General features: G+C 73.5%; 49 protein-coding genes and 1 CRISPR repeat array (1 of these 50 running past the window's edge). Of the genes, 22 read left to right on the forward strand and 27 right to left on the reverse strand.

All coding sequences use genetic code 11. The annotated features are described in order from the left end of the window. Positions 1–539: 539 nt before the first annotated feature. A CRISPR array of direct repeats spans positions 540–812; the repeat unit is 29 nt; unit sequence GGAGCAATCCCCGCGTATGCGGGGCCGAG. 172 nt (positions 813–984) lie between these two features. Together IH61_RS0114270 and IH61_RS0114275 are read right to left on the reverse strand one after the other, a co-directional pair. Continuing rightward, a complete protein-coding gene (locus IH61_RS0114270) occupies positions 985–1,923 on the reverse strand; it encodes a sigma-70 family RNA polymerase sigma factor (protein WP_031069492.1) in 939 nt (312 codons plus the stop codon). Between the two features lie 11 nt (positions 1,924–1,934). Beyond that, on the reverse strand, positions 1,935–3,119 hold the full coding sequence (locus IH61_RS0114275) for an NAD(P)/FAD-dependent oxidoreductase (RefSeq protein WP_031069494.1): 1,185 nt from the start codon (positions 3,117–3,119) through the stop codon (positions 1,935–1,937). A gap of 233 nt (positions 3,120–3,352) precedes the next feature. Between IH61_RS0114275 and IH61_RS0114280 the strand changes: the two genes are divergently transcribed. Further along, positions 3,353–4,519 (forward strand): CopD family protein, encoded by a 1,167-nt coding sequence (locus IH61_RS0114280; RefSeq protein ID WP_031069497.1) that lies wholly within the window; start codon positions 3,353–3,355, stop codon positions 4,517–4,519. A gap of 65 nt (positions 4,520–4,584) precedes the next feature. Here the strand turns inward: IH61_RS0114280 and IH61_RS0114285 are convergent, their stop codons facing one another. Next, positions 4,585–7,164, reverse strand: a complete 2,580-nt coding sequence (locus tag IH61_RS0114285) for an NACHT domain-containing protein (protein WP_031069500.1) — start codon at positions 7,162–7,164, stop codon at positions 4,585–4,587. 272 nt (positions 7,165–7,436) lie between these two features. Between IH61_RS0114285 and IH61_RS0114290 the strand changes: the two genes are divergently transcribed. Continuing rightward, complete coding sequence (locus tag IH61_RS0114290; protein WP_031069501.1) at positions 7,437–7,628, forward strand: hypothetical protein; 192 nt, start codon at positions 7,437–7,439, stop codon at positions 7,626–7,628. 78 nt (positions 7,629–7,706) lie between these two features. On the opposite strand, the gene IH61_RS0114295 is transcribed toward IH61_RS0114290, so the two are convergent. Next, positions 7,707–8,735 (reverse strand): alpha/beta fold hydrolase, encoded by a 1,029-nt coding sequence (locus IH61_RS0114295; protein WP_031069502.1) that lies wholly within the window; start codon positions 8,733–8,735, stop codon positions 7,707–7,709. A gap of 67 nt (positions 8,736–8,802) precedes the next feature. After that, on the reverse strand, positions 8,803–10,095 hold the full coding sequence (locus IH61_RS0114300; protein WP_031069503.1) for an esterase/lipase family protein: 1,293 nt from the start codon (positions 10,093–10,095) through the stop codon (positions 8,803–8,805). Between the two features lie 268 nt (positions 10,096–10,363). On the opposite strand from IH61_RS0114300, the gene IH61_RS0114305 reads away from it, so the two are divergent. Continuing rightward, on the forward strand, positions 10,364–12,406 hold the full coding sequence (locus IH61_RS0114305) for a PIG-L family deacetylase (protein WP_158844966.1): 2,043 nt from the start codon (positions 10,364–10,366) through the stop codon (positions 12,404–12,406). A 121-nt stretch (positions 12,407–12,527) separates the two neighbouring features. Here IH61_RS0114305 and IH61_RS0114310 read toward each other — a convergent pair whose 3' ends face one another. Further along, a complete protein-coding gene (locus IH61_RS0114310; protein ID WP_051837044.1) occupies positions 12,528–13,487 on the reverse strand; it encodes an ATP-grasp domain-containing protein in 960 nt (319 codons plus the stop codon). A 190-nt stretch (positions 13,488–13,677) separates the two neighbouring features. Between IH61_RS0114310 and IH61_RS0114315 the strand changes: the two genes are divergently transcribed. Continuing rightward, complete coding sequence (locus IH61_RS0114315) at positions 13,678–14,955, forward strand: MFS transporter (protein WP_234327180.1); 1,278 nt, start codon at positions 13,678–13,680, stop codon at positions 14,953–14,955. A gap of 158 nt (positions 14,956–15,113) precedes the next feature. On the opposite strand, the gene IH61_RS0114320 is transcribed toward IH61_RS0114315, so the two are convergent. The 5 genes from IH61_RS0114320 to IH61_RS45930 all read right to left on the reverse strand — a co-directional run bounded on the left by IH61_RS0114320 (position 15,114) and on the right by IH61_RS45930 (position 20,732). Continuing rightward, entirely contained in the window at positions 15,114–16,109 is a 996-nt protein-coding gene (locus IH61_RS0114320; protein WP_031069507.1) for a 2-hydroxyacid dehydrogenase, read from the reverse strand. A gap of 102 nt (positions 16,110–16,211) precedes the next feature. Further along, positions 16,212–17,237, reverse strand: a complete 1,026-nt coding sequence (locus IH61_RS0114325) for a 6-phosphofructokinase (protein WP_031069508.1) — start codon at positions 17,235–17,237, stop codon at positions 16,212–16,214. A gap of 413 nt (positions 17,238–17,650) precedes the next feature. Further along, positions 17,651–18,379, reverse strand: coding sequence for a type 1 glutamine amidotransferase (locus IH61_RS0114330; protein WP_031069509.1), 729 nt, complete (start codon positions 18,377–18,379; stop codon positions 17,651–17,653). Between the two features lie 46 nt (positions 18,380–18,425). Further along, positions 18,426–19,688: a MurT ligase domain-containing protein gene (locus IH61_RS0114335; RefSeq protein ID WP_031069511.1), complete on the reverse strand. Its 1,263-nt coding sequence runs from the start codon at positions 19,686–19,688 to the stop codon at positions 18,426–18,428. A gap of 333 nt (positions 19,689–20,021) precedes the next feature. Further along, the gene (locus IH61_RS45930) at positions 20,022–20,732 is read right to left on the reverse strand and encodes a GNAT family N-acetyltransferase (protein WP_051837022.1); all 711 of its coding nucleotides are present in this window, start codon (positions 20,730–20,732) and stop codon (positions 20,022–20,024) included. 199 nt (positions 20,733–20,931) lie between these two features. Here IH61_RS45930 and IH61_RS0114345 point away from each other — a divergent pair, with 199 nt between their 5' ends. The 5 genes from IH61_RS0114345 to IH61_RS0114365 all read left to right on the forward strand — a co-directional run bounded on the left by IH61_RS0114345 (position 20,932) and on the right by IH61_RS0114365 (position 27,519). Then, positions 20,932–24,882, forward strand: coding sequence for an amino acid adenylation domain-containing protein (locus IH61_RS0114345; RefSeq protein ID WP_078911091.1), 3,951 nt, complete (start codon positions 20,932–20,934; stop codon positions 24,880–24,882). Between the two features lie 108 nt (positions 24,883–24,990). Continuing rightward, positions 24,991–25,209 carry a hypothetical protein gene (locus tag IH61_RS0114350; protein ID WP_031069516.1) on the forward strand — a complete coding sequence of 73 codons (219 nt, stop codon included), beginning with the start codon at positions 24,991–24,993 and terminating at the stop codon, positions 25,207–25,209. 145 nt (positions 25,210–25,354) lie between these two features. Next, the gene (locus IH61_RS0114355) at positions 25,355–25,666 is read left to right on the forward strand and encodes a hypothetical protein (protein WP_158844969.1); all 312 of its coding nucleotides are present in this window, start codon (positions 25,355–25,357) and stop codon (positions 25,664–25,666) included. Position 25,667: 1 nt separating this feature from the next. Further along, a complete protein-coding gene (locus IH61_RS0114360) occupies positions 25,668–26,681 on the forward strand; it encodes a tyrosinase family protein (RefSeq protein WP_031069519.1) in 1,014 nt (337 codons plus the stop codon). Between the two features lie 124 nt (positions 26,682–26,805). Further along, positions 26,806–27,519 carry a hypothetical protein gene (locus IH61_RS0114365; RefSeq protein ID WP_031069520.1) on the forward strand — a complete coding sequence of 238 codons (714 nt, stop codon included), beginning with the start codon at positions 26,806–26,808 and terminating at the stop codon, positions 27,517–27,519. A 9-nt stretch (positions 27,520–27,528) separates the two neighbouring features. Here IH61_RS0114365 and IH61_RS0114370 read toward each other — a convergent pair whose 3' ends face one another. From IH61_RS0114370 to asnB, 4 genes are all read right to left on the reverse strand, one after another. Continuing rightward, positions 27,529–27,948, reverse strand: a complete 420-nt coding sequence (locus tag IH61_RS0114370) for a hypothetical protein (RefSeq protein WP_031069522.1) — start codon at positions 27,946–27,948, stop codon at positions 27,529–27,531. 77 nt (positions 27,949–28,025) lie between these two features. After that, positions 28,026–29,444, reverse strand: coding sequence for a pyridoxal phosphate-dependent decarboxylase family protein (locus tag IH61_RS0114375; RefSeq protein ID WP_031069524.1), 1,419 nt, complete (start codon positions 29,442–29,444; stop codon positions 28,026–28,028). Positions 29,445–29,576: 132 nt separating this feature from the next. After that, positions 29,577–30,692 carry a hypothetical protein gene (locus tag IH61_RS0114380; RefSeq protein WP_031069527.1) on the reverse strand — a complete coding sequence of 372 codons (1,116 nt, stop codon included), beginning with the start codon at positions 30,690–30,692 and terminating at the stop codon, positions 29,577–29,579. Positions 30,693–30,976: 284 nt separating this feature from the next. Further along, complete coding sequence (gene asnB, locus IH61_RS0114385; RefSeq protein ID WP_031069528.1) at positions 30,977–32,836, reverse strand: asparagine synthase (glutamine-hydrolyzing); 1,860 nt, start codon at positions 32,834–32,836, stop codon at positions 30,977–30,979. 214 nt (positions 32,837–33,050) lie between these two features. Between asnB and IH61_RS0114390 the strand changes: the two genes are divergently transcribed. Both IH61_RS0114390 and glmS read left to right on the forward strand, forming a co-directional pair. Continuing rightward, positions 33,051–33,326, forward strand: a complete 276-nt coding sequence (locus IH61_RS0114390; RefSeq protein ID WP_031069530.1) for a hypothetical protein — start codon at positions 33,051–33,053, stop codon at positions 33,324–33,326. Positions 33,327–33,426: 100 nt separating this feature from the next. Further along, positions 33,427–35,253, forward strand: a complete 1,827-nt coding sequence (gene glmS / locus IH61_RS0114395; RefSeq protein WP_031069532.1) for a glutamine--fructose-6-phosphate transaminase (isomerizing) — start codon at positions 33,427–33,429, stop codon at positions 35,251–35,253. A 71-nt stretch (positions 35,254–35,324) separates the two neighbouring features. On the opposite strand, the gene IH61_RS0114400 is transcribed toward glmS, so the two are convergent. Together IH61_RS0114400 and IH61_RS0114405 are read right to left on the reverse strand one after the other, a co-directional pair. Continuing rightward, the gene (locus IH61_RS0114400) at positions 35,325–36,236 is read right to left on the reverse strand and encodes a glutaminase (protein ID WP_031069534.1); all 912 of its coding nucleotides are present in this window, start codon (positions 36,234–36,236) and stop codon (positions 35,325–35,327) included. A gap of 134 nt (positions 36,237–36,370) precedes the next feature. Continuing rightward, the gene (locus IH61_RS0114405; RefSeq protein ID WP_051837024.1) at positions 36,371–37,060 is read right to left on the reverse strand and encodes a DUF3152 domain-containing protein; all 690 of its coding nucleotides are present in this window, start codon (positions 37,058–37,060) and stop codon (positions 36,371–36,373) included. 275 nt (positions 37,061–37,335) lie between these two features. Between IH61_RS0114405 and IH61_RS0114410 the strand changes: the two genes are divergently transcribed. Next, complete coding sequence (locus tag IH61_RS0114410; protein ID WP_031069538.1) at positions 37,336–37,554, forward strand: heavy-metal-associated domain-containing protein; 219 nt, start codon at positions 37,336–37,338, stop codon at positions 37,552–37,554. An 18-nt stretch (positions 37,555–37,572) separates the two neighbouring features. On the opposite strand, the gene IH61_RS0114415 is transcribed toward IH61_RS0114410, so the two are convergent. Further along, positions 37,573–38,118, reverse strand: a complete 546-nt coding sequence (locus tag IH61_RS0114415; protein WP_031069540.1) for a DinB family protein — start codon at positions 38,116–38,118, stop codon at positions 37,573–37,575. Positions 38,119–38,217: 99 nt separating this feature from the next. Here IH61_RS0114415 and IH61_RS0114420 point away from each other — a divergent pair, with 99 nt between their 5' ends. Beyond that, the gene (locus tag IH61_RS0114420; protein WP_051837026.1) at positions 38,218–39,258 is read left to right on the forward strand and encodes a helix-turn-helix transcriptional regulator; all 1,041 of its coding nucleotides are present in this window, start codon (positions 38,218–38,220) and stop codon (positions 39,256–39,258) included. Here the strand turns inward: IH61_RS0114420 and IH61_RS0114425 are convergent. Together IH61_RS0114425 and IH61_RS0114430 are read right to left on the reverse strand one after the other, a co-directional pair. Continuing rightward, positions 39,235–39,894: a hypothetical protein gene (locus tag IH61_RS0114425; RefSeq protein ID WP_031069544.1), complete on the reverse strand. Its 660-nt coding sequence runs from the start codon at positions 39,892–39,894 to the stop codon at positions 39,235–39,237. The genes IH61_RS0114420 and IH61_RS0114425 overlap by 24 nt on opposite strands. Before the next feature lie 128 nt (positions 39,895–40,022). Beyond that, entirely contained in the window at positions 40,023–40,862 is an 840-nt protein-coding gene (locus tag IH61_RS0114430) for a helix-turn-helix domain-containing protein (protein ID WP_199823316.1), read from the reverse strand. A 124-nt stretch (positions 40,863–40,986) separates the two neighbouring features. On the opposite strand from IH61_RS0114430, the gene IH61_RS0114435 reads away from it, so the two are divergent. Further along, complete coding sequence (locus tag IH61_RS0114435) at positions 40,987–41,937, forward strand: alpha/beta fold hydrolase (RefSeq protein WP_031069548.1); 951 nt, start codon at positions 40,987–40,989, stop codon at positions 41,935–41,937. Here IH61_RS0114435 and IH61_RS0114440 read toward each other — a convergent pair. After that, on the reverse strand, positions 41,934–42,677 hold the full coding sequence (locus tag IH61_RS0114440) for a DUF4389 domain-containing protein (protein WP_324607600.1): 744 nt from the start codon (positions 42,675–42,677) through the stop codon (positions 41,934–41,936). The genes IH61_RS0114435 and IH61_RS0114440 overlap by 4 nt on opposite strands. Positions 42,678–42,901: 224 nt before the next feature. Next, positions 42,902–44,251, reverse strand: coding sequence for a PLP-dependent aminotransferase family protein (locus IH61_RS0114445; RefSeq protein ID WP_031069551.1), 1,350 nt, complete (start codon positions 44,249–44,251; stop codon positions 42,902–42,904). On the opposite strand from IH61_RS0114445, the gene IH61_RS0114450 reads away from it, so the two are divergent. Further along, positions 44,219–44,845 carry an enoyl-CoA hydratase-related protein gene (locus IH61_RS0114450; protein ID WP_234327181.1) on the forward strand — a complete coding sequence of 209 codons (627 nt, stop codon included), beginning with the start codon at positions 44,219–44,221 and terminating at the stop codon, positions 44,843–44,845. The two genes, IH61_RS0114445 and IH61_RS0114450, sit on opposite strands and share 33 nt — an antisense overlap. A gap of 65 nt (positions 44,846–44,910) precedes the next feature. Here the strand turns inward: IH61_RS0114450 and IH61_RS0114455 are convergent, their stop codons facing one another. After that, positions 44,911–45,480: a DinB family protein gene (locus tag IH61_RS0114455; RefSeq protein ID WP_031069554.1), complete on the reverse strand. Its 570-nt coding sequence runs from the start codon at positions 45,478–45,480 to the stop codon at positions 44,911–44,913. Between IH61_RS0114455 and IH61_RS0114460 the strand changes: the two genes are divergently transcribed. Beyond that, the gene (locus IH61_RS0114460; RefSeq protein WP_031069556.1) at positions 45,479–45,664 is read left to right on the forward strand and encodes a hypothetical protein; all 186 of its coding nucleotides are present in this window, start codon (positions 45,479–45,481) and stop codon (positions 45,662–45,664) included. The two genes, IH61_RS0114455 and IH61_RS0114460, sit on opposite strands and share 2 nt — an antisense overlap. A 126-nt stretch (positions 45,665–45,790) precedes the next feature. Here the strand turns inward: IH61_RS0114460 and IH61_RS0114465 are convergent, their stop codons facing one another. The 3 genes from IH61_RS0114465 to IH61_RS0114475 form a co-directional block, all read right to left on the reverse strand. Then, positions 45,791–46,282, reverse strand: coding sequence for an HPP family protein (locus tag IH61_RS0114465; protein ID WP_051837031.1), 492 nt, complete (start codon positions 46,280–46,282; stop codon positions 45,791–45,793). Positions 46,283–46,417: 135 nt separating this feature from the next. After that, on the reverse strand, positions 46,418–47,017 hold the full coding sequence (locus IH61_RS0114470) for a DUF4328 domain-containing protein (protein ID WP_031069559.1): 600 nt from the start codon (positions 47,015–47,017) through the stop codon (positions 46,418–46,420). Between the two features lie 107 nt (positions 47,018–47,124). Continuing rightward, complete coding sequence (locus IH61_RS0114475) at positions 47,125–47,433, reverse strand: hypothetical protein (RefSeq protein WP_031069562.1); 309 nt, start codon at positions 47,431–47,433, stop codon at positions 47,125–47,127. Positions 47,434–47,932: 499 nt separating this feature from the next. Here IH61_RS0114475 and IH61_RS0114480 point away from each other — a divergent pair, with 499 nt between their 5' ends. The 6 genes from IH61_RS0114480 (at position 47,933) to IH61_RS0114505 (ending at position 55,553) form a co-directional block, all read left to right on the forward strand. After that, entirely contained in the window at positions 47,933–48,598 is a 666-nt protein-coding gene (locus IH61_RS0114480; protein WP_051837032.1) for a DUF6461 domain-containing protein, read from the forward strand. 142 nt (positions 48,599–48,740) lie between these two features. Continuing rightward, positions 48,741–50,336: an alpha/beta hydrolase gene (locus IH61_RS0114485; protein WP_031069564.1), complete on the forward strand. Its 1,596-nt coding sequence runs from the start codon at positions 48,741–48,743 to the stop codon at positions 50,334–50,336. An 82-nt stretch (positions 50,337–50,418) separates the two neighbouring features. Further along, positions 50,419–51,057, forward strand: coding sequence for a disulfide bond formation protein DsbA (locus IH61_RS0114490; RefSeq protein ID WP_324607601.1), 639 nt, complete (start codon positions 50,419–50,421; stop codon positions 51,055–51,057). Between the two features lie 135 nt (positions 51,058–51,192). Next, positions 51,193–53,076, forward strand: a complete 1,884-nt coding sequence (gene ftsH, locus IH61_RS0114495; RefSeq protein WP_037972660.1) for an ATP-dependent zinc metalloprotease FtsH — start codon at positions 51,193–51,195, stop codon at positions 53,074–53,076. A gap of 197 nt (positions 53,077–53,273) precedes the next feature. Further along, positions 53,274–54,116, forward strand: a complete 843-nt coding sequence (gene nadE / locus IH61_RS0114500) for an ammonia-dependent NAD(+) synthetase (protein WP_031069570.1) — start codon at positions 53,274–53,276, stop codon at positions 54,114–54,116. A gap of 117 nt (positions 54,117–54,233) precedes the next feature. Next, positions 54,234–55,553, forward strand: coding sequence for a glycosyltransferase (locus tag IH61_RS0114505; protein WP_158844972.1), 1,320 nt, complete (start codon positions 54,234–54,236; stop codon positions 55,551–55,553). A gap of 54 nt (positions 55,554–55,607) precedes the next feature. Here the strand turns inward: IH61_RS0114505 and IH61_RS0114510 are convergent, their stop codons facing one another. After that, a protein-coding gene (locus IH61_RS0114510; protein ID WP_051837033.1) for a hypothetical protein crosses the window boundary here: on the reverse strand, positions 55,608–56,285 show its 3' portion. The gene runs 51 nt beyond the window's last position; the window shows 678 of its 729 coding nt (coding positions 52–729); its start codon lies off the right edge, out of view; it ends in the stop codon at positions 55,608–55,610.

Raw genomic sequence — 56,285 nt, forward strand, 5'->3', positions numbered from 1 at the left:
GCCGCCCCCTCCGCCCACACCCAATCCCCAGCGCCGCATGATACCGACCCCATCCCCCCAGCTCAGCGCCCCACACCCACCAGCGGGACGAACGGCACACCAGTGACCATCCTGCCGCCGAGTAATCCCCGCGTGTGCGGGCCAAGCGGTACCGGAGCATCCGGTGGTGCGCTTCCCCGGGGCAATCCCCGCGTCTGCGGGGCCGAGGACGCGGATATGGCGGCAGATGCAATCAAGGAGGAGCTATCCCCGCCTGTCCGGGGCCGACTCCACGCCGAAGGGAGCTTCTGCTTCGACCCGGAGCAATCCCCTCGCGCGGGGCCGACACACTCCTCCGAGAACCTGGCGGTGTAGTCGGGGCGATCCCCGCGCGTGCGGGGTCGTCCTCTTCTGATGAGACGGCCCGTGCCCGCTCCAGGAGCCATCCCCGCGAATGCGGAGCCGATGCCCGACCTTGAATTCGGAAGGCCCGCGGCGCGGGGCAATCCCCGCGATCGCGGGGCCGGCGCAGGACCGGAGATCCGGGGACACCGGGACGGGGAGCGATCCCCGCGTGTGCGGGGCCGAGCAGCCCAGCGAGCACGAGTACGCCTGGATGTCGGAGCAATCCCCGCGTATGCGGGGCCGAGCAGACCACGGTGTTCGCCTCGTCCGGGCGGAGGGAGCAATCCCCGCGTATGCGGGGCCGAGCCACCGCCGCGCAGCCACACCTCGATGTCGAAGGAGCAATCCCCGCGTATGCGGGGCCGAGGGGATGCGGACAGCTGCCGAGGAAGGCGAAGCGGAGCAATCCCCGCGTATGCGGGGCCGAGGCTTTCTGACCTGTGGTGACTGGCGTCATTGGGGGCTGGTTGATTCAGTTCGATTGGAGGTCGGCCCGGAGGTGGTTTGATGTGGCGGGCTCATCTCTCCACGTCCTGAGTCGACTTGTGTGTGGTCTGTGCTCCGCAGCGTACTCGAGGGTCGGCGGCATCAACTGCCGGATCACCATGCGGCGATGACCGGTGTGCCGGGCTCGTGCTGCCGCCAGGCCGTATTGAGGCGTGCGAGGCGGGTCTTGTTGGCGATGCCGCGTAGGGCGGCGACCTTGCCGTCGGCGAGGTCGAAGGTGACTGCGCCCACGACGTGGTCGCCGACGACCGCGACCACAGCAGGGGAGCCGTTGAGCTGCACGATGTGGAGTGCGGGGGTGCCGCCGGCCTGCTTGTGCTTTGCGGGGGTGGACTTGAAGCCGGCGCGTACGTATACGGAGACCCGCTCGGGGGTCTCGTAGCGCAGGAGCCGGTGGGCCATTCCGGCGCCGTCGGAGACGGCCGTCACGTCCGAGGTGAGCATCTCCACCAGGCGGTCGGTGCGCCCCGACATCGCCGCGGTGAGGAACTCCTCGACGATCCGGCGCGCCGACGCGACGTCGACCGGTTCGCCGCCGCGGCGCTCGTCGGCGACGCGGCGGCGGGCGCGGTGGACGTGTTGCTGGCTCGCCGAGGTGCTGATGCCGAGGATCTCGGCGATCTCGGAGTGTTTGTACGCGAATGCCTCGCGCAGCACGTACGCCGCCCGCTCCACGGGCGACAGGCGCTCCATGACGGTCAGGACCGCCAGCGACACCGACTCCCGCTGTTCGAAGGTCTCGGCGGGCCCGAGCATGGGGTCGCCGTCGAGCAGCGGTTCGGGCAGCCAGTCCCCGGCCGCCCGTTCGTGTCGGGCCTGCGCCGATCGAAGCCGGTCGAGGCAGAGGTTGGTGACGACCTTCGTCAGCCATGCCTCCGGCACCTCGATCAGCGTCCGGTCCGCCGCCTGCCAGCGCAGGTAGGCGTCCTGTACGGCGTCTTCGGCGTCGGCGGCGGAGCCGAGGAGACGGTACGCCAGCGAGGCCAGCCGGTCTCGGCCGGCCTCGAAGCGGGCGATGCCTGCGCTGTCCATGGCGAGCAAGTTTAGGCCGCGACCTTCAGGCCGCCCCGGGTGGGCGCGGTGGTGGTGAGGTGGCGCTTGCGGTGGGGGAGGCCGAAGGTGGGGTGGGCGATGCTCCAGGCGGCGCCCTTGAGGACGCCGGACTTGACGACGGCTGCGGTTCGGCCGCCCAGGTACCAGGGCTTGGCCCGGACCTCCCCGTCCACCATCTGGAAGATGGCGTCCCGCCGGCCGAGGCTGATGTGGTTGCCGAAGTACTTCAGGCCGACGGTCGGCACCTTGCTGTCCGTCAGGCGCGCGACGATCGCGGCGCTCGCCTGCATGGCGGTGTAGCCGGCGGAGGCGCAGGACATGGGCAGGGGGCGGCCGTTGTCGCCGATGGCGTGGGCGCAGTCGCCGGCGGCGTAGACCTCGGGGTGGGAGACGGACCGCATGGTGCGGTCGACGGTGATGCGGCCGGTGTCGGTGACCGCGAGCCCGCTGTGGGCCGCGATGGGGTCGACGGCGAAGCCGCCCGACCAGACGACCACGTCGGCGGGGACGACGGCGCCGGAGGCGGAGAGGGCCCGGCCGGGTTCGACGGCCGCGATCGGAGTGTGCTCACGCAGGGTCACGCCGAGCCGGTCGAAGGCGCGGCGGAGGTGGCGGCGGGCCTTCGGGGAGAGCCAGGCGCCGAGTTCGCCGCGGGTGGCGAGGGTGACGGTGAGATCGGGGCGGGACTCGGCGAGTTCGGTGGCGGTTTCGATGCCGGTGAGGCCCTCGCCGACGACCAGGACGGTGCCGCCCGCGTCCAGGCGGGCCAGGCGCTCGCGCAGGCGCAGTGCGGAGGACAGGCCCGTGACGTCGAAGGCGTGCTCGGCGACGCCGGGTACGTCGTGGTGGGCGACGGAGCTGCCGAGGGCGTAGACGAGGGTGTCGTAGCCGAGGGCGGGAGCGTCCTCGAGGGCGACGGTCCGGCGGCCCACGTCGACGCCGGTGACGCGCGCCAGGCGCAGCTGTACGCCGGTGCCCGCGAACATGGCGGCGAGGGTGGGGAAGGTGACGTCCTGGCCGGCGGCGAGCTGGTGGAGGCGCATCCGCTCGACGAACTCGGGTGCGGCGTTGACGAGGGTGACCTCGGTGTCGGCGGGGGAGAGTCGGCGGGCCAGGCTGCCGGCGGCGAAGGCTCCGGCGTATCCGGCGCCGAGGACGACGATGCGGTGCTTCATGGCGGTGCTCCTGTCTCGTTCGCGTGCACCTTGAACGGGACGGCGTCGCGATTGCTGACAGGAGTGCGGTGTGAGGTGGGTCACCTGGGACGTGTCTTTGGGATCACGTCGGGGCGGTCGCACGGCGGGCCCTGGATGGTGATCGAAGTTAGGGTTGCCTTGCCTTTCTTTGCCTGCTAACTTCCTCGGGCCGGCACCCCCGCCCCTGACGCTCAGACAGGCAAGACAGCCCCATGAACACCGCCTCCCTGGCTGCGGCCACGGCCGACTACACCGTGCCCCAGCTCTGGCGCATCCTCGCCAAGACCGGCTACTTCCTCGGTCTCAGCGGCGCCATCGGCGCCACCGTCACGTACGCGACCACCGTCCGACCCGCCCTGCGCGAGGGCGAAAGGGAGGACGGCGGCGTGCTGCGCGGACGGGTGGCGGCCTTCCTCGCCTGGTCGGGTGTGGCGCTGCTGGTCGCGGGCTACTTCCAGCTCGCCGCCCGGGTCGCCCGGGTGGGCAAGGGCATGCCGTTCGGCGACGCCCTCGCGCCGAGCGCCCTGTGGGACTTCCTGCGGGCGCCCGCCGCCAAGGGTGCCTGGATCGCGCAGGGCACGGTGTACCTCGTGCAGAACCTCGTGCTGCTCGTCACGGCGGCGACGCTGATGGCCCTGTTCGCCCCCGCGGCCCGACGGCACCTCGACCGGATCGCGCTCACCGCGCTGCCGCTCGCCCTCGCCGTGACCTTCGTCGCCGCCGTGCCCGCCGTCAGGCCGCCGGACGTCGACACCTGGCTGAACCTGGTGCTCGACCAGGCCCACATCGTCTCCGGCACGGTCTGGCTGGGCGGCCTGGTCCTGCTGGTGGCCCTGGCCGGCACCCGGCGCCGGCTCGGGGAGGGTGCGGGGCTGCTCTGGGCCGACCTGTGGCGGCGCTTCGGGCTCGTCGCGATGGTCTGCGTCGCCGTCGTCACCGTCTCCGGGCTCTGGCTGAGCTGGCGTCACGTCGCCGCCGTCTCCCAGCTGTGGACGACCGGGTACGGCATCGCGCTGCTCGTCAAGCTCCTGCTCGTCGCCGGACTGGTCGCGGCCGGGGCCTTCAACCAGCTGTGGCTGATGCCCCGGATCGTCCGGGCCCGTAGCGCGGACGACACCGCCTCGCTGGTGCACCTGACGCTGCGCCACTTCCCGAAGGTGGTCTGGGGCGAGGTCGTCCTCGGTGTCGCGGTGCTGGCGGTCCTGCCGTTCATCGCGGGCTCCTCCCGCGCCGAGGCGGGCAGCCCGAAGGCCGTCTTCTCCGGCAGCGTCCTCGGGGCGGGCGTCGCCCTGGTCGCGGCGCTGGCGCTCTCGCTCTACGCGACGGTCAAGGCGTCCGACATCCTGGCCCGCCGCACGGTGGGCGCGCGGCCCGCCTGACGGCCGATGGTCCGAAGCGCCCCACAGGGCACTACATATGTAGTGTCACTACGCGCGTAGTGCCACTACGTGCGTAGTGACCTCCGGCTCCGCGCCGACAGGCCCGGGTCCCGCACCAGCTCCTCGCGCACCGCCCCCGCCGACGGATGGCCGATGTGGGCCAGGAGGTGCACCGCAGCCACGCGCTCGCCGTCGTCCAGACCGGGGTCGCGGGCGAAACGCAGCAGGTCCTCCGCCCCCCGGGGATCGTCGTGGCGCGCCGCCACGAAAGCCGCGTTGAGCCGCTTCCCGGGCGGACAGGCGCGATCGTCGGCGATGGCCCGCATCCGGGCGAGGCCGCCCGGCGGGTCGATCGCGAGCACCATCAGCGCAGCCAGGAACCAGAGCTCCTTGCCGGTGCGGGCGTCGATCCAGCGGTCCAGGAGGCCGAGACCGCGCTCCCGGTGGAGTTCCGCGAGCTGCCACGCGATGCCGAGCCGCTCCTCGTCGCCCAGCCACGAGGTGGAGGCCAGCTCCTCGAGCAGGGCGAGGCCGCTCTCGTCCTCGGCCCGGACCAGCGCGATCGCCGCCTCCACCCGGCCCGGCACGCTGGTCAGCCTCGGCGTACGGGCGAGCGCCCCCAGGGCGGCCAGGCCCTCGGCCCGGCTCTCGGGGAAGGCGAGCAGCGCGCGGGCCGCGTCCACCCGCGAGTCGTCCATCGCCCGTCCGACGAGGAGCTCGGCGAACGGCACGGAGTTCGGGTCCATCCGGTTCAGGGCCTCGAGGTCGATGGAAGCCCAGCGCTCGGTCCGCCGGTCGACCACGAGGTGCCGCCTGAGCTTCTCCACCGCCTGCGCCTGCACCTCGTCCGGGAGGTAGGTGCCGAGCCGCTTCAGGGCGGCGAGGAACGTGCAGCCGCTGATCCCGGCGGAGGACGGCAGCTCGCCGAGATCCGCGTCGGCGGCACCGGTGAGCCGGTCGACGAGGAAACCGAGGTAGGACATGTTCTCGCCGCCGAAGGCCGAGGTCGACCACATCCGCCGCCCCCAGCCGCCCCCGGGCGCGTAACCGGGAGCCGGCCGCCACGGCCAGTGCCGCTGCCGGTGCCCGCCGAGGACGCGGTGCAGCTCCGCCGCGCCGCGTTCGGGCGAGTGGCAGGCGGCGCACGCGGCCAGGAACTCCTCGTACGTGCGGTGGGCGAACTCCAGCTCCTCGCCCCGCTGTTCGAGCACCCCGCTGCGCCGGAAGCAGGCGATCAGCTGCTCCCTCCACCAGCGCAGGGGCACTTCGCCGGGCGGCTTCGTCAGCGGCCCCTCCAGCAGGATGTCGAGGACCGGCCGGGTGCCACCGCACTCCCGCCGACGGTCCGCCACCCACGTCAGCAGCGCCCGGAGGTCCGCGGGCGCCAGCGTGGCCAGGGCGACGACCCGTTCCGCCGGCGCGGGGCCGAGCAGGGCCGCTGCCCCGGTGTCCCCGGTGCCCGCGGTGTCCTCCCGCCTGCCCGCGTGGTGCTCCGGCAGGGTGTCCGTCCGGGGAGTCGTCGCCATCAGGTGGGTGAGGAAGTCGTCGTAGACGTCCCCGCGGGTGCTGCCGAGCGGGCGGCCGGGACGGTCGCGGTACAGCCGGCAGAGAATGGCGCCGATCATGGGCAGCGTGACCAGGTCGGCGAGGCCCGCCTCCTCGATCGCGCCCATGAGGCCGTCCACCTGCTCCGGACCGAGACGCGCCGCGGCCAACTCCCGGACGTCGCCCGTGTCGAGCCGCAGGAGCTCGAAGCAGACGGGCTCCGCGCCCGGCGGAGCGTCATCCTGCAGATCCCGCTGCTCCTGGTCGGACAGGTACCGCGTGGCGACGACGAGTCGGTGGCTGCTCCGCCGCTTGCGGACCCAGTGGACGGCATCGCGCAGCACCTGGCGGCGCACCTGCGCGTCGGTGATCTCGTCGAGGCCGTCGAGGAGGACCAGCCACTGGGCGCCGGGCCTCGGCCGGGAGGCGAAGAACCGGTTCTCGAGGGGGTCTTCGGCGAGCGAGGTGGCCGCGACGCGCACCGGCAGCGCGGCGGACCGGTCCCCGGCCTCCCACCGGCGGCAGACGGCGAGCTCGTGGCGCCGCAGGAGTTCGGTCTTGCCGCCGCCGGGGTCACCGAGCAGGACCACGAGCGGCCCGGCGGCGAAGACGGCCTCGGCCGCCGTTCGGGTCGAACGGTCGGCGGCACGTCCCCGGTGCCAGCGGACCACCGACTGCCCGACGTACGGCGCGAAGGACTCCACGCGGCGCAGGACCTCGGCGAGGTGGCCGTCCGGCTCGCCGCCGGACCGGTCGTCCGCGCCGCCCCTGGCCCCGGCGATGGCCTCCCAGCGCTCGTGCCAGGAGTCCAGCTCGGGCGCGCCGTTGGCCAGCGGTACGCCGTCCCCGTTCCAGGACAGGAGCGTACGCACGAACAGCAGCAGCTTGTCGCAGCCGGTGAACTTGCCGTGCAGCAGGGCGTGCTGGGTCGCGTTCGACAGGACCGGGCTCTCGTCCGCGAACAGTTCCTCGGCCCGGCGCTGGACCGCCGCCATGGACGGGTTCCCCAGACGCACCTTCAGCGCCGTCAACTCCCGGGCCTGCTCGCGGAGCAGTTCCTCGGCGACGCCGCTGTCGCGCGAACCCCGCAGCTGTGCCATTGCGCCCCCATGACCGGTTCCGCGAGCCAGGCTAGGGCACCCCGGGCATTCGGCGCCGGACTCCGCGGAACTCCGCGGAACCCAACCGGAACCCGGCCGGAACTCCGCCGAACACTCCCGAACGGCGACGAACGCCGACGAACGGCGACGAACGCCGATGGCCCGACGCCCTGAACAGGCAAGCCGCACAAGGCCCGTGACCTGCCGTTCGGGTTCCTTCGCGTTCGTTCGGCCGAAGCGGATCGGGGCCCCGAACGGCACACAGTGGAGCCATGACCACACCTCAGGAACCGCCGCCGTTCCTCTCCCTGCGCACCGCCGTCATCCTGCTCATTGCCTTCGTCATCGGCGCCGTCATGGGCACGCTCGCCCTCCTCGGCGGCATCCCCGCCGCAGGCGCGACCGCCGCCGGACTGACCGGCGCCGGCGCCGCCGTCCCCGTCCTGCACAAGCTCGTCCGTTGACCGCGTAGAGGCACCCTGAGAGCCCCGGTGGCGTGCGGAACGCGCCACCGGGGCGCCTCAGGGTCCAGCACACACGAATCAGGCCCCGTCGAGCGCCTCCACCAGCGCCGCCAGGAACTCCTTCGGACGTTCCAGGTGCACGCTGTGTCCGGCGCCCTCGACCGCGATCTCGCGCACCTGGCCGCCCGCGGAGGCGTAGCGGGCGAGGGCGGCGCGGGTCTGGGTCACCATCGGCTGTGCCGGGCAGGTGTCGGCGCCGGGCCAGCCGGGGACGGCGCCGATGGCGCCGAGGTGGGCGAGGTCGAAGAGGGAGGTGTCGGAGACGATGACGTCGGCCGTGCCGCGGATCCACAGGACCGGCGGCTTCGGCTCGACCAGTTCCAGGTCGTCGATCCTGAAGTGGGTCGGCGCCATGGAGTTGAGCACCCCGCGGTCGCCGGGCGCGAAGCCCGGCCAGGTCTCGCTGGTGCGGCTGTCGCCCGGGTAGTGGTCCTCGCCGGTGCGGGTGGTGAGCATCGAGGCCACGTAGGGGTCGGGCTCGGCGAGCGGTTCGCTGACGTAGGCGGTGTCGAGCACCGAGCGCGGGGCGAAGGGCGACCCGGCGCCTTGTTCGCCCTCGCCCAGCAGCCGGACGAACTCGGGGGCGGCGCCGCCGGCGCCGGAGCCGGCCGCGTCGGGCGAGTTGAGCTGTCCGTCCTCGCCGTGGGTGCCGCCGAAGCCGTACGGGGAGACCGGGTTGACCAGGGTGAGGGAGCGGACGGATTCGGGGTGGTCGCGCAGGAGTTGCATCACCACGCCGCCGCCCATGCTCCAGCCGACCAGGTGGACCGGGCCGAGGGCCAGCGCGCGGAGGTAGGAGAGCAGGTCCTCGCTGTGGTCGCGCAGGCCCCGGGTGGCGTCGACCGGGAGCGGTTCGGTGCGGCCGAAGCCGCGCAGGTCGGGGGCGAGGGGGCGGTAGCGGTCGGGGAGCCCGGCCATGGTGGGGTGCCAGAAGACGCCGGAGGAGACGTTGCCGTGCACCAGCACCACGGGTTCGCCGGTACGGCCCTCGATCTCGGCGTGGTTGACGGTGAGTCGGTCGGTGACAACGAGTCGGTCGGTGATCATGCGGTGCGTCCTCAGTGCTCAGTCCTCAGCCATCAGTTCTCAGTTCTCGGTTCTCGGTTCTCGGCCGTCAGTTCAGCCAGCCGGCGACCTGTGCGGCGGCCGCGCCGTCCCAGCCGAGCTGCAGGTGGTTGGCGAGGGTGATCAGCGCGGTGCCGCCGACGGTGCCGAAGCCGGTCGTGTCGAGCGCGCTGGCCACGAAGACCACGCCGTCGCTCGGCCCGCGGTTCTCGTTGAAGATCCCGACGATGCTGGGGGTGCCGCCGGCCAGCAGGTAGGCCGTCACCGAGGAGGGCACCCCGGCCTGGTGCAGCGGGGTGATCAGCGAGCCGGCGTTGATCGCGGCCTGGATGCCGCCGCCGTCGGTGTAGAAGCCCTGGCCGCCGTAGTAGGTGGTGTACCAGTCCTGCTGGGTCTGGTCGACGCCGAAGGTCGCGTCCCAGCGGGCGAGCATCTGCCGCTGTCCCGGGTAGTCGTCGTAGCCGCCGGAGGGGGTGAAGGAGAACTCGGGGTGCGCGGTGTAGGTGCCGTAGCAGGTCATGTGCAGGTGCGGGGACGGGGCGTTGACGGCTCCGCCGCACTGCGGCCAGATCGAGAAGTCGTGCGCCCAGCCGTGCGCGAACGGGTAGTCGTAGCCGCCGTTCGGGCCGCCGAGGGTGATCAGCTTGCGCACGTCGCCCGCGTACGGGCGGCCCCAGGTGGGCTTCACGGAGGACACGTACGCCCGCGAGGACATCTCGCCCTTGCTCCAGCCCACCACGTCCACCTGGGGGACGCCGAGCTTGGCGCGGATCAGCGCGACGGCGTCGCCGACCTCCTGGGCCTGCATCAGGTTGTCGCCCTGCTTGTGGGCGAAGCCGATGGCGAAGACCCGGTAGCCGCGCCCGGCCAGGTTCTGCATCAGCCCGGTGCTCGGGCAGGAGGCGGAGCCGCAGCCGTAGCCGCCGGACTCGCCGGGGTTGGCCCAGGCCCGGTCCGGGTTGTCGTTGGCGCCGTGCACCAGCAGGACGGGCACCTGGTGGGCGCCGCCAGTGATCGGCTGAGCCCAGCCGGGGGCCGAGTAGAGCAGGAAGCGGCCGGAGAAGGGCTGCTTGACCCCGCCGAAGAAGGTGAGCCGCTGGCCGTCCTGGTCGCCGCGGCCGTCCGGCGGGTACTGCTCCTGCCGGAAGCCGGCGGTGGTGTCGAGGTACCGCTCGACCCGGTCCCAGCCGTTGGCGACGGTGCTGTACGTCGCCTCCAGGGTCAGGTTGGACGGCACCGCGGCCGCCGCCGGCGCCACCGGGACGGCCGCGCCGATCAGCGCGAGCACCCCCGCGAGCACCCAGCCCAGCCCTCGCCGCCTGCCTCGTCCGGACCTTCGCATGCGCGTTCACCCCTCCACACCGAGCGTCAAGTGCGCGACACCCTATGAACGCCGGGACGGGCTCGCTATGGCGGCAACACACATCTCGGTCGCACCGGAATAGGGGATGGCGACATGGTCGGCGCGCCCGGCCCTTCGGGACAACGGGTGCTCGGGGCCCCGGATGCCGGCGCGGGCCGCCAACCGTGTTCCTTGACCGGGACAGTTGCTTCGCGCGACAGTGATCGTTTCACCGCGGGGGCGATGCCCCCTGCCCATCATGAGGGGGATGACGGACATCATGCGGTTCCACCCTGCTGTTCGGGTCACGCTGACAGCCGCACTCGCAGCGGCCACGACGGTGGTCGGCAGTCATGTGCCGAAGGCGGCGGCTGACTCCGTGCCCGTGGCCGAGTCGTTCATGCAGATCGTCGCGCACCAGGACGACGACATCCTCTTCATGAACCCGGACGTCACCCGGGAGTACTCGGACCCGTCGGTCACCGTCTTCCTCACGGGCGGCGACGCGACGGGCACCGGGTTCCCGGACGTCTGCGCCTACTCGGCGAGCCGGGACGCGGGCGCCCGGAGCGCGCACGCGCGGATCGCGGGTGTCACCAGTCCGACCTGGACCAGGACGCCGCTCACGCTGAGCACCGGCCGGACCGTCGAGGTCGACACCCTGGACCAGGCCCCGCAGGTCAAGCTGGTCTTCTTCAGGCTGCACGCGAGCGGGGACGTACCCGCGGGCAGTGTCAGCCCCGACGACCTCTTCACGCTGGGCGGCTCGACGACCGACTCCACTCTGGGCAGCGTCTCCTCGGACGGCAACTGCGACGCCGCGTACGCCGACCAGAGCTACAGCCACGCCGATCTGACGGCCGGCCTGACCGACCTGATGAACCGCTTCCAGCCGACCGTGGTGCTCGCGCAGGACCCGAAGGTCGGTTACGGGTACAGCCACACGGACACCACCAACCTGGGCGACCAGTCCGACCACATCGGTGGCGCCCGTTTCGTCGGGGAGGCCGCTCTCGGGTACCACCGGCTCGGCGGCAGCGGGCACTTCCTGCTCCGCAACTACCGTGACTACAACATCCGGATCGAACCGTCGAACCTCGACGCGGCCACCGCGAACGACAAGGAGCGGACCTTCCTGGCCTACACCGGCCCGGACCGGTCCGGCGGTGTCGGGCCGTACCGGGGCAGCAACGACCCGGCGCCCGACCCGAACGAGTCCACGTTCTACGCGATGTTCCCCTCCCGCGAGTACCCGCGCTGGTCGAACGGGACGGCCTGGGCGGCGCTGGACGGCAGCGGTCTGCTGAACGCCTTCGCCGTGCTCGACGGCCATCCCCAGGTCTGGCAGGAGACCGCCCCGGGCGGCAGCTGGAAGGGCCCGGCGGCGGTCCCGGGCGGCGACGTGCTGGCCCCGTCCCTCGGTGTGGCCAAGGACGGCAGCGGGCTGATCCACCTCTTCGGGATCAGGCTGAGCGACAACCAGATCGTCACCGTCGCGCAGGCCGCGCCGGGGGTCTGGGGCAGTTGGACGGTCCTCGGCAACCCCAACCCGAACACCACCGACAATCCGTACAGGTCCCAGTACGTCGGGAGTCCGGTGCCGGTCCTCAACAAGAGCGGCCTGCTGACCGTCTTCGTCCGCAACGCGGGCGGCGGAGTGAGCGCCGTCTCGCAGCTGAGCGGGGGCGGTTGGACCTCGTCGTGGGCGGATCTCGGCGGCGGATGGGTCCGCGACGGTTTGGCGGCGGCGCTCGCCCTTGACGGCCGGATCGACCTGTTCGGCCCGTCGAAGGACGGCATCCGGCACTGGCGGCAGAGCGCGCCCGACAGCGCCTCCTTCACCCAGGACAGCGGCTACCTCGGTCCCGCGCCGGCCGGTCCGATCACCGTCGGCAGCAACGCCGACGGCCGGCTGGAGATCTTCTACGACCAGGGCGGGGCCGCCAAGGTCGCCACCCAGTACGTGAAGTCGGACAACAAGACGTGGACGACCTCGCCCACCTCGATGGGCGGGCCGACCAGCCTGGAGGGCGCGTCCGTGGTCACCGGCGGGGACGGCCGGATGACGGTGGCCACCCGCAACGGAGGCGGCGGAGTCAGCCTGACCTCCCAGACCGCGCCCAACACGGGCTTCTCGAGCACCTGGCGCGATCTGGGCACCGTGATCGTCGGAGCGCCCTCGGTGGTCCTCGACGGCGCGGGCCGCGAGACGGTCCTGGTACTCGGCCGCGATGCCGCGCTGCACGTCAGCAGGCAGTCGGCGGCCGGCGCCGACAGCCCGTTCGGCCCCTGGCAGTCGGCCGGGAGTTGACGCACCGGGGCCGGGCCTCGCGGCCCGGCCTCCGGGGAGACGGGAATCCGGGGAGACGGGAATCCGGGGAGACGGGAATCCGGGGAGACGGGAATTCGGGGGACGCGCTGCCCCGCGCTCGCTAGGACGCGACCGGCACGCTCCCGGGCAGTGGCGGCCAGGCCGGGCCGAGGTGGGCGGCGACGTAGGGCACCGCGACCGTTTCCAGGCCACGCACGGTGCCGAACATCGGATGGACGTTGACCTCGAAGACGACGCCGCCGCTTTCGGCCGCCAGGTCCACTCCCGCGAAGGGCAGGCCGAGCGACTCGGCCGCCGATACCGCGAGCTCGGCCAGTCCTGGCGGCAGATCCTCCTCGTCCAGGAGGGTGGAGGCGGCGCCCCGGCTCTCGTTGCAGGGTGCGTCGGGGTCCGGCTGGACGTGCTCGACCACACGCAGCACCTGCGGGCCGAGCACCACGACCCGGTACTGGTGGCGCTGCCCACCCTGCGTGAAGTTCGCGGCGTCGCGGGCGATCAGCCAGTCGGCGCTCGCGGCGGCGTAGTGGCTTGCGGCGGCGGCGAGTTGGGTGTGGGTGGTGATGTGGAAGACGTCACTGCCACCCATGCCGACGGTCGGCCGGGCCCACACGTTGCCGCCGAGCTGTTCGAAAGCCTCGGCGGCGTGCTGCGTGGTGGGTCGCGAGAAGGCGATGGTGGGCATGTGGGCGATGCCGTCGCGAGCGAAGCACTCGACGGTGCGGTCCTTCTCGGTCGCCGCTCGCCAGGCATGCCGGTCGGTGCCCAGGGAGCGGGCGCCGTGTGCGCGCAGCAGCCGCTGGCAGTTCTCGAAGTCCCGGCGCAGGTGCGGCGGGATCTCGTAGACCAGCACCGCGTCCGTGGTCACCGCCACGCCGTCGGCCTCCAGGCGCACCCTCTCGCCGATCGTGGTGATCCGGCCGCTGCCGCCGGTCATGAAGTGCCGTGCGTCCAGCAGGACGGGTTCCCGGCCGGTGAGCATGCGGCTCGCGGTGACGAGCGTGTCCCGGCTGCCTTCGGCCGAGCTGTGATCCGACAGCAGAACGAGTTCGGGAGTGGTCATGTCGGCCATCTGAAGCGAGGTCAGCCGCGCCGGGCAAGACGGCCTCGTGCGCCACCGCGCGTCCACCTGGCCGGGACCTGCCCCTGGTTCCCCCGTCATCCGCTGGGACCCGCACGCCGTCGGCGTCCGCCCACGCGTGGTCGTCAGGGGACCGGGCTGCCCAGCCGTGATCAACATCCAGGAGTACCACGTGAGTCAGGCCAGCGCCCTTTCCCCCGACGACCGTCAGGAGGACACCGCCCCGGACCGCCGGTCCTGGCTGGTGCGCCGAGGGCTGCTCCTCGAGTCCGCCCCCCAGCGCCGACTGGCCCTCGGCGGCTTCATCAACCAGCTCGGCACCGCGGCCTTCCTGGCGACGGCGCCGCTGTACGCCCTGCGGGTCATCGGCCTGCCGATCGAGCAGGTCGGTCTCGGCCTCGGGGCCGCGGGAGTGGTCGGCCTGCTCGCCGGCCCGCCCGTCGGGCACCTCGCCGACCGTCGCGGCCCTCACGGCGTCTTCCTGGTCACCCTGTTGATCCAGACCGCCTCCATGCTGTCGCTGCTGTTCGCCCACTCGTTCGTGCTGTTCATGGTGTCCATGGCGGTGACCGACCTGGCCGGTGCCTCGGGAGGCGCGGCGCGCGGCCCGATGATCCGCCGGTTCGGCGGTGACGAGGTGCCGAAGTTCCGCTCCTACCTGCGCTCGACGGCCTTCCTGGCCAGTACGTTCGGCGCGCTGGCCGCCGGTGTGGTGATCCAGCTCGACTCCGGCTCCGCCTACCGCGCGCTCATCGTCGCCAACGCCCTGACCTTCATCGGCTGCGCGGCCGTCATGCTCGGGGTGCCCAAGCTGGAACCGCTGCCCGCATCGACCGAGTCGAACCGGTGGCTCGCACTGCGGGACAAGCCGTACATGGCGTTCGTCGTGCTGGACGGCATCCTGTGGATCCAGGGCGAGGTGGTGACCTACGCCCTGCCGCTGTGGGTGGTCCTGCACACCCATGCACCGCGCTGGTTCACCGGCGTCGCGCTCGCCGTCAACACCGTGATGGTGGTCGTCCTTCAGATCCGGACCAGCCGCGGGATCAGGGGTGGCCAGGTCGCCGGCCGGGCCACCCGGCGCGCCGGGCTGGCGTTCCTGGTCGGCATGGCGGTCATCGCGACGGCCTCGGGCCTGCCGGGCTGGGCCGCCGCGGCGATCATGACGGCCGGCGTCGCCGTCCACACCGTAGGTTCGCTCTGGCATGCGGCCGGGTCGATGGAACTGCGGTTGCGGCTGGCCCCCGCGCACGCGCAGGGACAGTACTCCGGCGTGTTCGGTATCGGCACGGGCCTCTGCTACACCATCGCTCCGGGCCTGCTCGGCCTGCTCTGCCTGAGCTGGGGCGTCCCCGGCTGGCTGGTCATGGGCGGCATCTTCGTCGCGGCCGGCCTGGCCATGCCGTTCGTGGTCCGGTGGGCCGGCCAGTCCCGGGAACTCGGCGCCTGAGCTTGATCCTCAACCTCGCGCGGCGAGTTGGGCCTGGAGCGCGGGTTCGCGTTTGACGGCCTTGCCGACGTCGCGGCGGGGCGCCGGGTCGGGAGGGCATGAGCAGGTGATCGACCTCGAGACGGCCAACGTGCCGTGGGTGGCTCGGGCTGCCGGGGTCAGGTTTTGGGGACGAGGGTGTTCTCGTTGGTGCGGCCGGCGGCGTAGTCGTCGATGTTGCGGAGGGTGGCGTCGATGATCTGGCCGACGGCGGTGTGGGTGAAGTACGCCTGGTGGCTGGTGACGACGACCTGGGGGAAGGTGACGAGGCGGGCGAGGGTGTCGTCGGTGATGCCCTGGATGGATCGGTCGGTGAAGAAGACGCCGGTCTCCTCCTCGTAGACGTCGAGGCCCACGCCGGAGAGGCGGCCGGCGCGCAGGGTCTCGACCAGGGCGGCGCTGTCGATCAGGCCGCCGCGGCTGGAGTTGACGAGGATGGCGTCGGGCTTCATCCGGGCGAGGGCGGCGGTGTCGATGAGGTGGTGGGTGGCGGGGACGAGGGGGACGTGCAGGCTGATCAGGTCGGCGCGGGTGAGGAGTTCGGGCAACTCGGTGTAGTGCATGCCGAGTTGGAGGCAGGCGGGGTTCTGGGCGAGGTCCCAGCCGAGGAGTTCGGTGCCGAAGCCGGCGGCGATCCGGGCGAAGCACTCGCCGATCTTTCCGGTGCCGATCACGCCGACGGTCATGCCGTGGATGTCGCGCCCGAGCAGCCCGTCGAGGCGGAAGTCGAACTCGCGGGAGCGGTTGGCGGCGCGCACCAGGCGCCGGTTGACGGCCGTCGCCAGTGTCCAGGCGTGCTCGGCCACGGCGTACGGGCTGTAGTGGGAGACGCGGGCGACGGTGAGGCCGAGGCCGGCGGCGGCGTCGAGGTCGATGTTGTTGAAGCCGGTGGAGCGCTGGGCGATCAGCCGGGTGCCGCCGGCGGCGAGGGCGGTGAGGGTCTGCGCGTCGAGGACGGAGTTGACGCTGCTGCTGACGACCGGGTACCCGGCCGCTAGTGGAGCGGTGTCGCGATTGAGGAACACGTCCAGACTGCGCAGTCCGTGCCGGCCCGCGAAGGCCCGTTCCAGCAGCGGCCGTTCGTCGGCCTGCACCCCGTACGCCAGGATCTCCATGCGCCCCACGCTAACGGGAAGGCAGGCGAGGCGCCCCCGGACCGCAGAGCGCCCCCGGACCGCGAGGGCGGGTCCGGGGGCGCGCAGAGAGCGGGCCGAGGGTCAGATGACCGTCTCGGCCTCCTGGTAGCGCTCCTGCGGGACGGTCTTCAGCTCGGCGACGGCCTCCGCCAGCGGCACCAGGTTGATCGCGGTGCCCTGCAGCGCGGTGATGTGCCCGAAGGCGCCCTTGTGGACGGCCTCGACGGCGTGCCAGCCGAAGCGGGTGGCGAGGACGCGGTCGTAGGCGGTCGGGGTGCCGCCGCGCTGGGTGTGGCCGAGGATCACCGGGCGGGCCTCCTTGCCGAGGCGGTGCTCCAGCTCGCGGGAGAGCTGGGTGGCGATGCCGGTGAAGCGCTCGTGGCCGTAGATGTCCTTGGTGCCCTCCTCCCAGTGCATGGTGCCGGGTTCGGGCTTGGCGCCCTCGGCGCACACGACGATGGCGAACTTCTTCTGCCGGTCGAAGCGCTCGCGGACGACCTCGGTGAGCTTGTCGATGTGGAAGGGGCGCTCCGGGACGACGATGGCGTGCGCGCCGGCCGCCATGCCCGCGTTGAGCGCGATCCAGCCGGTGTGGCGGCCCATGACCTCGACGACCATGACCCGCTGGTGGGACTCGGCGGTGGTCTTGAGCCGGTCCAGGGCGTCGGTGGCGACGGAGACGGCGGTGTCGAAGCCGAAGGTGACGTCGGTGGCCGCGATGTCGTTGTCGATGGTCTTCGGCACGCCGACGATCGGCAGGCCCGCGTCGCTCATCAGCTTGGCGGCCTTGAGGGTGCCCTCGCCGCCGATCGGGATGACCGCGTCCAGGCCGAGGTCGGAGCAGTACCTCTTGGCGCGCTCGACACCGTCGCGCAGGTGGCTGGGCTGGACCCGGGAGGAGCCGAGGATCGTGCCGCCCTGGGCCAGGATGCCGCTCACCGAGTCGAGGGTCAGGGGGCGGTGGTGGCCCTCCAGGAAACCGCGCCAGCCGTCCTCGAACCCGATGATCTCGTCGCCGTGGTCGACCACCCCCCGGTGGACCACGGAGCGGATCACCGCGTTCAGGCCGGGGCAGTCACCGCCGCTGGTCAGCACTCCGATACGCATAGCTTTGCAACTCCCGAGCAGAACCGAGGAACGGCCGGACTACAGGCTGGGACGACGAGCCGCCACCGTAGCGGGGCGCTCCCACACCGGGATGGCGGGGAGGTGGCCGCGGAGTGAAGGACCGGCCGATCCGGACAGAACGCCCGAAATCGGCCGCGAAGTCGAGCATACGGCCCCCGGTCCGGCCGGGCAGGAGCCGACGCGGGAGCGGCGCCGTCGGCGCCCCCGCGCGGAAGTGCAGCCTGCTGCCGAGGAGGGTGTGCAGTAGGCAGCCCCATTGTCGTACGTCCGGGGCGGCCCGTGGGCCGGGTGACCGCATCGCGGGCACCCGGCGTCGGGGCGTACCGGAAGGACCGGGGCTGGTCCGGGACCGGCCCCTGGGCCCGGATGGGCCTAGGCGGGCCTGTCCGGACCTAGGCGGGGCGCGTCGCGGCCGCGATGCGCTCGGCGCGCAGCGCGTCGTACCAGGTCGTGTCGGCCGGCGGCAGGGCGTTGACGTCCAGCGCCAGCTTGATCAGCATGTCGGCCACGGCGGGGTTGCGGGCCAGCACCGGGCCGTGCAGGTAGGTGCCGAAGACGGTGTCGCGCCAGGCGCCCTCGGTGCCGTCGCCGGTGCCGTTGCCCCGGCCGACGGAGACGGTGGCGAAGGGCCGCACGCCCTGGCCGAGCTGGGTGACGCCCTGGTGGTTCTCGAAGCCGGTCAGCTGCGGCAGGCCGAGCTGCGGGTCGACGTCGGCCAGGACGTCGCCGACGCAGCGGGCGCCCTCGCCGCGCGAGGTCCACACGTCCAGCAGGCCCAGGCCCGGCTCGCGCTCGCCGAGGTCGTTGATGAACTCGTGGCCCATGATCTGGAAGCCGGCGCAGACGCCGAAGATGATCGCGCCGTTCTCGGCGGCCCGCACGAGGCCGCTGTCGGCGCGCAGCCGCTCGGCGGCCAGGCGCTGCGGGCGGTCCTCGCCGCCGCCGATCAGGTAGATGTCCCCGCTGGTGGGGATCGCCTGGTCGGAGCGGACGTCGATCCGGGACACGTTGAGGTGGCGCTGGCGGGCCCGGCGCTCCACGACCAGGGCGTTGCCCCGGTCGCCGTACGTGCTGAGCAGGTCCGGGTAGACCCAGACCACGCGCAGGCTGCTCTCACTCATCCTCGAAGACCTTCCGATACGTGAACAGGGTGGTGCGGGCCCGGCATCAGCCGGCCACGACCTTCCGCAGCTGCTGGAAGGCGGTGTAGTTGGCGATGGCCTCGATCCGGCCGGGCGGGGCCATGCGGACGGCCTGCTCCAGCGTGTCCACGACGTGGAACTGCAGGCCCGCGACCTCCAGGCGCACCGCGAGGTCCAGCTTGCGCTGGCCCATCACGAACACCGGGTGCCCGGCGAGGCGCTCGTAGTCGACGTCCCAGAGCCAGGAGGTGTCGGTGCCGTCGGCGTCGAGCGCGTTGACGGAGAGGATGACCGGGGCCGGCGGGCCGTCGATCAGCGAGAAGGTCTCCAGCCAGCCGGCCGGGTTCTTCGCGAGCAGCAGCCTTATGTCCCGGCCCTGGTACTGGACGACGTCGTAGCGGCCGGCGACGGCGGCCACCGAGCGCATCCGCTCCAGAGCGACCTGCGGGGCGACGCCGAAGACGGCGGCGACGGCGGCCGAGCTGGTGGCGTTGGCCAGGTTGGCCCGGCCGGGCAGCTGGAGCTGGATCGGCCAGGCGCCGCGCTGCGGGTCGATCACGTGGGTGCCCTGGAGCGCCCAGTGCGGGTTGGGGCGCCGGAAGCCGCACTCCTGGCAGAACCAGTCGTCGCCGGGGCGCTGCATCACGCCGCCGCAGGCGGGGCAGGACCAGGCGTCCTCCTTCCACGCCTGTCCGGCGGCCACCCAGACCACCTTCTTGCAGGAGGAGGCGGCCCAGGTCACCAGCGGGTCGTCGGCGTTGGCGATGACCACGGCCTCGGTGTCCTGGAGGCCCTCGCGCCACTTCTCCGCCATCATGCGGGTCTCGGCGGCGCGGTCGAGCTGGTCGCGGGAGAGGTTGAGCAGGGCGATCGCCTTGGGGCGGGTGTCGCGGGCGACCATCGCCAGGTACTTCTCGTCGACCTCGATCACGCCGAAGCGGGCGTCGCTGCCGCCGGCGAGGGCGGAGGTGATGCCGGCGGGCATGTTGGCGCCCAGCGCGTTGGAGACCACCGGGCCGGCGGCGCGCAGCGCCTCGGCGATCAGGCGGGTGGTGGTGGTCTTGCCGTTGGTCGCGCTGACCAGGACCACGTCGAGGTGGTCGGCGAGGGTGCCGAGCAGATCGGGGTCGAGCCTGAGGGCGACCTTGCCGCCGATCACCGAGCCGCTACCTCGTCCGGCCTTGCGGGACACGGCGGCGGCGACCTTCCCCGCCGTGACCGCGATCTTGGCGCGGGCCGGCAGCGAGGCGTCGCGTGCGCCTGTGGGCTCCGATTCGGTGCCTGCCATGCTCAGTGGTTCCTCCTTGCTGCGGCACCGCCCGGGGCCGGACAACGGGCCGGCGGGCGGCGGGGACGGGGCCAGCCTACCGACTCCGCCACCCGGCTCGACGATCCGGACCCCATGCCGCCTGCTCGGACGCGGTCCGAGGTGGGCCTGATGGGCCGTCAAGGAGGGCGGTGTACGGACGGGCCGTTCACCGCCTGAGGACGCGTCGGGGCCCCGGGAGGTTCCCCGGGGCCCTCGCGTGAGGATCTGGTGAAGAGATGATCGGCGTATCGGACGATGAACGGATCGGGCGGTGAACAGATCAGACGGTGAACAGATCGGGCGGTGAACGGATCAGGCCGTGCAGGGCTCGTGCGTGCCCAGCGTGGCGGTGATCACCAGGGTGCCGCCCTCCGGCTGGAAGTCCAGCGGCGCCGCCAGCCGGCGCATCGCGGTGATCAGCCCGGTGTTGGCCGCGTGCGTCACCGCGTACACCGTCTCCACCCCGGCCGCCCGGGCCGCCGCCGCCAGGCGGCGCAGCAGCGCCGTGCCCAGCCCGTACCGCTGCCAGCCGTCCTCGACCAGGACGGCCAGCTCCGCCTCCCCGTCGTCCCACATCAGGTGCCCGAGGGCGACGATCCGCCCGTCCGGGGCCGTCGCCGCGAGGCTGTGGCCGTGCCGGGCGTCGAGCAGGTGGTCCAGGTAGCGGTCCGCGTCGCGTACGGGCCCGTGGTAGCGCAGCCGCAGCGAGGCGGGGGAGCAACGGCCGTGCATCGCCAGCGCCGCCGCCTTGTCGGCGGGCCCGGCGGGGCGCAGCACCAGGTCCGTCCCGTCCGGAAGGGACAGCCGGGACAGGCGGGTCGGCCCGGGGGCCTGCGAAGGGGCCGGCGAGGCAGCCCGGGTCGGCGAGGAGGCCGGGGCCGGGTGCGGCCGGGCGAGGCGGTACGGCCCGCCGGTGAGCGCGGGCAGCCGGGTGGCCTGGCCGTCGGGCGCCGCGCACCTGCGGTCCGACCTGCGGAAGGGCCGGTGCCAGAGCCGTTCGAGGCGAGTGCGGGAAGCCGTCATGGGGGCGACGCTACCGACGCCTCGCTTCCGGCCGGTTACGTGATCGTGAACGCACGAACACCCGGGACGTCACCGCGAGAGGTCTGGACCGGTGCCTCATGCGACCGGGACGGCGGGCGCCCGACGGTGGAGTCCTGCCCGGCGCCGTCCACGGACGCCCCAGGCCGGGCCCCGTCCGTCCACGCACCGAAGGTTCCCCATGCGCTCCACCGTTTCCGCCACCACCGACACCACCGCCACCACTGCCACCACCACCCTCACCACCCTCCCGCACGCCCGCCGCGCCCCCGCCGGCAGCGCGCTCACCGACCTGCTCGACGGGCAGGTGCGGGTGCGCCCCGCCTCCGCCGCCGTCGTCGGCGCGCAGGGCGGGCTCTCCTTCCTCGAGCTGTCCGACCACGCCCGCCGCACCGCCGCCCGGCTGCGCGCCGCGGGCGCCGGCCCCGACGGCTGCGTCGGCCTGTTCGCCGAGCCCTCGACGGCGCTGGTCGCCGGGGTCTGGGGCGTCCTGTACGCCGGGGCCGGGTACCTGCCGCTGTCGCCCGAGTACCCCGAGGACCGGCTGCGCTACATGCTGGAGGACTCCGGCACCCGCGTCGTCCTCACCCAGGAGCACCTGCGCGAGCGCCTCGCCGCCCTCGCCCCCCGGGGCACCGAGGTCGTCACCGTCGAGGAGGCGCGGGTCTGGCCCGAGCGGGTCGAGGGCGAGGGCCCGCGGCCCGAGGACGCCGCGTACGTCATCTACACCTCCGGCAGCACCGGCCGCCCCAAGGGCGTCGTGGTCGAGCACCGCGCGGTGGTCGCCCAGCTGCGCTGGCTGCTCGGCGCCGGGCACCTCGACCCCGAGGTCACCGTGCTGCAGAAGACCCCGATGAGCTTCGACGCCGCCCAGTGGGAGATCCTCGCCCCCGCCGTCGGCGCCCGTGTGGTGGCCGGAGCCCCGGGCATCCACCGGGACCCGGAGGCGCTGGTCGCCGCCGTGCGCCGCCACGGCGTCACCGCGCTGCAGTGCGTGCCCACCCTGCTGCGGGCTCTGCTGGAGACCGAGGGCTTCGCCGACTGCACCGGCCTGACCAGGCTCTTCTCCGGCGGCGAGGCGCTCTCGCGCCGACTCGCCCACGAACTGGCCCAGGCCCTGCCCGGCGCCTCGCTGGTCAACCTGTACGGCCCGACCGAGTGCACCATCAACGCCACCGCCCACCTGGTCGTGTCCGGGGAACCCGGCGACGGCGCCGACTCGGTGCCCATCGGCCGCCCCGTGGACAACACCCAGTGCTACGTCCTGGACGAGCACCTCGCGCCCGTGGGCCTCGGCGGCGTCGGCGAGCTGTACATCGGCGGCGTCCAGCTGGCCCGCGGCTACCTCAACCGCCCCGAACTGACCGCCGAACGCTTCGTCCCCTCCCCGTTCGCCCCCACCGAGCGCCTCTACCGCACCGGCGACCTCGCCCGCTGGAACCCCGACGGCACCCTGCAGTTCGCCGGACGCGCCGACAACCAGGTCAAACTGCGCGGCCACCGCATCGAGTTGGACGAGATCGCCCGCGCCGTCGAGGAACACACCTGGGTGCGCCGCTCGGCCGCCGTCGTCACCGACGACGAGCGCACCGGCCGCCAGGACCTCGTCGCCTGCGTGGAGCTCAACCCGCGCGAGGCCGCCCTGATGGACCAGGGCAGCCACGGCGGCCACCACCAGTCCAAGGCCAGCCGCCTCCAGGTGCGCGCCCAGCTCTCCGACCCGGGCGTGCGCGACCTCGCCTCGCTCGCCGGCCGCGAGCGGACCGCCCTGCCCGGCAGGCGCGAGACCGAGGCCCAGCGCCGCGCCGTCTTCGCCCGCAAGACCTACCGCTTCTACGACGGCGGCCCGGTCACCCGCGAGGACCTGCTCGCCCTGCTCGCCCCCCGCCCCGAAGGCCGCTTCGCGCGCGGCCCCGAGCTGCTGAGCTTCCCCGAACTCGGCCGCATCCTGCGCTGGTTCGGCCAGTTCCACAGCGAGGAACGGCTCCTGCCCAAGTACGCCTACGCCTCGCCCGGCGCCCTCTACGCCACCCAGATCTACCTGGAGACCGGCGGACTGGACGGCCTCGCGGCCGGGCTGTACTACTACCACCCCGTCGAGCACTCCCTGGTCCGCATCGGCGCCGCCGAACCGCGCGAACAGGCGTACCTGACGCTGCACTTCTCCGGGCGCACCGGGGCGATCGAGCCGGTCTACAAGAACAACATCCGCGAGGTCATGGAGTTCGAGACCGGCCACCTGCTGGGCGTCCTGGACGAGGTGCTGCCCGAGTACGGCCTCGCCGTGCGCCCGCTCGACCCCGACCCGGCCGTCAAGGCGCGCCTGGACGTCGCCGAGGAGGACGCGTACCTGGGCAGCTTCGAGGTCGGTCGGGCCGGCGTGCGGGCCGGCGGCGAGGCCGAGGGGGTCCCCGTCGAGGGCGTCCCGGTCGAAGGCGTCCCCGTCGAGCTGTACGTCCAGGCCCACGAGGGCCGGGTCGAGGGCCTGCCCGCCGGCCTCTACCGCTACGGCGAGGGCGAGTTGACCCGCGTCTCGGACGAGGTCGTCGAGGCCCGGCACGTGATCGCCATCAACCAGTCGGTGTACGCCAGGGCCGCGTTCGGCATCACCGCCGTCGCCCGCGCGGGCGAGGGCCGGGAGTGGCTGGAGTACATCGCACTCGGTACCGAACTGCACCGCCTCCAGCGCAACGGCCTGGGCCTGGGCTTCATGTCCTCCGGCTACAGCTCCAAGTCCGGCCACCCGCTGCCCGCCTCACGCCGCATCGACGCCGTCCTGGAGGCGGCCGGGCTCGCCGCGGGGCCGTCCTACTTCTTCCTCGGCGGCAAGGTCAGCGAGGAGCAGATCCTCAGCGAGGGCATGCGCGAGGACGCCGTCCACATGAAGGGCCCGGCCGAGATCATCAAGGACGAACTCGCCACCCTGCTGCCGGACTACATGCTCCCCAACCGGGTGCTGGTGGTCGACGCGCTGCCGCTGACCGCCAACGGCAAGGTCGACCTCAAGGCCCTCGCCGCCTCCGACACCGTGCGCACCGCCGACGTGCGCGGCGAGTTCGTCGCCCCCGCCACCGAGCGGGAGCGCTGGCTGGCCGCGGCCTGGGGCAAGGCGCTCGGCTACGAGGAGGTGTCCGTGACGGACGAGTTCTTCGCCGTCGGCGGCAACTCGCTGATCGCCGTCGCCCTCGTCAACCGGATCAACCGCGAGTGCGGCGTCACCCTGCCGCTCCAGGTGCTCTTCGAGTGCCCGCGCCTGGGCGAGCTCGCCGCGCGGATCGACCGGGCGGGCGCGGCGGACACCGCCTCGCGGCTCGTGCCGCTCGCACAGGGTGACGGCCGCCGGCCGGTGTTCTGCTGGCCCGGCCTGGGCGGGTACCCGATGAACCTGCGGACGCTCGGCCGGGAGGCGGGCGACGGCCGCGCCTTCTACGGCATCCAGTCGTACGGGATCAACGCGGGCGAGACGCCGTACGCCACCATCCGCGAGATGGCCGCCACCGACCTCGCCGACCTGCGCCGGGTGCAGCCCGAGGGCCCGTACACCCTGTGGGGCTACTCCTTCGGCGCCCGCGTCGCCTTCGAGGCCACCTGGCAGCTGGAACAGGCCGGCGAGCAGGTCGACAACCTGCTGCTGATCTGCCCCGGCAACCCGAAGGTCCGCCGCGTCGACGCCCGGCGCTGGGGCCGCCAGGCCACCTACGCCAACCCCGCGTACCTGACCATCCTCCACTCGGTGTTCGCCGGCGCGATCGGCGGCCCCGACCTGGAACGCTGCCTCGCCGAGGTCGCCGACGAGGACGGCTTCGTCGCCCTCGTCCACCGGCAACTGCCCGACCTGGACGAGGAGTTGATCCGGCGGATCACCCGGATCATCGGCGGGACCTACGAGTTCGACTACAGCTTCACCGAACTCGCCGAACGGCGCCTGAACGCGCCGGTCACCATCCTCAAGGCGTCGGGCGACGACTACTCCTTCATCGAGGGCAGCACCGGCTACAGCGCCACCCCGCCCACCGTGGTCGAACTGGCCGGGGACCACTACGGGGTGCTGAGGGAGCCCGGAGTGCACGAACTCGCCGCGGCGATCCGGGCCGTGGAACGCGGAACGGCCGGGGGCACCACCACCGCCTGACCGGGACACGCCCACGGACGGCGCAGAATCCGCGCCGCGAGGAGCCCCTTCGGATAGGGATGGCTCGGCTCACCGCCGACCACCCGACTCCTCCGAAGGGGCTCCATCGTGTCCGTCAAGAAGTCCGCGCTCGTCACCGCCTGTTGCGCCCTGCTGCTCGCCGCCCCGCTCGCCCTCGCCCAGTCGGCGGCCGCCGCCGACAACAACGGCCCGAAGAACGCACAGGAGGCCGCCGCCTGCAAGTCCGTGGTCTCCACCCTCCTCGGCGGCTTCGGCTCCGCCCTCGGCAACGCCGCCTGCGTGGTGCAGCCCGCGCAGCAGGGCTGAGGCGGCTCTGTGCGCCCCGCCCGCCCCGCCCGTCCGGGCTGCGGGCGGGCGGGGCGCGCACGAGGATGGAGGAGGGGCCTCCCGGCTCCGGAACGGCCGGAGCCGCCACCGGCAGGGAGCCGACATGGACCCGACCATCGACCCCGTGAAACTGAAAGCCGCCGCACACCCCGAAACCCTGGGCGCCTACCTCGCCGCCCTGCCCCAGCCGCCGATGAAGATGGGCCACGGCCCGGTCACCTCCGTCCGCACCGCGGAGTTCCGGGGGCACCGGATCAGCGTCACCACCACCTACGAGATCACCGTCGACGGCAAGCACGTCGACGCCGGGATGGACGTGGACAACAGCGGCATGCTGTCCTGCCACGGCCTGCCCGCCTACCAGTTCCTCTCGGCCGTGGACGCGGTACGGGTGCTGATCAACACCTACCCGGACGCCTTCAAGGCGGGTGGTTGAGATGGCCGCCGTCACCCGCCGCAACATCCTCACCGACACGACCGCTCGCGACGACTACGTCCGCGGCGTCGGCCTGCTCAAGCAGGAGGACAGCGGCACCACCACCAAGCAGTTCGGCGTCCCCGGCCCTACCGCGCCGCTGCGCACCTACGACCTGTTCGTGGTCTGGCACGGCCGGACGATGAGGACCCCGGTCCCGCCCGGCGGGGACCCGCAGACCCGCAACGCCGCCCACCGCGGCCCGATCTTCCTGCCCTGGCACCGGGTGATGCTCAGCTTCCTGGAGCAGAACCTCCAACGGGTGCTCAACAAACCGGACTTCGCCCTCCCGTACTGGGACTGGGCGGCGGACGGCGACGCCGGATCGCCCACCGACGCCACCGTCTTCACCCCCGCCTACCTGGGCGGCGACGGAACCCCGGTGTCGGACGGCCCCTTCGCCTTCGACCCCAACGACCCCGCCTCCTTCACCGTCCGGATCGAGGCCGCCGGCCCCACCGGCATGAGCTTCCGCCAGACCAGCCGCGGGCTGCAGCGATCCTTCGCCCAGGCGTTCCCCTTCGGCTGGACGACCCTGCCGACCAGCGCCGACGTCAAGGACGCCCTCGACTACGCGCCCCCGGCCGGGCACCCGGCCGCCGAACGGTACGACACCCCGGACTACGACGTCTCCTCGGAGGGCTTCCGCGACCGGCTCGAGGGCTGGATCCCCAAGGACCCGTCCCAGCCCGTCCACCTCCACAACCAGGTCCACATGTGGGTCGGCGGCGACATGGGCCCCTCCACCTCGCCCAACGACCCGGTCTTCTTCCTCCACCACTGCAACGTCGACCGGATCTGGCAGAGCTGGCTCCACCGCTACGGCAGCCTCTACGCCCCGGACATGACCGCCCCCGCGGCCACCCTCCAGGGCGAGCGCATCGACGACCCGATCGTCTCCCCGCTGGGCGCCGCCGCGACCCCGCGCTCGGTGCTGGACGTCTCGGCGCTGTACTCCTACGACGTGCTGCCCTGACGTGCTGCCCTGAGGGGGCCGGGGAAAAGGGGATGACGGACTGTCCGCACACTGTCTAGGGTGTGCGTCGCTCGTCACGCAGATGTTCGAGTTTGCCGCCCCTTGACCCCTGGATGCCTCCCACATGACCGAGTCCACGGCCGGAACCGACAGAACCACCGAAACCGATGCGGAGGCCGGGGCGGAGCGTCCGAGCGGCCTGCAGGCGATCTGGGCGAACACCACGCAGCCCGTCGCCCCGCTGCCCTGGTACCGCCGGGTCTCGCGCAAGATGATCATCGCGACCGTGGTCGTCGTCGGCCTCTTCACCGCCCTGACCGTGGCCGCCGTGACCGGGGCGGGCGCCCCGGAGCAGCACAAGATCGTGCTGGCGGACCGGATCGGCGACCAGGTCCGGATGCCGGACGACGACCTCGTCGTCGCCGCCAGGACCAAGTTCCAGCGGGGACTGACCGCGCTCAGCCCGTTCCGGGACGCGGAGGTGGCGAGCTACGGCGCCGAAGGCGACCGCGAGAGCAGCGTGCTGGTGATCGGCGTGACCGGGAGCTTCCCGGACGCTCGGACGGAACTGGACAGGTACTTCGGCCGCCCGACCGCGCCGGGCACGCCCAGCGCGACCGTACGCGAGCGCCAGGACTTCCCGGTCGGCCCGCTGGGAGGCGCACTCGAATGTGCGCTGCTCGCTGCGGACGCCGGCCTCTGGAGTCCCGTCTGCGCCTGGGCGGACGGGACCACGGTCGGCATCGTCACCGACGAAACCGGCTCGGTCGAGCTGGCGGGCCTGGCCAAGCGCACCCTGGTCATTCGCGCGGCCGTCGAGGTCAAGGCCGAGGGCTGAGGCCCGGGCTCAGGCGATCCGGGTGGGGGTGCCCCGCAGGGTGTGGCCGGTCGTGGTGAGGACGGTGGCCAGGGTGCCGGGGTCGAGGGAGCGGGGGGTACGGAGGAAGAGCTCCTCCGTGCCGGGGTGCAGCGACAGCAGGGTGATCTCGTGGTCGGCCAGGGTCGCCGGGGTGTGGGCGAGCGGCGCCGTGTGCACGCGCCACAGGGTGGTCGGGGGCGGGGCGTGCGGGGACCACCAGGTGTGCAGGAGGGCGACGGCGACCAGGGCGACGGCCGAGGTGGCGAGGACAGCCGGGCCGTCCGGGCCGTGGGCGACGATCTTCGCCACCAGGTCGGCGGCGGTGACGGAGAGGAAGACCGCGGCGAGCTCGACGGCGTCGCGGCGCCAGCGGCGGGCGCGGCGGAGAGAGGGCTTCGAGTGCTCCATGCCCTCCACCGTGCCGGACCGGTGTTTCCCGACCGCGTATCCGCCGTGACCTGATGGTTAAGGTCCCGTCGGACGTGTTACGGCCTCAGGTCGCGGGCGGCGGCCTTGACCTCGGCGAGCAGCAGGCGCAGGTCCGCCTCCGTCGTCTCCGCGTTGAGGAGGCAGGCGCGCAGCATCTCCCGCTCGCCGAGGCGGGCGCCGGTGACGAACACCCTTCCGCGCCGCTGCACGGCGACGGGCAGGGCGCGGTTGAGGGCGTTCAGGTCGGACTCGTCGAGGTCGGCGGGGCGGTGGCGGAAGGCGACGATCGAGGTCTGAACCTCCGCCAGCAGCTCCAACTCCTCGTCTGCCTCGACGAGTTCGCCCAGGCGCCGGGCCAGCTCGGTGCAGCGGGCGATGTCCTGGGCCAGCCCGGTGCGGCCCTTGTGGGCGATGGTGGCCCAGACCTTGAGGGCGCGGAAGGGGCGGGTCTGCTCGGTGCCGTACTCGGAGAACCAGCCGAGTTCGCCGGCCGCCTCGTCGCGCAGGTAGGAGGGGACGAGGCTGAAGGTGCCGCGCAGCTCCTCGGTGTCGCGCACCAGCGCGCAGCCGCAGTCGACGGGCACGCCCAGCCACTTGTGCGGGTCGAGGGCGAGGGAGTCCGCGCGCTCCAGGCCCTCGTAGCGGTGGGCGATGGCCGGGTCGAGCCGGCCGAAGGCGCCGTACGCGCCGTCCACGTGCAGCCACAGGCCCTGCTCGGCGCACAGGTCGGCGATCGGGCCGAAGGCGTCGACGGCGCCGGTGCCGACGGTGCCGGCCGAGGCGACGGCGAGGAAGGGCAGCAGTCCGGCGGCGCGGTCGCGCTCGACGGCCGCCCGAAGGTCGGCGGCGTCGACGAGGCCGTCCGGCCCGGTGGCGACGGTGCGCAGGTGGCGGCTGCCGAGGCCGAGGAGTTCGGCGGCCTTGCGGACGCAGGAGTGGGTCTCGCCGGTGACGTAGCCGACCAGCGGCGGCAGGGCCGCCAGGCCCTCCTCGCGCACGTCCACGCCCGCCCTGCGGGCGGCGCGGCCCCGGGCGGCGGCCAGGCAGACGATGGTCGCCATCGAGGTGCCGGAGGTGAGCAGCCCGCCGCCGGCCGGGTGCGGGAAGCCGACGAGTTCGGCGATCCAGCGGACCACGGCCCGCTCGAGGTGGACGTCGGCGTGGTCGCCGCCGGCGGAGCTGGGGTTCATCGCGGCGGCGGCGAGGGTGGCGAGCACCCCGGCGGGGGCGGGGGCGGAGTTGACCCAGCCGAAGAAGCGCGGGTTGCCGTTGCCCATGGGGTACGGCAGGACGTCGCGCCCGATGGCGGCCAGCAGTTCGTCGAGCGGCCGCCCCTCGGCGGGCAGCGGGGCGTCCAGGAGGGCGGCGCGGGCGGCGCCGGCCATGGGCTGCCAGACGGGGCGGTCGGGCAGTTCGGCGAGGTAGTCGCTGACCAGGTCGGCGGCGGTGTGGGCGGCGGCGCGGAAGTCGGTCATGCGGTGGTGCTCCTGGGCGGACCGTGGGGGAGGCGCGGCATCCTCGGCGCACCCGGGTCCCGATGATCGTACGAAAAGGGCCCGCGCCGTGCGGCGCGGGCCCGTCAGGTGAGATCGAGCGAGGTCAGGGCGTCAGTCGAGGGAGGCGGAGAGGCCGCTCGCGGAGCGGCAGTAGCCCTGCATCTCCTTGTTGGTGATCTTGGCGCAGAGGCGGCCGGCCGCGCCGGCGTCGGTGTAGTTGACCGTGTAGTAGCTGACCAGGCCCTCGGCGCACGCCTTGCGCTGCCAGCCGTCGGCGGCGCTGGCGCACTGCTGGGAGGCCCAGTCCTCGCGGTCCAGGTTGTACTTCATCGTGCGCGAGCCGACGCCCCGGCTGCAGTCCTGGGCCCCGCCGCTCGCCTTGCCGTTGAGGCACCACTTGAGGGCGTCGGCGTAGACCTCGGGGTGGTTCGGGTAGTCGTGCGAGGACAGGTAGAAGGTCGGCGCGTAGAAGAAGCACGCGGACTGGAACAGCGAGGGCTGGTCCTTGCACGGGTACAGCGGGTCCTGGGCGAGCTTGTCGGCGGGCAGGTTGGCCTTGGCCTGCTCGTCCTCCTCGTCCGGGCCGAAGAGCTGCATGAACAGGCCCTCGGAGCAGCGGATCCTGTTCTGGTCGGTGGTGAACTTGTTGCACAGGTCGCGGGCCTTGGCCACGTCCTGCTTGGCGACGAACATCGTGCCGTGGCCGACGCCGTGGATGCAGGGGCCGCTGTTCTTGGGGGCGCAGAGCTTGAGGAGGTCCACCTCGGGCTGGGTGGAGGCGTTGAGCATCTCCTCGACCGCGCCGTGCAGGTAGCCGGCCGCGCAGGTCTCGTGCGGGAAGGAGATGACCTTCTGGAAGTCGGCGTTGAACCGCTTGACCGCCGCGTGGCCGAGCTCGTGCGCGATCGGGTGGCAGAAGCGCACGGTGTACGGCTTCTCCTTGCTGATCTTGTCGAGATCGGCGAGGGCGACGCCCGGGTCGGTGGCGTCCATCTCGGCCATCAGCTTGTTGCGCAGCGTCGAGCGCGTCCACACCGCGGGGTCCCCGGTGGGGGTGGCGGCGGCGGTGGTGGCGGCCGGCTTGGCGCCCGCCGCCGGGCCCGCCGGGGCCGAGGCGGCGTTCGTCGCGGCGGTCGCCGCGGGCGACCAGTCGGTGACGGCCACCGAGCCGAGGCCCAGGACGCCCAGGAGCAGGGCGGTGACGATCGCGAAGACTCGCGGCTGCATGGCGGGAATCCCCCGGCGGATCGAGACGGATGGTTGTGCCGACCCCATCCTGACGGGCGGGGACGCGGGAACCCGCTTTTTCGCCCGCCATTCGGACGGTGTCGGCGACGCTACCGCACCCTGCGACGCCCCCCGGGGGCGGGTCGGTTCCCGATGATCACCCGGACGGCGCAGCCTCCCGCTCCGGAGGAGGCCGCGACTACTTCCGTAGTGCCACTACTTCCGTAGTGCGACTGCGGAGGACTACGGAAGTAGTGGCACCCCGCCGCCGGAAGGGCCGGCGCTCAGAGCTCCAGCGTCACCCGGTAGTCCGTCAGCCAGGCGTCCAGGTCGAGCGCGAGGTCCGCGGCCAGCCGCACGGTGTGCGGGTCGGTGTCCGGGGCGAGCGCGTCGGCCAGGCGGCGACGGTCGAGCAGGTCGAGCGCGGGGGACTCCTGCCGGGCGGCGAGCCTGGCCAGCTCGGCGCGCAGCACCACCGGGTAGTTCGGGTCGGCGCTGACCGGGTACGGGCTCTTGACCCGGTCGGCGATCTCGTCGGGCAGCACGTCGCGCACGGCGGCCCGCAGCAGGCTCTTCTCCCGTCCGTCGAAGGACTTCATCGCCCAGGGCGTGTTGAACACGTACTGCACCAGCCGGTGGTCGCAGAAGGGCACCCGCACCTCCAGGCCGTTGGCCATGCTCATCCGGTCCTTGCGGTCGAGCAGGATACAGACGAAGCGCGTCAGGTTGAGGTACGAGATCTCGCGCATCCGCCGCTCCAGCGGGTCCGCGTGCTCCAGGTGCGGGACTTCGGCGAGCGCCTCGCGGTAGCGGGCCCTGCGGTAGCCGTCCAGGTCGAGCTTGGCGAGGAGGCCGTCGTCGAGGAGCCGTTCGCGCGGCGCCGAACCGGGGCCGGCGATCCGGCTGAGGTCCAGCGTCCAGGGGAAGGTGTCGGCGGCGATCGCCTCGGGGTCGTGGAACCAGCGGTAGCCGCCGAACAGCTCGTCCGCGGACTCGCCGGACAGGGCGACCGTGGAGCGCTCACGCACGCCCTTGAAGAGCAGCAGCAGCGAGATGTCCATGTCGCCGACCCCGGCGGGAAGGTCCCGGGCGCGCAGCACGGTGGCGCGATGGGACTGGTCGGACAGCTCGGCGGCGTCCAGCTCCACCACGTGGTGGTCGGCGCCGACGTGCTGGGCGAGCATTCTCGCGTACGGCCCGTCCTGGGTCTGGCGCACCGCGTCGGCGTGGAAGTGGGCGCCCTGGCCGGCGAAGTCCACGGCGAAGGAGCGCACAGGACCGGCCCCGGCGGCGCCCAGCGTGCGGGCGGCCAGGGCGGTCACGGCGCTGGAGTCCAGCCCGCCGGAGAGCAGGGAGCACAGCGGCACGTCCGCGTCCAGCTGGCGGTGGACGATGTCCTCCAGCAGCGCCCGGACGGTGGCGATGGTGTTCTCCAGCGAGTCGGCGTGCTCGCGCGCCTCCAGCGCCCAGTAGCGGCGCACGGAGACGCCCGAGCGGCGCACGCGCACGACGTGCCCGGGCCGGACCTCGTGGATGCCCCGGTAGGGGGTGAGGCCGGGCGTACGGGCGTGGGCGAGCAGTTCGCGCAGCCCGTCCAGGTCGACGACCCGGCGTACCGAGGGGTGCGCCAGGATCGCCTTGACCTCGGAGCCGAACAGCACCCCGTCCGGGGTGGGGTGGTAGTACAGCGGCTTGACGCCCATCCGGTCGCGGACCAGCAGCAGTTCCTCGCGCCGGGCGTCCCAGATCGCGAAGGCGAACATGCCGTTGAGCCGCTCGGCCAGGCCCTCGCCCCACTCCAGGTAGGCGTGGAGCACGACCTCGGTGTCGCTGCGGGTGCGGAAGCGGTGCCCGGCCGCCTCCAGTTCCGCGCGCAGCTCGCGGTGGTTGTAGACCTCGCCGCTGTAGGTGAGCGCGGCCAGCGTCCGGCCGTCGTGCTCGACCGTCATCGGCTGGACGCCGCCCTCGATGTCGATCACCGCGAGGCGGCGGTGGCCGAGGACGGCGTGCGTCTCGAGGTGGACGCCCCCGGCGTCCGGTCCCCGGCAGGTCTGGGTGGCCGTCATCGCGTCCAGCACGGCCCGGTCGCTCTGTTCCGCGGCGAGGTCGCGCTCGAAGGCGACCCATCCGGTGATCCCGCACATCAGCAAGCCTCCGGTCTTCCGCTTCGTGTTCAGAGCATCACGCTACGTTTCGAACGGGCGCCGCTTCAAGGGTCCGGGCGAAGGCGATGACCGGGCGGTAGGGGAGTGGCGCAAGGGGTGGGTACGTGCGGAGCGAGGGGAAACGCGTGAACACTGCCCGATATCGGGCAGGATCATTGGCTTTCCGGGCGATCGCGGCCTAGAGTCCACACTCGTGTCCAGCTCGCCCCACCCTCACGAAGACCTCCTCGCCCACCTCACCCGGACCAGCCCCCTCGGGCCCCGGGAGGCGGCGCGGGTCGTGGCGGAGGTGCTGGCGTACTTCTCCGAGACCACCGAGGAGTACGTGCGCCGCCGCCACGGCGAGCTGCAGGCACGCGGCCTGACGAACGAGCGGATCTTCGCCCGGCTCGCCGAGGAACTGCCCGCCCGCCGCGTCGCGGCGCCGCAGCTCTCGGCGCGCCAGCTGCGCCGCATCGTCTACGGCTGAGCACCGAACCGAAGTCTTTCCCACGCCGAACGCCCAACGCGCAACGCCGAACGCCGAACGCCGAACAAACGTCGAAGAAACGTCGAAGAGGAGCCCGCGCATGTGCGGAATCGTCGCCTACATCGGTCCCAAGGACGCCACGCCCTTCCTGCTGGAGGGCCTGGCCCGCCTCGAGTACCGGGGCTACGACTCCGCCGGCCTCGCCGTGATGGGCCGCACCGGCGGGATCAAGGTCCGCAAGGTCAAGGGCCGCGTCGCCGACCTCGCCGCCGACGTGCCGGCCCGCTTCAAGGGCTTCACCGGCATCGGCCACACCCGCTGGGCCACCCACGGCGTCCCCAGCGACCTCAACGCCCACCCCCACCTGGACAACGCCGAGCGCATCGCGGTCGTCCACAACGGCATCATCGAGAACGCCGACGAGCTGCGCGCCAAGCTGGCCGCCGAGGGCGCCGTCTTCCGCTCCGAGACCGACACCGAGGTGCTCGCCCACCTGATCGCCGCCCACGTCACCGAGGGCGGCGAGCTGGAGGAGGCAGTCCGGGCCGCGCTCGCCCGGGTCGTCGGCACCTACGGCATCGCGGTGCTGGACGCCGAGCGGCCCGACCGGATCGTCGTCGCCCGCAACGGCAGCCCGATCGTGCTCGGCATCGGCGAGAAGGAGATGTTCGCCGCCTCCGACGTCTCCGCCCTGGTGCGCTACACCCGCCAGGTCGTGCACCTGGAGGACGGCGAGCTGGCCACCGTCCAGGCCGACGGCTTCCGCACCTTCACCGAGGACGCCCGCACCACCCACCGCCTGCCCTCCACCGTGGACTGGGAGGTCGACTCCTACGACACCGGCGGCTTCGAGCACTTCCTGCTCAAGGAGATCCACGAGCAGCCCGGCTCGGTCGAGCGCACCCTCAGCGGCCGGCTCGACGAGCGCTTCAGCACCGCCCACCTCGGGGGCCTCAACCTGGACGCCCGCGAGCTGCGCGAGATCCGCCGGGTGAAGATCCTCGGCTGCGGATCGGCCTACTACGCGGGCGAGATGGGCGCCCAGCTCATCGAGGAGCTGGCGCGCATCCCCGCCCACAGCGAGCCCGCCTCGGAGTTCCGCTACCGCAACCCGGTGATCGAGGCGGACACCCTGTACGTGGCGGTCAGCCAGTCCGGCGAGACCTACGACACCCTCGCCGCCGTCCAGGAGATCAAGCGCAAGGGCGGCCGGGTCCTCGGCGTCGTCAACACCGTGGGTAGCGCCATCGCCCGTGAGTGCGACGGCGGGATCTACCTGCACGCCGGGCCGGAGATCTCCGTCGCCTCCACCAAGGCGTTCACCTCCACCGTCGTCGCCTTCGCGCTGCTGGCCCTGCACTTCGGCCGCATCCACGACCTCTCGCCCGCCGACGGGCGCCGGATCGTCTCCGCCCTCAACCGGCTGCCGGAGCAGATCCGCGAGGTGCTCGACCAGAGCGAGCAGATCGCCGAACTCGCCGCCGAGTACGCCGGATCGGCCGGGATGATGTTCATCGGCCGGGTGCGCGGCTACCCCGTGGCCCGCGAGGGCGCGCAGAAGCTCAAGGAGATCTCCTACGTCCACGCCGAGGCGTACCCGGCCAGCGAGCTCAAGCACGGCCCGCTGGCGCTGATCAGCCCCGAACTGCCCACCGTGGCGCTGGTCCCGGACGACGAGCTGCTCGACAAGAACCTCACCACCCTCGGCGAGATCAAGGCCCGCTCGGGCCCGGTGATCGCCATCGCGCACCGGCGGCCGGAGGCGAAGCTCGCCGACCACTGCATCCTGGTGCCCAAGAGCGAGCCCGAGCTGGACCCGCTGCTGCTCAACATCCCGCTGCAGCTGCTCGCGTACCACGCGGCGGTGGCGCTCGGGCGGGACGTGGACAAGCCGCGCAACCTGGCCAAGAGCGTGACGGTGGAGTAGCCCCGTCCTGAGACCCCGTCCCTGAGACCCCCGTCCGGAGGCCCCCGCCCTCGGGCGGGGGCCTATCGGCGTCAGAACACCGAGTAGCCGGAGAGCGTCGTCAGCGAGTCCAGCGCGGCGACCGCGGCCACCGAGTTGCCGGCCCGGTCCAGCCGCGGGCCCCAGGCGCACACCGCCGCCCGGCCCGGGATTATCGCCAGGATGCCGCCGCCCACCCCGCTCTTGCCGGGCAGCCCGACCCGGTAGGCGAACTCGCCCGCCGCGTCGTAGGTGCCGCAGGTCAGCAGCACGGAGTTGACGCGCTTCGCCTCGCTGCGCGTCATCAGCCGGCTGCCGTCCGTCCGGACGCCGTAGCGGGCCAGGAACGAGCCGGCCAGCACCAGGTCCCGGCAGCTGGTGGCGATGGCGCAGTGCGCGTAGTAGTGCTCCAGCACGTCCTCGACGGGGTTGCGCAGGTTGTCGTGGCTGGCGATGAAGTGCGCGAGCGCCGCGTTGCGGTGGCCGTGCGCGGCCTCGGAGGCGGCGACCGCCGCGTCGGTGTCCAGCTGGTCGTTGCCGGACTCCCGGCGCAGGAACTCCCGTACGGCCCCGGCCGCGTCGCCCGTCAGGCTCAGCAGACGGTCGGTCACCACCAGGGCGCCCGCGTTGATGAACGGGTTGCGCGGGATGCCGTGCTCGCTCTCCAGCTGCACCAGGGAGTTGAACGGGTTGCCGGAGGGCTCGCGGCCCACGCCCCGCCAGAGCTCGTCGCCGCCGTGGGAGAGGGCGAGCGCGAGGGTGAACAGCTTGGAGATGCTCTGGACGGAGAACGGGCGCCGCCAGTCGCCGACGCCGTACAGCTCGCCGTCGACCGTCGCGACGGCCATGCCGAAGGACTCCGGGTCGGCCTCGGCCAGGGCCGGGATGTAGTCGGCGACGCGGCCCTGGCCGGCGGTCGCCCGCGCGGCCGCCTCGGCGGCCTCCAGCAGGCGCGGGAAGTCCAGGGTGTGTGCCGCGTCCAACGGTCCTCCTCGAATTCGGTGTCCGGTCCGTGTGCCCGGTCGGGTGTGTCCGGCCAGGTGTGTCCGGTCCGAGAGGATTATGCCGTCCGCGCTGGTCAGCGGCGTGGGTGCCCGGGCTACGGCGCGCTGGTCGGGGCCTGGACGGGCGGACCGGTCAGCAGGGAGCCGGTCTCGGAGTAGGGCCAGCCGTTGGGGACGCAGCCGTGCAGGCCCTTGATCTGCTGCATCATCACCGGCGCGGGGGCGCCCGGGCCCGGGCACTCCACGTGGCCGTTGCCGAGGACGTGGCCGACCTCGTGGTTGATCGCCAGGGCGTGGTACAGCTCCGGCCTGCCGGCGTAGAACTCCGACAGCTCCGTCCAGCGCTTGAGGTTGATCACCACCTGCTTGTTCACCCCGCAGTTCACCCAGCCGCCGGTGTCCAGGCCGTACTGGCCGCAGATGCGGTCGGTGGACTTCGGGGTCGCCAGGTAGACGGTGAAGTCCACGGGGTCGGCGGCCACCCGCTGGAAGGACACCTGGCCGTCCGCCGCCCAGCCCTGCCGGACGTTGCCGAGGACGGCGTCCACCTCAGCGGCGAACTGCTCGGGGCGCTCGGCGATGCCGTTCTCCACCCGCACCTTGTAGCGGTAGAGGTGCTCGCCGGTGCCGACCCGGGCGGTGCCGCCCGGGGCCGTGGTGAAGGCGAGCTCGGCCGGCTTCTTCGGCTGCCAGGGGTGCCACCACAGCAGGGCGGCGGTGGCCGCGGTGATGACGAGGAGGGCGACGAGGGCGAGTTGGGCGCGCCTGGGTATGACGCCCTTCATCGGGGAAAAGCCATTCTCGGTGCTCCTGTCCGTTCGTGTGTGGTCTACACGGGACACAACGGTCAGGAGGGGCGGGGCGTTCAATTACGGTCGATATCCGGTCATGCGTCGGGCGTCGGACGGCGGGCCCCGGTGGTTCCCGGAACCACTCGAAGGTGCCACCCGTGCGGCGTGTCCCTCGGATCGGGCGCCGGAATCCGGTCTCGTGGTGCCCGCCGGCCCGCCCGTTCACGGGCCGGCGTCCCACGTCGCACCACCGCATCGGAGGCACCGTCATGTCCGTCACCACCACTGTCCTCGCGGTCGAGGGCATGAGCTGCGGCCACTGCGAGAAGACCGTCAGCACGGGCCTGTCCGCCCTCCCGGGCGTCACCGGCGTCACCGCGGACGCGCCGAGCGGACGGGTCACCGTCGCCTCGGCGCGTCCGCTGGACGACGCGGTGCTCCGGGGGGTGGTGGACGGCGCCGGGTTCACCTTCGTCGGGCGGATCTGAGGAACCCGGCGGCCGGGGTCAGCCCATGGACCGCTGGCCGTCCAGGGACTCCCGGATGATGTCCGCGTGGCCGGCGTGGTGGGCCGTCTCGCCGACGATGTGCATCAGCACCCGGCGCGCCGACCAGCGGGCGCCCGCCTCGAACCAGGGCGCCTGCGGCAGCGGCTGGGTGGCGTCCAGGTCGGGCAGGGTGGCCACCAGCTCGTCCGTCCGGGCCGCCACCTCGGCGTACGTCTCGAGCGCGCCGGCCAGGGTGTCGCCCGGCAGCATCCGGAACTCGTCGGCCCGGCGGGCGAGGTCCTCCTCCGTCCAGGAGCTGAAGTCCGGCATCCCGGACGGGCCCTGGAGGATGAAGTCCACCCACACCCGCTCGACCGAGGCCACGTGCTTGACCAGGCCGCCCAGGCAGAGCGCGCTGGCCGTGGTCCGCAGGCCGGCCTGCTCGTCGGTGAGGCCCCGGGTGGTGAAGCGCAGGAAGTGCCGCTGCTTGCCCAGCGCGACGATGAGGTCGGCGCGCTCGCCGGTGACGGGGGTGCTGGTGGCGGGGGCGGTGACGGTGGTCATGAACGTGCCTCTCGTACGGGTGGGACTCCTTGGTACGAGACCCACGCTATGGCGCCAAGCGGCCACTTCCTGACCTGAATTCCGGCGACAATCAGGGACATGGCGAACACCAGCACCAGGACCCTGCGACTGCTCTCGCTGCTCCAGACCCACAGGTACTGGCCGGGCGAGGAGCTCGCCTCCCGGCTCGGCGTCTCCGTGCGCACCCTGCGCCGCGACATCGACCGGCTGCGCGAACTCGGCTACCCCGTCGAGGCCCACCGCGGCGTCGACGGCGGCTACCAGCTCGCCGCCGGGGCGGCGCTGCCGCCGCTGGTGATCGACGACGAGGAGGCGGTCGCCCTCGCCGTCGGGCTCCAGGCGGCGGCGGAGAGCCCCGTCGAGGGCATCGCGGAGGCGTCGGTGCGGGTGCTCGCCAAGGTCGTCCAGGTCATGCCGGGCCGGCTGCGCCGCCGGGTCGAGGCGCTGCGCGCGATGACCGTGCCCGTCGACTGGGGCCGCACCGGCGCCACCCGGGTCGACCCGGACGCGCTGACGGTCGTCGCGCTGGCCTGCCGCGACGACGAGCGGCTGACCTTCGGGTACGTGTCCGCGGACGGGCGCCGCACCGAGCGGCACGTCGAACCCCACCGGCTGGTCTGCCTCGACCGGCGCTGGTACCTCGTCGCCTACGACCTCGGCCGCTCCGACTGGCGCAGCTTCCGCCTCGACCGCCTCGCCGCCCCCGAACGCACCGGCTCCCGCTTCTCCCCCCGCCCCCTCCTCGCCGTCGACGCCGCGGAGTTCGTCCGCGCGGGCCTCAGCGGCATACCCCGCTCCTACGAGGTGGAGGCGGTCATCGAGGCCCCCGCCGACCGCGTCCGCGCCCACGTCGACCGCTGGGGCACCGTCGAGCCCCTCACCCCCGCCCGCTGCCGCCTGCGCATGGCCGCCGACTCCCTCGACTGGCCCGCCATGGCCCTCGGCTCCCTCGGCGCCGAGTTCCACGTCGTCCACCCGCCCGAACTGCGCGCCCTCCTCGCCGACTGGAGCACGCGCTTCGCCCGCGCGGCGGCGTCAGGGACGCCGTCAAGGACGGCGTCAGGGACGCCGTCAAGGACGGCGTCAGGGGCGGGATCAGTGGAAGAAGAAGTCGGGTAGTTCGGCGACGGGCGGGAGCGGCCGGTCCGCCGGGAGGGGGCGGATCTGGACGTAGAGCTGCTCGAACTGCGAGTACGAATGGTTGGACATGCCGAGGGCGACGGTCAGGACGTTGCCGCCCCGGCGCCAGACGCGGTACGGCCAGCGGCGGCAGGACCGTGGATGGAAGTCGCGGACGAGGTCGTGGTCCGGTGGGCCGATCAGCCGGGTGAACCGGTCGACGACGGCCTCGAGTTCGGCCTCGAACGTGCCGGCCGGCGGGTCGATCAGCCGTTGCCAGCCGGGGAGCTGCGCCCAGATGTCGTACGTCTCGTCGGGCTCCTCGTCGGGATCCAGGAAGTACTGGTGGGCGAAGGGCAGGGCGATGCCGACGTCAGTGTCCACGAGGTGGTCACCGGGCGTGTAGGCCGACTCGTTGTAGTCGCCGTGGTACTCGCCGGTCGAGCGCCAGCCGGCCTCGGCCATCGCCCGTTCGACGGCGTCCGCGTCGTCCAGGTCGAGGTCCATCATGGCGACGATCTGCGCGGCCAGTTCGGTGCTGACGGGGCAGAGGTCGATGATCCACGGGCTGTCGTCCTCGTCGTCGACCTCGTCGATCTCGTTGTCGACCTCGTTGTCAAAGGACTGCTCCGACACGGGTGTCACTCCTGGTTCCGTTCGACGTCTTCCTTGCGTTCGGAGCCTACGGCGGTGGTGGCGAGGATGGTGTGGCCCATGGTGAAACCGCCGCCCCGCCGGCGTCCTGCGGCGCCGCGCGGGCCGAGTCAGCGCGTCGGCCAGGCGCGGGCGTCGGCGGCCAGCCAGGGCTCGCGGGCGGCGGTGACCGGGGTGGTGCCGGTGAACGCGCGGACGTCGTGGTGGAGGTGGGACTGGTCGGCGTAGCCGGTGTCCGCGGCGACCTGGGTGGGGGTGGCGCCGCGGGCGAGGCGGTGGACGGCGTGGTCGAAGCGGACGAGCATGGCGGCGCGCTTGGGCGTCAGGCCGATCTGGGAGCCGAAGCGGGACCAGGTGCGCTGGCGGGTCCAGCCGAGGTGGGCGGCCAGGTCGTCGACGCGGGTGCGGCCGTGGTCGGCGGTGATCCGGCGCCAGGCCCAGGCGACCTCGGGCTCCACGTCCCGGCCGATGCGGAGGCGGGCGGTCAGCTCGGCCTCGACCAGGTCGAAGCGCTCCGGCCAGGTCCGGGCGTGGTGGAGGCGCTCGCGCAGGCGGGTCACGGCCGGGCCCCACAGGTCGTCGAGCGCGAGGACGCTGCCGCGCAACTCCGAGAGCGGGAGCCCGAGTACGGGGTGCGCGACGAGCGGGGAGAGCCGGATCTGCACGCACGCCACGTCCTCGGCAGACACCTCGAAGGCGCTGAAGCCGAGCCCGGCGGTGAGGCTCTCCGACCGCACCCGCCCCTGCGCGCCGTGGAGCTCGAACGGGCGGCCGCCGAACTCGACGGCGAGGGTGACGGCCGGGTGGGGGATGGCCCGCAGGCCCGGCGGGCCGCCGCCGCCGCGGATGCGGAAGCCGGCCATGGAGACGCCGGGTGTCGCCGCGGGCCGTGAGGGCCGGGCGATCTCCCAGGTGGCGGTGGAGTCGGCGGTCAGGGGAGCAGGGTGCACGGCTCGACCGTACGGGCGGACGGGCCTTGTGATCAACGGGCGTGCGGGGCACGACATTTCTCCAAGACGGGGGGTGGGCGGCGGCCGGAGAGTGGTGCACCTCGAGTCGACGGATGGAGGAGCAGTGGACCGGAAGACGCGTACGCCGAAGGTGGCGCGCAGGAGGCGGTGGTGGATCGCGCTGGCGGCCGCCGGGCTGGTGGCCGTCCTGCTGGCGGTGAACACGGCGGTCGTGCTGAGCGGGACGGCGGAAGCCTCCGGCGAGCAGATCGTGCGCCTGCCCGGCGGGGACATCCACGTGGTGCAGGACGGGCCCCCCGACGCGCCGACGGTCGTGCTGCTGCACGGGCTCGGCGGGTCGACGGCCTGGTGGGAACCGGTCCTGCCCTCGCTGCGGGACCTGCACGTGGTGCGCGTGGACCTGCTCGGGCACGGCGGCTCGGCGAAGCCGACGGGCGGGTACGGCATGGCGGAACAGGCACGCAGGGTCGGGGCGGTGCTCGACCGCCTCGGAGTTCGGCGGGCCACGGTCGTCGGGCACTCCACCGGCGGGTGCGTCGCGACCTCGCTGGCCGAGCAGCGCCGTGACCTGGTCGCGGCGGTCGCCCTGGTCGACACCGGGCCGCGCCTCGACGCGTACCGAGCCGACAGCTTCGTCGGCGACCTGGTGTCCACCCCGGTGGTGGGCCAACTCCTGTGGCGGCTACGGACGGACGGCACGATCCGCGACGCGCTCGGCAGCGCGTTCACGCGCAAGGTGCAGATCCCGGACCGGATCGTCGACGACATCCGGGGCATGACGTACCGCAGCCTCACCGGCACCGACGAGGCGTCGACCGCTTACACGAAGGAGCGGCCGATCCCGGACCGGCTGGCCGGGCTCGGGCTGCCGACCCTGGTCCTCTTCGGCTCCCAGGACCACCGCTGGGACCCGGCCTCCGCCCAGGACTACCGCAAGGTCCCGGGCGCCCGCATCGAGATCCTGGACGGGGTCGGCCACACCCCGATGTTCGAGGAGCCCGGCGCCACGGGCGCCCTGCTCCACGGCTTCGCCACGGCGGTTGGGACGCCCTAGAGGCCCGGCACGAGCGGTGCGAGGACGTGCTGGGCCGGGCCGACGCCGCCGTCGTTGTCGTCGTCGGAGTTCACCGAGGCGGTGACCGAGCCCGTCGCCCAGGAGACCAGGCCGAGGAGCAGGAAGACGACGAGCAGGCCCCGCCCGGCGCCGCTCAGGACCAGCGGGCGGGTGGCCGACACCGGCCCCTCGCTGCCCGGTTCGTCGCCGAACAGGCGCTTGGGGTAGGCGGAGGAGAGCATCAGCAGGTACGCCGTGCAGCGCATCCGGAAGCGCAGGATCGCCGTCGTCGCCTCGTACAGCGGCTGCGGCATCCGGCCGAGGACCAGCACGATCAGCCAGAGGACGAACGAGACCATCCACCAGCCCGCGAAGGCCAGCCCCTGCACGACGGAGGCCGGGATGACCAGGAAGATGCGGAACAGGACGGCGAGCCGGTTCAGTTGCCCCGGGCGCAGCTCGACCTGGACGGGGTGCTCGGGGGCCTGGAACCGGAACGGCGGGTAGCGGTCCACGGTGAGCAGCAGGTACGCGGTGACGCGCGTCTCGTACGGGACGTACGAGCCGAGGTAGTCCGCCACCAGGTTCGGCAGGCGGCCGAGCACCAGGGCCGCGAACCAGCCGATGACCGTGAGGACGAACGCCACCACCGACAGCACCCACACCACCACGAACTGCGGGATCAGCAGCAGCGCGCGCAGCAGCACCGTCCAGCGGCTCTGCGGTCCGGGCGCCGGCATGTCGAGCACCGGGAGCCACTCACGGCTGACAGGGGCGGGGGGAGCCTGCCACATCCGGGCCTCCACGGTCTCGGGGCGGTGTCTGGACGACGGGAACCGGCGCCCGGACGGCGGCCGGGCGTCCTCCGAAGATCGCAGCACCCCGCCCGCCCCGCGCGCCGTGCTGCGCCGAACGGGCGTGCCGGTGAGGGCGCCAGGCCAGAGCGTGAGGTTGGGGCGCGAGGTCAGGGCGCGATGGCGGCGAGGGTCTCGCGCACCAGGGCGAGGGCCGGGGCGAGGTCGCCCGGCGGGGGCGTGGCGAGGGCCAGGCGCAGCGCGGCCGGGGGGTGGGGGGTGGTGGCGAAGGCGTCGGCGGTGGAGACCAGGACGCCCCGGGCGGCGAGGAGGGCGGCCGCCTGGTCGGGGCGCTGGTGGGGTTCGAGGGCGAGCCAGACGGCGTAGGAGGTGGGGTGCGCGGTGAGGGCGAGGCCCGCCAGGGCGCTGCGGGCGATGCGCTGGCGTTCGGCGGCGTCGGCGCGGCGCTGCTCCTCCAGACGGGCGACGGTGCCGTCCGCGAGCCAGCCGGTGGCGAGGGCGGTGACCAGGGAGGGCGCGCCCCAGGAGGCCGTCCGCAGGGCGCCGGTGACGGCGCGCAGGTGGCGGCCGGGGACGACGGCGAAGCCGAAGCGCAGGCCGGTGGCGACGTTCTTGGAGAGCCCGGCCACGTAGCAGGTGCGCTCCGGGGCGAGGGCGTGCAGCGGCGGCGGGGCGCCGGTGTCCAGGAACGCGTACGTGCCGTCCTCGACGAGCGTGACGTCGTGGGCGGCGGCGAGTTCGGCGAGGCGTCGGCGCCGGGGCAGGTCGAGGACCCAGCCGAGCGGGTTGTGGACGGTCGGGACGGTGTACACCGCCCGGACGGGCCGGGTGCGGCAGAGGCGTTCGAGGGCGTCGAGGTCCGGGCCGGCGGGGGTGACCGGGACGGGGGCGAGGTCGAGGCCCTGGGCGGCGGCGAGGAGCTTGATCCCGGGGTAGGTGAGCGCGTCGACGGCGAGCACGTCGCCGGGGCGAGTGAGGGCGCGCAGGACGCAGTCCAGCGCCTGCTGGGCGCCGTTGGTCAGCAGGACGTGCTCGGGCGCGGTGTCGACCCCGCGCTCCAGGAGGTACTTCGCGACCGTCGCCCGGTCGTGGCGGTGGCCGCCCGGCGGCTGCTGGCGCAGCAGGGCCTCGGCGTCCCCGGCGGAGGCGAGCGCGCGCAGGGCCCGGCGCAGTTCGTCGCCCTGGCCCGGGGAGAGCGGCTGGTTGAAGGAGAGGTCGGCGACGCGGGGCACGGGCAGGGCACGGGAGGGCTCGAGGCCGTCGAAGCCGGAGCGGACCTTCACGAAGGTGCCGCGCCCCTGCTCCCCGGCGACCAGCCCGGCGGCGGCGAGTTCGGCGTACACCCGGGTGGCGGTGGCCAGGGCGATCCGGCGTTCGCGGGCGAGGGCGCGGTGGGTGGGCAGCCGGGTGCCGGCGGGGAGGGCGCCGGAGCGGATGGCCCCGGCATACTCGTCGACGAGGACGGCGTGCGCGCGGTGATCCTGACCGGCGCCGGGCAGCGGGCCTTCAGCGCCGGGGCGGACATCCCCTCGCTGGCCGGGAGCATCGCGGGCGGCCCGGAACGGGCGCTGCGCGAGTTCGTCCGGCGCGGGCACACGCTGACCCGGCGGATCGAGGAGTTCCCCAAGCCGATCGTCGTCGCCGTCAACGGGCTCGCGTACGGCGGGGGTTGCGAGATCACCGAGGCCGCTCCGCTGGCGGTCGCGGCCGAGCACGCGCGGTTCGGGAAGCCGGAGATCTCCCTGGGCTTCGCGCCGCCGTTCGGCGGCTCGCAGCGGCTGCCGCGCCATGTGGGCCGCAAGCGCGCCCTGGAGATGATCCTCACCGGGGACCCGGTCCCGGCGGCCCGCGCCGCCGAGATCGGGCTGGTCAACTCGGTCGTCCCGGCGGACGAACTCCTGCTCGCCGCACGTGACTTGGTGGAGCGCATCATCCGTCACGCGCCCACGGCGGTGGCCGCCTGCCTGCGGGCGGTGACCCGGGGGGTCAACCTGACCATCGACGAGGGCCTCGCGGTGGAGGCGGCGGCCTTCGCGGCCGCCGTCCCCACCGAGGGCGTCCGGGCGGGGGTGCGGCGGTTCCTGGAGCGCTGAGGAGCGTTCCTACCGGCCGCCTGTCACCGCCGGCCTGTCACTGGCCGCCTGCTACTGGCCGACTGTCACTGGCCGGTGCGGCCGTCGACGCACTCGCGCAGCAGGTCGGCGTGGCCGCAGTGGCGGGCGTACTCGTCGATCCGGTGCACCAGCATCTCGCGGACGGCGATCCGCTTGCGGCCGATGTGGGCGCCGAGGTCCTGGTGGGGGGCCAGCACGGCGTCGGTGGCGGCCTGTTCGCGCTCCAGGTCGGCGAACGCCGCGTCCACGACGGCCTGTTCGCCCACGGCCTCGTCGAAGTCCGCGCCCCGCTCGCCGTAGATCTTCGGCAGCGGCTCGCCCTCGGTGATCCAGTTGCGCCAGTCGCGCTCGACCTCGGCGAGGTGGCGGACCAGGCCGAGCAGGGACATCGTGGACGGCGGCACCGAGCGGCGGGCCAGCTGCTCCGGGCTCAGGCCCTCGCACTTCAGGCGCAGGGTGAGCCGGAAGTGGTTGATGTAGTCCAGCAGCGTGGGCAGTTCGCCGTCCGGGGTGGGGCCTTCGCTGCCGCGCGGGTCGTCGGCCGGGTCCAGCCACATGTCGGGGTAGACGGTCGCCTGGGTCCAGCGGGTGGGTTGTTCGCTCATTCGGGACATGATCGTCGGTGCGGGCCCCGGGCACCAGACGATTTCGGCCCGTACGGGAGTTGCGGGCACGCTCCTCGGCGGCGCGCAGGGTGGCCGCGAGGTCGGCGTAGCCCCGGCGCTCGGCGTGGGCGCGGGCGGTGACCCCGTCGCCGTCCGACAGCAGCGGGTCGGCGCCGTGGGCGGCGGCGAGTAGTGAGTGGTCGGCCGGGGAGGTGGTGCGGTCGGTCGTGGCGGGCTCCTTCGCGGGTGGGTTTCTCCTGGATTCCCCTGTGTTCCCCCGGGGTCCCTCAGGGGTGCGTACGAAGCCCGGCCTGCGCGTTCACCAGGACAGTGGGTAGCGGACGTGGTGTCCGCCGATGCGGCCGGGAAGCAGCCCGATCGCGACCAGCAGGCCCGTCGCCAGCAGGAGCAGCGGCAGGAAGGGGACGGGGTGCGGCGCCTGGAGCACGACGATGACGGCGGTCGCGGCGGCCGGGGAGTGCGGCAGGCGGGTGAGCATCATCGCGCCCAGCGCCAGCCCGGCGGCTATCGCCGCGCCCCAGGCGGTGCTGCCGGTGACGGCCAGGGTGGCAAAACCGATCACGGCCGAGAGCAGCTGGCCGCCCACCAGGTTACGCGGCTGGGAGATCGGCAGCCCGGGCGCGCCGTGCACCAGGGCCGCGCTGGCGGCCAGCGGCGGGATCAGCAGCGGTTGGTGGAGCAGGAACCCCACCCCGACCAGGATGAGCAGGGCGCCGATGGCGAAGACGGTCTCCCGCAGCGCGTGCAGGGGGTGGGGGCGGCGGTTGGTCGCGGGCTGCGGGGAAGGCATGGCGTGAGCGGCTCCGGGTGGGGGACGGGGTCCCGGAGATGATAGGCAGAATGTTGAGTAATTGGTGGGATGATTTGCCTGTCAGGCAAATCCGCTCGGAGAGGAGGGAGCGCCGCATGACCACCGGCGCCCCCCTCACGGGCTGACTGGCTCCCGTGCCGGGACGTCGGGCCATGCGGGCGGGAACTCCAGCGCCTCCACCTGGCGACGGGTGATCCGCTCGATGACCAGGACACCCAGCACGGAGTGGGCCAGCCCGATCGCCACGGCGGTGCAGACGGGCGCGCCCAGGTGGGAACCCGTCGTCGCGAGGTGCGCGACCGTGAAGGCGACACCCGCGCCGGCCCACGCGTGCACGAGCCCCGCCCCGCCCCGCACCCCGCCGGCGCGCCAGAGCCCCAGCGCGATCGGCCAGCGCAGGACGAGGTTCAGCCCGGGTATCAGCATGCCTGCCAGCGCCCAACCGGACCCGAAACGCTGCACGCCCGGGGCGAGCGCCTCCGCGTTCGCCCACGCCCGGCGGACCCAGACCGCGGTGAGCAGCAGGCCGATGAGGGTGAAGAGGGTGACCAGCACACCCATGACGCCCGTCAGCTTCTCGTGGCCCGGACCGAGGGTCGCCACTCGGCCCACCGCGTAGCAGAGCGCGGCCAGCACACCCACGACCTGGAGCCCGCGCGCAGGCTCGCGCGGATCCGAGGGCGGCCTGACCTGCCGCTGTGTCAGTTCCCCCATGTGCCAACCCCGTTCCGCCGATCGCCCTGCCGATGCGGAACGGACGCTAGCAGGCGGCACTGACACCCCGTGCAGCGACTGCGGTGCACGGGGTGCCGGATGCCGGGTCAGTGCACGGACTGCTGGTAGCAGGCGACGTCGTACTGCGACGGGGCGCCCGCGTTGTTGTAGGCGTTGCCGCCCGTGCCGCCGTTCGGTTGGGCGCCGAAGCCCGCCTCGTCGAAGGGGGAGCCGGGCGAGGATGCCGAGTGGCCCGGGGCCGAGACTCCGAGGGCAAGGAAGTCCTGGCAGGTCTGGTTCGGCGGACCGTGCGGACCAGGCGCCGGGTTGGCGAACGCGGTGGACGCGCCGCCGAGGCAGAGGAGACCGGCGAGCAGCCCGGTGGCCGCCGCGCGGACGGTGAGGCGTCCCTTCATGACGGGTGCCTCCCTGGTCGGGACGTACGCGGAACCGGCCGGCCCCGCGCCCCCGTTCGGAGGTACGCATCCGGGCCGCCCGGCGTTCAGCGGAGGGCGCCGGCCCGGGGGTTCCGTGGCCGAAGACCACCGAAGGCGGACCGTAGGCGCACAGCACTCGTCGAAGGCGCGATCGCTCTCCGCCCAGTCCTCGGCGGTCCCGATGAGGTCCGCGTACAGGCCCGCGAGGCCGCCGTGGGCGCCGGGGCGCCGAACGGCGGCGTTGAACCGGTCGAGCGGCCCGGGGCGCTCCGCCTCGGCGGGCGGAGCCTGTCGCGGGACGGCACGGCCGGGAGGCGGGCTGAACGGCGGCGCTCCCCAAGGGAGTTCGTGTGCCACCGTCCTCCGTCCGCCGGCCTCCGACCGCAGGTAGCTCGAGCGGCCACGGGGTGTCGGAGGTGTCGGCTAGGGTGCGGTGAGCCCGGCCGGTGGCGGCCGGCGCCAGGGGAGGGCGGCGGCGATGGGCGAGGTCGGGCAGGATGAGGGCGCGGGGGCCGGGCACGGCATCCGCTGGCTCGCCGAGGTCCGCTGGGACCTGGACGGCGTGGTGTTCGCCCGGGGCATCCCGCCGCTGGAGCTGGCCCGCCGGATGGGAGCCGACCCGGCCGTCGGCACGGAGCCGATCAGCGGCACCGAGGTGTGGGACCTGGACATCGAGTCGTACCGTCCCGGCGAGGACGGGGACGGCGTGGTCCGGGTCGGCGAGGCGGGCGGCTGGTCCTTCGCGATCGAGTACGGGGACTCCACGGGTGCCGACCGGCTCACCGAGATAGCCCGCGACGGTGTCGAGGTGGTGCACTACCGCCCGATGCCCGAGCACCCGCCGGCGATGTTCGACTACGCCCGCGACGGCGCCGCGGTCTGCGGCTTCGGCCTCGGGGAGGAGCGCTGGCGCTGGGGTCAGGAGCCCGACCTGCTGCTACCGGAGCTGGTGGCCGCCCGGGTGCTGGAGGTGGACGGGGTCACCTCCGTGGAGCGGGAGCAGGAGGAGGACTACGCGGCCGTGCGCACCCGCACCCTCGGCGTGATTGAGCGCCGGTTCGGCCTGGACCTGCCGCGGGCCGTCCTGGGCGAGCTGCTGCTCCCGGCGTACGCGGTGCGCGGCACCCCGGGCATGGGGCTGTAGGCAGTCACCACCCGTCACCCGTATGGCCGGTGACATGGGCTGCGGCGCACGCCCCCGGTCGGGCGCTGCCGGCGGGCGCGGGCGCGGCGGCGCCCCTAGGGTCGGGCCGGAACGATCACAGCCCGAGAGGTGGACCCGCCCCATGCACACCGCCGTCCGTGGAGCTCCGCGTGCACAGGCGCTCGGCGCGCTCGGCCTCACCGCCCTGCTGCTCGCCTCCGCCACCGGCTGCCAGGGCGGCAGCTCCTCCGCCGCCGAACCCGCGCCGACGCCCCCCGCGGCCACCACCTCCGGCGGCACCCTCGCCTGGCAGCAGCCGCTGAACTGGCACGCCTGCGCCGCGCCGACCACCGCCCAGGGCGGCGGAACCGCGCCCGCCGCGGACTGGCAGTGCGCCACGCTCAAGGCCCCGCTCGACCACGCCAAGCCGGACGGCCGCACCATCGACCTCGCGCTGATCCGCAGCCGCGCCAAGGACGAGCAGCACCGCCTCGGCTCGCTGCTGTTCAACTTCGGCGGCCCCGGCGCCTCCGGCGTCGCCACCCTGCCCGCCCTGGCCGGGACGTACGCCTCCCTCAACTCCCGTTACGACCTGGTGAGTTTCGATCCGCGCGGGGTCGGCGAGAGCGCCGGGGTGAAGTGCCTGGACGACAAGGCGATGGACGCCAACGCGGAGGTCGACGGCACACCCGACACCCCCGCCGGGGTCAAGGCGCTGGACGACGCCAACGCGGCCTTCACCGCCGCCTGCCAGAGCAACTCCGGCGACGTCCTGCCGTACGTCGACACCGAGAGCGCCGCCCGCGACCTCGACCTGATGCGCCGGGCGCTCGGCGACGCCAGGCTCTCCTACTTCGGCATCAGCTACGGCACCCAGCTCGGCGGCGTCTACGCCCACCTGTTTCCGGAGCAGGTCGGACGGATGGTGCTGGACTCGGTGGTCGACCCGACCAAGGACCCGCAGCAGTCCGCGCTGGGCCAGGCCCAGGGCTTCCAGCTCGCCCTCGACGACTTCATGAAGGCGTGCGCCACCGGCCAGGCCGCCGCCTGCCCGACCGGCGCGGGCGGCGCCGAGGGCACCGCGAAGGTCACCGACCTGCTGCGGAAGCTCCGGCAGGCCCCGCTGCCCACCACGGGCGGGCGGCAGCTGACCGAGAACCTCGCCGTCACCGGCATCGCCGGCTCGCTGTACAGCCAGGAGACCTGGCCCGCCCTGGCCGTCGGCCTCACCGAGGCGATGCAGAAGGGCTCCGGCGACACCCTGCTCCAGCTCGCCGACGCGCTCTCCGGCCGCGACGCCCAGGGGCACTACACCAACCTGAGCGCCGCCAACCGCGCGATCAGCTGCGTGGACGCCCGGCAGCGCTACTCCGACCAGGACGTGGAGAAGCAGCTGCCGCAGTTCCGCCAGGCGTCCCCGGTCTTCGGCGAGTTCACCGCCTGGGGCCTGACCGGCTGCACCGGCTGGCCGGTGACCGGGAAGACGGACCACCCCGAGGTCGCCGCCGCCGGTTCCGCCCCGGTCCTGGTGGTCGGGACGACGGGCGACCCGGCCACCCCGGTGGAGGGTGCCAAGGCGATGGCGGGCCGGCTCGGTACGGGCGTCGGCGTGAACGTCACCCTCCAGGGCGAGGGGCACGGCGGGTACAACACCGGGAACCCCTGCCTGCAGCGGACCGTGGACGCCTACCTGCTCGACGGGACCGTCCCGGCCGACGGCACCACGTGCGGCAGCTGAGATTTATTCCCCAAGTGGCCCACCCTGCGGTATCGCGATTGGCACTGTCGAGCGGACCACTCTGCCCGCTAGGCTCGCGGTCGTGACCAACGAAGACCTGAACACCGCGTCCGCCAAGCCCACCAAGGTCGACTTCTACTTCGACCCGATCTGCCCGTTCGCCTGGATCACCTCCCGCTGGATCCTCGAGGTCGAGAAGCACCGCGACATCGAGCTCAACTTCCGCGTGATGAGCCTGTCCGTCCTCAACGAGGGCCGCGAGGGCCTGCCCGAGCGCTACCGCGAGCTGCTCGACCGCGGCTGGGGCCCCGTGCGCGTCTGCATCGCCGCCGCCGAGCAGCACGGCCAGGACGTGCTGCGCGCGCTCTACACCGAGCTCGGCACCCGCTTCCACAACCAGGACCGCGCCGCGGACGAGACCGTGATCCGCGAGGCCCTGGTCGCCGCGGGCCTGCCGGAGGAGCTGGCCGACGCGGCCAACAGCACCGCGTACGACATCGCGCTTCGCAAGAGCCACCACGAGGGCATGGACCCGGTGGGCGAGGAGGTCGGGACGCCGACCATCCACGTCGACGGCGTCGCCTTCTTCGGGCCCGTCCTGACGGCGATCCCGCGCGGCGAGGACGCCGTGAAGATCTTCGACGGCGTGCGGCTGCTCGCCGGGTACCCGAAGTTCTTCGAGCTCAAGCGCACCCGCACCGGGGACCTGGACTTCTCCTGACCCCACCCGGCCCCGCCAGGGGGCCACGAAGGACGCCAAGGGCGGCCCGGCGAGCAGCGCCGGGTCGCCCTCGCCCGTTCCGGGGGCCGACCATGGAGACGGAGCCCCCTCGGCCCCGGGAGGCGGTGAGCGTCGATGGTCGCACCGAAACCGCCCACACCCACGCCCCCGTCCTCGACGCCGCCCACGCCCTCGTCGAACCTGCGGCGCTGGCTGCTGCCCGTCGCCGTCCTGGCCACCCTGCTCGTGCTGGTCCTCTTCTCCCGCCCCGGCAAGAGCGGCACCACCTACGGCTACAGCGACTTCCTCGGCAAGGTCGACGCCGGCCAGGTGCAGACCGTCAACGTCACCGACACCGGCGGCGTCAGCGGCACCCTCAAGGACGGCACCCACTTCACCAGCCAGATCCCCACCGCCCTGGACACCTCCCGCCTCAGCAAGTCCCTCGGCGACCAGCACGTGAACGTCACCGGCAGCCGCAGCAGCAGCGGCAGCTCCGTCTGGTCCCTCCTGCTGCTGTTCCTGCCGCTGCTGCTCTTCGGCGGGCTCTTCCTCTGGTCCGGCCGGCTGGCCGCGCGCTCCCTCGGCGGCGGGCTCAGCGCCATCGGCCGCTCCCGCGCCAAGATCATCGAGGCCGAGCGGCCCGCCACCCGCTTCGCCGACGTCGCCGGGTACGAGGGGGTGAAACAGGAGGTCAGCGAGGTGGTCGACTTCCTGCGCAGCCCCGAGCGCTACGCCGCCGCCGGGGCCAAGGGGCCGCGCGGGGTGATCATGGTCGGCCCGCCCGGCACCGGCAAGACCCTGCTCGCCCGGGCCGTCGCCGGGGAGGCCGAGGTGCCCTTCCTGTCGGTGACCGGCTCCGGCTTCGTCGAGATGTTCGTCGGCGTCGGCGCCTCCCGGGTGCGCGACCTCTTCGAGGATGCCCGCAAACGCGCGCCGTCCATCGTCTTCATCGACGAGATCGACGCCGTGGGCGGCCGGCGCTTCGGCGGCTCCCGCATCGGCGGCAACGACGAACGCGAGCAGACCCTCAACCAGCTGCTCTCCGAGATGGACGGCTTCGACCAGAGCACCGGCATCGTCGTCATCGCCGCCACCAACCGCCCCGACGCCCTCGACCCCGCCCTCCTGCGGCCCGGCCGCTTCGACCGGCAGGTCACCGTGCCGCTGCCCAACCAGGCCGAACGCGCCGCCATCCTCGCCGTCCACACCCGTGGCAAGACCCTCGCCCCCGACGTCGACCTCGACCGCATCGCCCGCGGCACCCCCGGCTTCTCCGGCGCCGACCTCGCCAACCTCGTCAACGAGGCCGCCATCAACGCGGTGCGCGCCGAGCGGGCCACCCTCACCGCCGAGGACTTCGACGCCGCCCGCGACCGGGTGCTCCTCGGCCGCCGCGAACCCTCCAACGCCCTGCTGCCCGACGAGCGGCACGCCGTCGCCGTCCACGAGTCCGGGCACGCCCTCGTCGCCGCGCTGTGCGAGCACGCCGACCCCGTCGCCAAGGTCACCATCCTGCCCGCCGGCGTCGCCCTCGGCGCCACCGAGCAGCTGCCCGAGGCCGAGCGGCACCTCTACAGCGAGGGCTACCTGACCGACCTCATCACCGTCCGGCTCGGCGGGCGGGCGGCCGAACTGGTCGTCTTCGGCGAGGGCTCCACCGGCGCCGCCAACGACCTCGCGGGCGCCACCTCCGTCGCCACCCGGATGGTCCGCGAGTTCGGCCTCTCCCCGGAGCTCGGCCCGGTCGGCTATGCCGCAGGCACCCCCAACTACCTCGGCGAGAGCCCCGAGGACCTGCTGCGCCGCCCCTACTCCGAGCAGACCCAGCGCACCGTCGACGAGGCCGTCGCCCGGCTGCTGCGCCATGCGGAGCGCCGGGCCGTGGACCTGCTGCGCGAGCACCGGGCGCAGCTGGACGAGCTGGCGCGGCTGCTGGAGGAGCGGGAGACGGTGGACGGCGCGGTGGTGCTGGAGATCCTGCGCAAGGGGCGGGGGAGGGGTGAGGGTGAGGGGTGAGTGGGAGCCCGCCGGGCACTACATCAGTAGTGGCACTACGCGAGTAGTGCCACTACTGATGTAGTGCCCGGGCCCGCGCGGGAGGGGTGGGAGCGCCGCCGACCGGCCCTGGCATACTCGCCGTCGTCAGGAGCGTGCGAGCGTGCGAGCGTCCAGGCGTGCAAGTGTCCAAGCGTGAGACCGAAAGACCGGGGTGCATGGTGTCCGGAACCACTGAGCTCGACGTCCAGCAGGAGATCGCCCGCGCCCTCGGCGTGACGGCGGTCGAGGACCCGGCGAAGGAGGCCGAGCGCCGCGTCGCCTTCCTCGTCGAGCAGGTCCGCGGCGCGGGCGCCCGCAGCCTCGTCCTCGGGATCAGCGGCGGGATCGACTCCACCACCGCCGGGCGCCTGTGCCGCCTCGCCGTCGACCGGCTGCGCGAGGAGGGCTACGAGGCCGAGTTCTGCGCCATGCGCCTGCCCTACGGCGTGCAGGCCGACGAGGCGGACGCGCAGCGGGCGCTGGAGTTCATCCAGGCCGACGAGGTGCTCACCGTCGACGTCAGGCCCGCGACGGACGCCGCCCTCGCAGCCCTGGCCGCCGCCGGGCTCACCTACGGCGACCACGCCCACGAGGACTTCGTCCGGGGCAACGTCAAGGCCCGCGAGCGGATGGTCGTGCAGTACGCGGCCGCGGGCGCCAAGGGCGGTCTCGTCGTCGGCACCGACCACGCCGCGGAGGCGGCCGTCGGCTTCTTCACCAAGTTCGGCGACGGCGCGGCGGACGTCGTCCCGCTCGCCGGGCTGACGAAGCGCCAGGTGCGCGCCGTGGCCGAGTCGCTCGGCGCGCCGAAGGAACTGGTCCGGAAGGTGCCCACCGCCGACCTGGAGGACCTCGACCCCGGCAAGCCCGACGAACTGGCCCTCGGCGTCACCTACGAGGAGCTCGACGACTTCCTGGAGGGCCGTCCCGTCAGCCCCGCCGTCGCGGAGACCGTCATCGCCCACTACCGCCGCACCGCCCACAAGCGCGTCCTGCCCGTCGGCCCCGTCCAGCCGTAGCCCCGGCCGCCGCCGGGTGCCGGGTCCCGCACCGGCCGGGTGACCCGCCTCAACGGCGGTGCCGTTCTCGGGAGATGACACGATGATCGGGACGACGTCCCGACCCGAGGAGCCCGAGTGTCCACCCGAGTGTCCAGGATCATCACCACCGCGATTCCCGCGCACGGCCACACCAGCCCGCTGCTCGCCGTCTCCGCCGACCTCGCCGCCCGGGGCCACGAGGTGGTCTTCCTCGGCGGCGCCCGGTTCGCCGGGGCGGCCGAGCGGGCCGGGGTGCGGTTCGTCGCGCTGCCGCCGGAGGCGGACTTCGACGACCGCGACCTGGACGCCGGCTTCCCCGCCCGGGCCGCCCTGACGCCCGGGCCCGAGCGGCTGGCCTTCGACGCCCGGCACATCTTCACCGACCCGATCCCGCACCAGTACCGGGCGCTGCTCGCCCTGCTGGAGGACTTCCCGGCGAAGGCCGTCCTCGCGGACGCCTTCGTGCAGGGCGTGCTGGCGCTGGCCCTGAGCCGCCCGAGGGCCGAGCGCCCGGCGCTGGTCGGCATCGGGGTGACGCCGCCGCTGCTGCCGAGCGTGGACACCGCGCCCTTCGGGCTGGCGCTGACGCCGCTGCCCGGCGAGGAGGGCCGCGAGCGCAACCGCAGGCTGCGGGAGGAGGCGGAGCGCCGCGTCGAGCCGCTGCAGCGGTACACGGAGAAGGTGTTCGACCAGCTGGGCGTACGCCTGCCCGAGGGCCCGCGCGGGCTGGCGCCGGTCACCGTGCCGGACCACTACCTCCAACTGACCGTGCCCGGCTTCGAGTACCCGCGCAGCGACGCCCCGGAGACCTTCCGGCTGATCGGCGCGCTGCCGGGCGCCGTCGGCATCGTCGGCGAGGAGCAGCCGCTGCCCGACTGGTGGGCGCGGCTGTCCGAGGGCCGTCCGGTGGTCGTCGTGACGCAGGGCACGCTCGCCAACGACGACCTCGGCGCGCTCCTCGCCCCGGCCGTCACCGCCCTGGCCGACCGGGACGTGCTGGTGGTCGCCGCCACCGGCCGCCCGGACGGGCCCCGGGAGCTGACCGAACTGCTCGGCGGACGGCTGCCGGACAACACCCTGGCCGCCGGGTACGTGCCGTTCGAGCGGCTGCTGCCGCTCACCGACGTGCTGGTCAGCAACGGCGGCTACGGCGGGGTGCAGAACGCGCTGCGCCACGGCGTGCCGCTGGTGGTCGCCGGGGCGAGCGAGGACAAGCCGGAGGTGGCGGCAAGGGTGCGCTGGGCGGGCGTCGGGATCGACCTGCGCACCGGCCGCCCGGAGCCCGAGGCCGTGGACCGGGCGGTCGGCGAGGTGCTCGAGGACGGCCGCTACCGCGAGCGGGCCCGCGCACTGCGCGAGGAACTGGAGCGGTACCGGCCGTTCGACGCGATCGCCGAGCTGGTGGAGTCCCTGTGAGGAGTCGCTGTGAGGAGTCCCTGCAAGGAGCTCTGCAAGGAGTCCCGGTAGGGGCTACTCGCCGTCCCCGTCCGGGGCCGAACTCGGCGCGGCGGCACCGGCCTTGGCGATGCCGAGCTTGGCCTCGGCCGTCGTCCAGTCGGTGGCGATCGCCTGCTGGGCGGCGGCCAGGGTGGTCTGGCCCTTGCAGATCGCCGTGTGGATGTGGGTCTCCACCGAGTCCTTCGGGTTGTTGGGGCCCTTGCCCGGCACGTGGTCGGGGGAGGGCGGCTGCACCCAGAGATTGCGCGGGTCGTTGGGGTCGCCGCCGAGCTGAAGGCTGATCAGGTGGTCGTACTCGGAGTCGCCCGTCGGCCCGGTGTAGCCGTAGGACTTGGCGTTCTCGGCCTTCTCCTTGCCGGTGATGTTCGCCGGCGGGCGGATGGTGGAGGTGTAGCCGCCCTGCTTGCAGATGGTGTCGATGATGTTGCCCTGGTTGACCGCCGGGCTGATCGCGCCGGGGGTGCAGTTCGGGTCGGGCAGCGGCTGCTTGTCGGCGGTGTAGCGGTAGTGGCAGCTGCCGGCCGCGGGCTGCGGCTGGACGTCGTACGAGCTCTTCGGGCCGGGCCCGGTCACGATCGCGGCGGCCTGCGCGGGCGGGGCGGCGGCCGCTGCCCCGGACTGGGCGGCGCCGGTCCTGGCGTCGGCCGGCTTGGCGCTGTGGCCGCCGGACGAGCAGCCTGCGGTGGCGGC

The sequence above is a fragment of the Streptomyces sp. NRRL WC-3742 genome (assembly GCF_000720635.1).
Lineage (GTDB): Bacteria > Actinomycetota > Actinomycetes > Streptomycetales > Streptomycetaceae > Kitasatospora.

Excerpts from the sequence above, each read along its gene's own strand:
- IH61_RS0114380 (WP_031069527.1), bottom strand. The coding sequence starts at position 30,692 with ATGCAGCCGCGAGTCTTCGCGATCGTCACCGCCCTGCTCCTGGGCGTC.
- IH61_RS0114360 (WP_031069519.1), top strand. The coding sequence starts at position 25,668 with ATGGCCGCCGTCACCCGCCGCAACATCCTCACCGACACGACCGCTCGC.
- IH61_RS0114485 (WP_031069564.1), top strand. The coding sequence starts at position 48,741 with ATGCACACCGCCGTCCGTGGAGCTCCGCGTGCACAGGCGCTCGGCGCG.
- IH61_RS0114330 (WP_031069509.1), bottom strand. The coding sequence starts at position 18,379 with ATGAGTGAGAGCAGCCTGCGCGTGGTCTGGGTCTACCCGGACCTGCTC.
- IH61_RS0114345 (WP_078911091.1), top strand. The coding sequence starts at position 20,932 with ATGCGCTCCACCGTTTCCGCCACCACCGACACCACCGCCACCACTGCC.
- IH61_RS0114300 (WP_031069503.1), bottom strand. The coding sequence starts at position 10,095 with ATGCGAAGGTCCGGACGAGGCAGGCGGCGAGGGCTGGGCTGGGTGCTC.
- IH61_RS0114440 (WP_324607600.1), bottom strand. The coding sequence starts at position 42,677 with ATGCCGGCGCCCGGACCGCAGAGCCGCTGGACGGTGCTGCTGCGCGCG.
- IH61_RS0114455 (WP_031069554.1), bottom strand. The coding sequence starts at position 45,480 with ATGTCCCGAATGAGCGAACAACCCACCCGCTGGACCCAGGCGACCGTC.
- IH61_RS0114405 (WP_051837024.1), bottom strand. The coding sequence starts at position 37,060 with ATGAAGGGCGTCATACCCAGGCGCGCCCAACTCGCCCTCGTCGCCCTC.
- IH61_RS0114305 (WP_158844966.1), top strand. The coding sequence starts at position 10,364 with ATGACGGACATCATGCGGTTCCACCCTGCTGTTCGGGTCACGCTGACA.
- IH61_RS0114415 (WP_031069540.1), bottom strand. The coding sequence starts at position 38,118 with ATGACCACCGTCACCGCCCCCGCCACCAGCACCCCCGTCACCGGCGAG.
- IH61_RS0114275 (WP_031069494.1), bottom strand. The coding sequence starts at position 3,119 with ATGAAGCACCGCATCGTCGTCCTCGGCGCCGGATACGCCGGAGCCTTC.
- IH61_RS0114475 (WP_031069562.1), bottom strand. The coding sequence starts at position 47,433 with ATGAAGGGACGCCTCACCGTCCGCGCGGCGGCCACCGGGCTGCTCGCC.
- IH61_RS0114410 (WP_031069538.1), top strand. The coding sequence starts at position 37,336 with ATGTCCGTCACCACCACTGTCCTCGCGGTCGAGGGCATGAGCTGCGGC.
- IH61_RS0114460 (WP_031069556.1), top strand. The coding sequence starts at position 45,479 with ATGATCGTCGGTGCGGGCCCCGGGCACCAGACGATTTCGGCCCGTACG.
- glmS (WP_031069532.1), top strand. The coding sequence starts at position 33,427 with ATGTGCGGAATCGTCGCCTACATCGGTCCCAAGGACGCCACGCCCTTC.
- asnB (WP_031069528.1), bottom strand. The coding sequence starts at position 32,836 with ATGTGCGGGATCACCGGATGGGTCGCCTTCGAGCGCGACCTCGCCGCG.
- ftsH (WP_037972660.1), top strand. The coding sequence starts at position 51,193 with ATGGTCGCACCGAAACCGCCCACACCCACGCCCCCGTCCTCGACGCCG.
- IH61_RS0114295 (WP_031069502.1), bottom strand. The coding sequence starts at position 8,735 with ATGATCACCGACCGACTCGTTGTCACCGACCGACTCACCGTCAACCAC.
- IH61_RS0114310 (WP_051837044.1), bottom strand. The coding sequence starts at position 13,487 with ATGACCACTCCCGAACTCGTTCTGCTGTCGGATCACAGCTCGGCCGAA.
- IH61_RS0114480 (WP_051837032.1), top strand. The coding sequence starts at position 47,933 with ATGGGCGAGGTCGGGCAGGATGAGGGCGCGGGGGCCGGGCACGGCATC.
- IH61_RS0114285 (WP_031069500.1), bottom strand. The coding sequence starts at position 7,164 with ATGGCACAGCTGCGGGGTTCGCGCGACAGCGGCGTCGCCGAGGAACTG.
- IH61_RS0114325 (WP_031069508.1), bottom strand. The coding sequence starts at position 17,237 with ATGCGTATCGGAGTGCTGACCAGCGGCGGTGACTGCCCCGGCCTGAAC.
- IH61_RS0114270 (WP_031069492.1), bottom strand. The coding sequence starts at position 1,923 with ATGGACAGCGCAGGCATCGCCCGCTTCGAGGCCGGCCGAGACCGGCTG.
- IH61_RS0114365 (WP_031069520.1), top strand. The coding sequence starts at position 26,806 with ATGACCGAGTCCACGGCCGGAACCGACAGAACCACCGAAACCGATGCG.
- IH61_RS0114335 (WP_031069511.1), bottom strand. The coding sequence starts at position 19,688 with ATGGCAGGCACCGAATCGGAGCCCACAGGCGCACGCGACGCCTCGCTG.
- IH61_RS0114420 (WP_051837026.1), top strand. The coding sequence starts at position 38,218 with ATGGCGAACACCAGCACCAGGACCCTGCGACTGCTCTCGCTGCTCCAG.
- IH61_RS0114370 (WP_031069522.1), bottom strand. The coding sequence starts at position 27,948 with ATGGAGCACTCGAAGCCCTCTCTCCGCCGCGCCCGCCGCTGGCGCCGC.
- IH61_RS0114280 (WP_031069497.1), top strand. The coding sequence starts at position 3,353 with ATGAACACCGCCTCCCTGGCTGCGGCCACGGCCGACTACACCGTGCCC.
- IH61_RS0114320 (WP_031069507.1), bottom strand. The coding sequence starts at position 16,109 with ATGGAGATCCTGGCGTACGGGGTGCAGGCCGACGAACGGCCGCTGCTG.
- IH61_RS0114465 (WP_051837031.1), bottom strand. The coding sequence starts at position 46,282 with ATGCCTTCCCCGCAGCCCGCGACCAACCGCCGCCCCCACCCCCTGCAC.
- IH61_RS0114375 (WP_031069524.1), bottom strand. The coding sequence starts at position 29,444 with ATGACCGACTTCCGCGCCGCCGCCCACACCGCCGCCGACCTGGTCAGC.
- IH61_RS0114290 (WP_031069501.1), top strand. The coding sequence starts at position 7,437 with ATGACCACACCTCAGGAACCGCCGCCGTTCCTCTCCCTGCGCACCGCC.
- IH61_RS0114470 (WP_031069559.1), bottom strand. The coding sequence starts at position 47,017 with ATGGGGGAACTGACACAGCGGCAGGTCAGGCCGCCCTCGGATCCGCGC.
- IH61_RS45930 (WP_051837022.1), bottom strand. The coding sequence starts at position 20,732 with ATGACGGCTTCCCGCACTCGCCTCGAACGGCTCTGGCACCGGCCCTTC.
- nadE (WP_031069570.1), top strand. The coding sequence starts at position 53,274 with ATGGTGTCCGGAACCACTGAGCTCGACGTCCAGCAGGAGATCGCCCGC.